The sequence below is a fragment of the Pseudoalteromonas sp. THAF3 genome, from assembly GCF_009363775.1.
Classification (GTDB): domain Bacteria; phylum Pseudomonadota; class Gammaproteobacteria; order Enterobacterales; family Alteromonadaceae; genus Pseudoalteromonas; species Pseudoalteromonas ruthenica.
Genome location: NZ_CP045418.1, coordinates 2,245,572 through 2,302,255, shown reverse-complemented (window position 1 = coordinate 2,302,255; position 56,684 = coordinate 2,245,572). Strand labels below are relative to the sequence as shown.

Annotated in this window: 57 protein-coding genes (2 of these 57 cut by a window edge); 30 read left to right on the top strand and 27 right to left on the bottom strand. The window is 47.3% G+C overall.

The features are described 5' to 3' along the window. The 5 genes in view from FIU82_RS10715 to FIU82_RS10695 are tightly spaced (at most 8 nt apart) and all read left to right on the top strand, a layout consistent with a single transcriptional unit that may run on beyond the window. On the top strand, positions 1-592 hold the final stretch of the coding sequence (locus tag FIU82_RS10715) for a heme lyase CcmF/NrfE family subunit (protein WP_138547556.1). Its footprint begins 1,361 nt before the window's first position; the window shows 592 of its 1,953 coding nt (coding positions 1,362-1,953); its start codon lies off the left edge, out of view; it ends in the stop codon at positions 590-592. Beyond that, on the top strand, positions 589-1,158 hold the full coding sequence (locus FIU82_RS10710; protein WP_045979862.1) for a redoxin family protein: 570 nt from the start codon (positions 589-591) through the stop codon (positions 1,156-1,158). The genes FIU82_RS10715 and FIU82_RS10710 overlap by 4 nt, the downstream gene beginning before the upstream one ends. Further along, a complete protein-coding gene (locus FIU82_RS10705) occupies positions 1,155-1,616 on the top strand; it encodes a cytochrome c-type biogenesis protein (protein ID WP_152441053.1) in 462 nt (153 codons plus the stop codon). Before FIU82_RS10710 ends, FIU82_RS10705 begins: the two co-directional genes overlap by 4 nt. Continuing rightward, positions 1,616-2,851, top strand: a complete 1,236-nt coding sequence (ccmI, locus tag FIU82_RS10700; RefSeq protein ID WP_152441052.1) for a c-type cytochrome biogenesis protein CcmI — start codon at positions 1,616-1,618, stop codon at positions 2,849-2,851. Before FIU82_RS10705 ends, ccmI begins: the two co-directional genes overlap by 1 nt. 8 nt (positions 2,852-2,859) lie before the next feature. Then, positions 2,860-3,597, top strand: coding sequence for a VacJ family lipoprotein (locus tag FIU82_RS10695; protein WP_045979859.1), 738 nt, complete (start codon positions 2,860-2,862; stop codon positions 3,595-3,597). Between the two features lie 59 nt (positions 3,598-3,656). Here FIU82_RS10695 and FIU82_RS10690 read toward each other — a convergent pair whose 3' ends face one another. Beyond that, complete coding sequence (locus tag FIU82_RS10690) at positions 3,657-4,877, bottom strand: EAL and HDOD domain-containing protein (protein WP_022944761.1); 1,221 nt, start codon at positions 4,875-4,877, stop codon at positions 3,657-3,659. Positions 4,878-5,251: 374 nt separating this feature from the next. On the opposite strand from FIU82_RS10690, the gene putP reads away from it, so the two are divergent. Then, positions 5,252-6,739 carry a sodium/proline symporter PutP gene (gene putP, locus FIU82_RS10685; protein WP_053911206.1) on the top strand — a complete coding sequence of 496 codons (1,488 nt, stop codon included), beginning with the start codon at positions 5,252-5,254 and terminating at the stop codon, positions 6,737-6,739. Positions 6,740-7,382: 643 nt separating this feature from the next. Next, the gene (locus FIU82_RS10680) at positions 7,383-9,356 is read left to right on the top strand and encodes a TonB-dependent siderophore receptor (RefSeq protein WP_152441051.1); all 1,974 of its coding nucleotides are present in this window, start codon (positions 7,383-7,385) and stop codon (positions 9,354-9,356) included. A gap of 85 nt (positions 9,357-9,441) precedes the next feature. Here the strand turns inward: FIU82_RS10680 and FIU82_RS10675 are convergent, their stop codons facing one another. The 8 genes from FIU82_RS10675 to FIU82_RS10640 form a co-directional block, all read right to left on the bottom strand. Continuing rightward, positions 9,442-10,173 carry a DUF3379 family protein gene (locus FIU82_RS10675; protein ID WP_152441050.1) on the bottom strand — a complete coding sequence of 244 codons (732 nt, stop codon included), beginning with the start codon at positions 10,171-10,173 and terminating at the stop codon, positions 9,442-9,444. Then, complete coding sequence (locus tag FIU82_RS10670) at positions 10,166-10,690, bottom strand: sigma-70 family RNA polymerase sigma factor (RefSeq protein WP_257220993.1); 525 nt, start codon at positions 10,688-10,690, stop codon at positions 10,166-10,168. Before FIU82_RS10670 ends, FIU82_RS10675 begins: the two co-directional genes overlap by 8 nt. Before the next feature lie 141 nt (positions 10,691-10,831). After that, positions 10,832-12,433: a BatD family protein gene (locus FIU82_RS10665; RefSeq protein WP_152441049.1), complete on the bottom strand. Its 1,602-nt coding sequence runs from the start codon at positions 12,431-12,433 to the stop codon at positions 10,832-10,834. Further along, a complete protein-coding gene (locus tag FIU82_RS10660; protein WP_152441048.1) occupies positions 12,427-14,325 on the bottom strand; it encodes a VWA domain-containing protein in 1,899 nt (632 codons plus the stop codon). The genes FIU82_RS10665 and FIU82_RS10660 overlap by 7 nt, the downstream gene beginning before the upstream one ends. Then, positions 14,322-15,317: a VWA domain-containing protein gene (locus tag FIU82_RS10655; RefSeq protein WP_045979854.1), complete on the bottom strand. Its 996-nt coding sequence runs from the start codon at positions 15,315-15,317 to the stop codon at positions 14,322-14,324. Before FIU82_RS10655 ends, FIU82_RS10660 begins: the two co-directional genes overlap by 4 nt. Further along, positions 15,310-15,741: a DUF4381 domain-containing protein gene (locus FIU82_RS10650; RefSeq protein ID WP_152441047.1), complete on the bottom strand. Its 432-nt coding sequence runs from the start codon at positions 15,739-15,741 to the stop codon at positions 15,310-15,312. The genes FIU82_RS10655 and FIU82_RS10650 overlap by 8 nt, the downstream gene beginning before the upstream one ends. Next, the gene (locus FIU82_RS10645) at positions 15,742-16,707 is read right to left on the bottom strand and encodes a DUF58 domain-containing protein (RefSeq protein WP_152441046.1); all 966 of its coding nucleotides are present in this window, start codon (positions 16,705-16,707) and stop codon (positions 15,742-15,744) included. It abuts the gene before it with no gap. Further along, positions 16,707-17,663: a MoxR family ATPase gene (locus FIU82_RS10640; RefSeq protein ID WP_022944752.1), complete on the bottom strand. Its 957-nt coding sequence runs from the start codon at positions 17,661-17,663 to the stop codon at positions 16,707-16,709. The genes FIU82_RS10645 and FIU82_RS10640 overlap by 1 nt, the downstream gene beginning before the upstream one ends. A gap of 292 nt (positions 17,664-17,955) precedes the next feature. Here FIU82_RS10640 and fadI point away from each other — a divergent pair, with 292 nt between their 5' ends. From fadI to FIU82_RS10620, 4 genes are all read left to right on the top strand, one after another. Next, on the top strand, positions 17,956-19,266 hold the full coding sequence (fadI, locus tag FIU82_RS10635) for an acetyl-CoA C-acyltransferase FadI (RefSeq protein ID WP_022944751.1): 1,311 nt from the start codon (positions 17,956-17,958) through the stop codon (positions 19,264-19,266). After that, on the top strand, positions 19,266-21,452 hold the full coding sequence (gene fadJ, locus FIU82_RS10630) for a fatty acid oxidation complex subunit alpha FadJ (protein ID WP_152441045.1): 2,187 nt from the start codon (positions 19,266-19,268) through the stop codon (positions 21,450-21,452). The genes fadI and fadJ overlap by 1 nt, the downstream gene beginning before the upstream one ends. 198 nt (positions 21,453-21,650) lie before the next feature. Beyond that, entirely contained in the window at positions 21,651-21,842 is a 192-nt protein-coding gene (locus FIU82_RS10625) for a hypothetical protein (protein WP_022944749.1), read from the top strand. 372 nt (positions 21,843-22,214) lie between these two features. After that, complete coding sequence (locus FIU82_RS10620) at positions 22,215-22,667, top strand: FxLYD domain-containing protein (protein WP_152441044.1); 453 nt, start codon at positions 22,215-22,217, stop codon at positions 22,665-22,667. A gap of 143 nt (positions 22,668-22,810) precedes the next feature. Here the strand turns inward: FIU82_RS10620 and FIU82_RS10615 are convergent, their stop codons facing one another. From FIU82_RS10615 to FIU82_RS10605, 3 genes are all read right to left on the bottom strand, one after another. After that, a complete protein-coding gene (locus tag FIU82_RS10615) occupies positions 22,811-23,110 on the bottom strand; it encodes a hypothetical protein (RefSeq protein WP_045979849.1) in 300 nt (99 codons plus the stop codon). Between the two features lie 71 nt (positions 23,111-23,181). After that, positions 23,182-25,281 carry a bifunctional diguanylate cyclase/phosphodiesterase gene (locus FIU82_RS10610; RefSeq protein WP_253946313.1) on the bottom strand — a complete coding sequence of 700 codons (2,100 nt, stop codon included), beginning with the start codon at positions 25,279-25,281 and terminating at the stop codon, positions 23,182-23,184. A gap of 213 nt (positions 25,282-25,494) precedes the next feature. Continuing rightward, complete coding sequence (locus FIU82_RS10605; protein WP_152441042.1) at positions 25,495-28,203, bottom strand: insulinase family protein; 2,709 nt, start codon at positions 28,201-28,203, stop codon at positions 25,495-25,497. A gap of 164 nt (positions 28,204-28,367) precedes the next feature. Here FIU82_RS10605 and sixA point away from each other — a divergent pair, with 164 nt between their 5' ends. Beyond that, positions 28,368-28,835, top strand: coding sequence for a phosphohistidine phosphatase SixA (gene sixA, locus FIU82_RS10600; RefSeq protein WP_152441041.1), 468 nt, complete (start codon positions 28,368-28,370; stop codon positions 28,833-28,835). Between the two features lie 3 nt (positions 28,836-28,838). On the opposite strand, the gene FIU82_RS10595 is transcribed toward sixA, so the two are convergent. Next, on the bottom strand, positions 28,839-29,168 hold the full coding sequence (locus FIU82_RS10595; RefSeq protein WP_022944743.1) for a translation initiation factor: 330 nt from the start codon (positions 29,166-29,168) through the stop codon (positions 28,839-28,841). 120 nt (positions 29,169-29,288) lie between these two features. Between FIU82_RS10595 and FIU82_RS10590 the strand changes: the two genes are divergently transcribed. The 4 genes from FIU82_RS10590 (at position 29,289) to FIU82_RS10575 (ending at position 33,304) form a co-directional block, all read left to right on the top strand. After that, positions 29,289-29,594 (top strand): STAS domain-containing protein, encoded by a 306-nt coding sequence (locus tag FIU82_RS10590; RefSeq protein WP_152441040.1) that lies wholly within the window; start codon positions 29,289-29,291, stop codon positions 29,592-29,594. After that, positions 29,587-31,281 carry a SpoIIE family protein phosphatase gene (locus tag FIU82_RS10585; protein WP_367648247.1) on the top strand — a complete coding sequence of 565 codons (1,695 nt, stop codon included), beginning with the start codon at positions 29,587-29,589 and terminating at the stop codon, positions 31,279-31,281. The genes FIU82_RS10590 and FIU82_RS10585 overlap by 8 nt, the downstream gene beginning before the upstream one ends. A 135-nt stretch (positions 31,282-31,416) precedes the next feature. Beyond that, positions 31,417-32,082 (top strand): GAF domain-containing protein, encoded by a 666-nt coding sequence (locus FIU82_RS10580; RefSeq protein WP_152441039.1) that lies wholly within the window; start codon positions 31,417-31,419, stop codon positions 32,080-32,082. A gap of 28 nt (positions 32,083-32,110) precedes the next feature. Then, positions 32,111-33,304 (top strand): amino acid aminotransferase, encoded by a 1,194-nt coding sequence (locus FIU82_RS10575; protein WP_022944739.1) that lies wholly within the window; start codon positions 32,111-32,113, stop codon positions 33,302-33,304. A gap of 56 nt (positions 33,305-33,360) precedes the next feature. On the opposite strand, the gene FIU82_RS10570 is transcribed toward FIU82_RS10575, so the two are convergent. Continuing rightward, on the bottom strand, positions 33,361-33,672 hold the full coding sequence (locus FIU82_RS10570) for a YebG family protein (RefSeq protein WP_053911165.1): 312 nt from the start codon (positions 33,670-33,672) through the stop codon (positions 33,361-33,363). Positions 33,673-33,888: 216 nt separating this feature from the next. Between FIU82_RS10570 and FIU82_RS10565 the strand changes: the two genes are divergently transcribed. Then, positions 33,889-34,185 (top strand): ComEA family DNA-binding protein, encoded by a 297-nt coding sequence (locus FIU82_RS10565; protein WP_138510590.1) that lies wholly within the window; start codon positions 33,889-33,891, stop codon positions 34,183-34,185. 35 nt (positions 34,186-34,220) lie between these two features. Here the strand turns inward: FIU82_RS10565 and FIU82_RS18745 are convergent, their stop codons facing one another. Together FIU82_RS18745 and dsbB are read right to left on the bottom strand one after the other, a co-directional pair. Next, positions 34,221-34,523, bottom strand: coding sequence for a DUF6170 family protein (locus FIU82_RS18745; protein ID WP_022945072.1), 303 nt, complete (start codon positions 34,521-34,523; stop codon positions 34,221-34,223). Next, positions 34,520-35,041, bottom strand: coding sequence for a disulfide bond formation protein DsbB (gene dsbB, locus FIU82_RS10555; RefSeq protein WP_022945073.1), 522 nt, complete (start codon positions 35,039-35,041; stop codon positions 34,520-34,522). Before dsbB ends, FIU82_RS18745 begins: the two co-directional genes overlap by 4 nt. A 439-nt stretch (positions 35,042-35,480) precedes the next feature. Between dsbB and FIU82_RS10550 the strand changes: the two genes are divergently transcribed. The 9 genes from FIU82_RS10550 to FIU82_RS10505 all read left to right on the top strand — a co-directional run bounded on the left by FIU82_RS10550 (position 35,481) and on the right by FIU82_RS10505 (position 43,739). After that, positions 35,481-35,783 carry a hypothetical protein gene (locus FIU82_RS10550; protein WP_152441038.1) on the top strand — a complete coding sequence of 101 codons (303 nt, stop codon included), beginning with the start codon at positions 35,481-35,483 and terminating at the stop codon, positions 35,781-35,783. A gap of 23 nt (positions 35,784-35,806) precedes the next feature. Beyond that, a complete protein-coding gene (locus FIU82_RS10545) occupies positions 35,807-36,301 on the top strand; it encodes a GNAT family N-acetyltransferase (RefSeq protein ID WP_152441037.1) in 495 nt (164 codons plus the stop codon). A gap of 101 nt (positions 36,302-36,402) precedes the next feature. After that, complete coding sequence (locus FIU82_RS10540; protein ID WP_152441036.1) at positions 36,403-37,509, top strand: serine hydrolase; 1,107 nt, start codon at positions 36,403-36,405, stop codon at positions 37,507-37,509. A 1,245-nt stretch (positions 37,510-38,754) separates the two neighbouring features. Then, positions 38,755-39,285, top strand: coding sequence for a hypothetical protein (locus tag FIU82_RS10530; RefSeq protein WP_152441035.1), 531 nt, complete (start codon positions 38,755-38,757; stop codon positions 39,283-39,285). Between the two features lie 78 nt (positions 39,286-39,363). Further along, entirely contained in the window at positions 39,364-39,852 is a 489-nt protein-coding gene (locus FIU82_RS10525) for a hypothetical protein (protein WP_152441034.1), read from the top strand. A 376-nt stretch (positions 39,853-40,228) separates the two neighbouring features. Beyond that, positions 40,229-40,525 carry a hypothetical protein gene (locus FIU82_RS10520; protein WP_152441033.1) on the top strand — a complete coding sequence of 99 codons (297 nt, stop codon included), beginning with the start codon at positions 40,229-40,231 and terminating at the stop codon, positions 40,523-40,525. Positions 40,526-40,749: 224 nt separating this feature from the next. Beyond that, entirely contained in the window at positions 40,750-41,463 is a 714-nt protein-coding gene (fadR, locus tag FIU82_RS10515; protein ID WP_022945083.1) for a fatty acid metabolism transcriptional regulator FadR, read from the top strand. 280 nt (positions 41,464-41,743) lie between these two features. Continuing rightward, on the top strand, positions 41,744-42,349 hold the full coding sequence (locus tag FIU82_RS10510; protein ID WP_022946413.1) for a peroxiredoxin: 606 nt from the start codon (positions 41,744-41,746) through the stop codon (positions 42,347-42,349). A 157-nt stretch (positions 42,350-42,506) separates the two neighbouring features. Next, positions 42,507-43,739: an alkaline phosphatase family protein gene (locus tag FIU82_RS10505; protein ID WP_152441032.1), complete on the top strand. Its 1,233-nt coding sequence runs from the start codon at positions 42,507-42,509 to the stop codon at positions 43,737-43,739. 71 nt (positions 43,740-43,810) lie between these two features. Here FIU82_RS10505 and FIU82_RS10500 read toward each other — a convergent pair whose 3' ends face one another. The 5 genes from FIU82_RS10500 to FIU82_RS10480 form a co-directional block, all read right to left on the bottom strand. Continuing rightward, positions 43,811-45,583, bottom strand: a complete 1,773-nt coding sequence (locus FIU82_RS10500; protein WP_152441031.1) for a DEAD/DEAH box helicase — start codon at positions 45,581-45,583, stop codon at positions 43,811-43,813. Positions 45,584-45,887: 304 nt separating this feature from the next. Then, positions 45,888-46,154, bottom strand: a complete 267-nt coding sequence (locus tag FIU82_RS10495; protein ID WP_022946410.1) for a GrxA family glutaredoxin — start codon at positions 46,152-46,154, stop codon at positions 45,888-45,890. A 101-nt stretch (positions 46,155-46,255) separates the two neighbouring features. Next, on the bottom strand, positions 46,256-46,534 hold the full coding sequence (locus tag FIU82_RS10490) for a peptidylprolyl isomerase (protein WP_022946409.1): 279 nt from the start codon (positions 46,532-46,534) through the stop codon (positions 46,256-46,258). 9 nt (positions 46,535-46,543) lie between these two features. Further along, on the bottom strand, positions 46,544-47,566 hold the full coding sequence (locus tag FIU82_RS10485) for a galactose oxidase (protein WP_026111317.1): 1,023 nt from the start codon (positions 47,564-47,566) through the stop codon (positions 46,544-46,546). A 22-nt stretch (positions 47,567-47,588) separates the two neighbouring features. Beyond that, on the bottom strand, positions 47,589-48,077 hold the full coding sequence (locus FIU82_RS10480; protein WP_152441030.1) for a TlpA disulfide reductase family protein: 489 nt from the start codon (positions 48,075-48,077) through the stop codon (positions 47,589-47,591). A gap of 218 nt (positions 48,078-48,295) precedes the next feature. On the opposite strand from FIU82_RS10480, the gene FIU82_RS10475 reads away from it, so the two are divergent. From FIU82_RS10475 to FIU82_RS10465, 3 genes are all read left to right on the top strand, one after another. After that, positions 48,296-48,742, top strand: coding sequence for an Hsp20 family protein (locus FIU82_RS10475; RefSeq protein ID WP_022946406.1), 447 nt, complete (start codon positions 48,296-48,298; stop codon positions 48,740-48,742). Positions 48,743-48,806: 64 nt separating this feature from the next. Then, a complete protein-coding gene (locus tag FIU82_RS10470; RefSeq protein ID WP_152441029.1) occupies positions 48,807-49,151 on the top strand; it encodes a Fis family transcriptional regulator in 345 nt (114 codons plus the stop codon). A gap of 9 nt (positions 49,152-49,160) precedes the next feature. Beyond that, positions 49,161-49,637, top strand: a complete 477-nt coding sequence (locus tag FIU82_RS10465) for an NYN domain-containing protein (RefSeq protein WP_152441028.1) — start codon at positions 49,161-49,163, stop codon at positions 49,635-49,637. On the opposite strand, the gene FIU82_RS10460 is transcribed toward FIU82_RS10465, so the two are convergent. The 5 genes from FIU82_RS10460 to FIU82_RS10440 form a co-directional block, all read right to left on the bottom strand. Then, positions 49,623-50,138, bottom strand: coding sequence for a hypothetical protein (locus FIU82_RS10460; protein ID WP_152441027.1), 516 nt, complete (start codon positions 50,136-50,138; stop codon positions 49,623-49,625). The genes FIU82_RS10465 and FIU82_RS10460 overlap by 15 nt on opposite strands. After that, entirely contained in the window at positions 50,135-51,322 is a 1,188-nt protein-coding gene (locus FIU82_RS10455) for a peptidyl-prolyl cis-trans isomerase (protein ID WP_152441026.1), read from the bottom strand. Before FIU82_RS10455 ends, FIU82_RS10460 begins: the two co-directional genes overlap by 4 nt. Then, positions 51,322-52,341, bottom strand: a complete 1,020-nt coding sequence (locus tag FIU82_RS10450) for a phospholipase (protein ID WP_138510617.1) — start codon at positions 52,339-52,341, stop codon at positions 51,322-51,324. Before FIU82_RS10450 ends, FIU82_RS10455 begins: the two co-directional genes overlap by 1 nt. 95 nt (positions 52,342-52,436) lie before the next feature. Further along, positions 52,437-53,993 (bottom strand): cryptochrome/photolyase family protein, encoded by a 1,557-nt coding sequence (locus FIU82_RS10445; RefSeq protein ID WP_152441025.1) that lies wholly within the window; start codon positions 53,991-53,993, stop codon positions 52,437-52,439. Continuing rightward, the gene (locus FIU82_RS10440) at positions 53,986-55,305 is read right to left on the bottom strand and encodes a DASH family cryptochrome (RefSeq protein ID WP_152441024.1); all 1,320 of its coding nucleotides are present in this window, start codon (positions 55,303-55,305) and stop codon (positions 53,986-53,988) included. Before FIU82_RS10440 ends, FIU82_RS10445 begins: the two co-directional genes overlap by 8 nt. Positions 55,306-55,429: 124 nt before the next feature. Here FIU82_RS10440 and FIU82_RS10435 point away from each other — a divergent pair, with 124 nt between their 5' ends. Then, positions 55,430-56,212 (top strand): DUF4124 domain-containing protein, encoded by a 783-nt coding sequence (locus tag FIU82_RS10435; RefSeq protein WP_152441023.1) that lies wholly within the window; start codon positions 55,430-55,432, stop codon positions 56,210-56,212. A 71-nt stretch (positions 56,213-56,283) separates the two neighbouring features. Here FIU82_RS10435 and FIU82_RS10430 read toward each other — a convergent pair whose 3' ends face one another. Further along, a protein-coding gene (locus tag FIU82_RS10430; protein ID WP_152441022.1) for a type III PLP-dependent enzyme crosses the window boundary here: on the bottom strand, positions 56,284-56,684 show its end. The gene runs 772 nt beyond the window's last position; only the last 401 of its 1,173 coding nucleotides appear in the window; its start codon lies beyond the right edge, outside the window — the gene reads right to left on this strand; its stop codon occupies positions 56,284-56,286.

The window sequence follows — 56,684 nt, the reverse complement described above, 5'->3', positions numbered from 1 at the left end:
GGCCACCGGCCTTGGAGTGTGGGTGTTAATCATGAGCGCCCAAGACCTGTTGTTAAAAGTGTCACAAGCAAACAGTGTGGCCACTGGCATTAAGCGTCTCGGTTTGAGCTATTGGGCGATGCTGCTTGGCCATGTCGGTCTTGCCTTAGTCGTGATCTCGGTCACCCTAACATCGGCTTATTCCACCGAACGAGACGTGCGCGTTGAGCCCGGTGAGCAAGTTGCCTTAGGTGGCTATGAATTCCGTTTTGATGGTGTTAAAGCCATTCGCGGCCCCAATTACAGTGGTCACGCTGGCGTTGTCACTGTGTTTGATGGCGATGAGGTGGAAGCCGTATTACATGCAGAAAAACGCCGCTATGACATCGGCATGCAGTTTATGACCGAAGCTGCGGTTGACCCAGGTTTTACCCGCGACTTATACCTGGCCCTTGGTGAGCAATTAAGCGGTAACGCATGGTCTTTACGCTTGTATCATAAACCTTATGTGCGGGTAATGTGGCTAGGTGGGATATTAATCTCCTTAGCTGGGTTTGTTGTGTTGTTCGATAGACGCTATCGCCGTCGCGTGCGTAAGGAAGGTCAGTCATGAGTAAAAAGTGGATAGTGATTACGCCGTTATTAGTTTTTGTGCTGTTATGCGGGTTTTTACTCAAAGGCCTTTTTTCGGATCCGCGCGAATTACAAAGCGGTCGCGTGAATCAGCCTTTGCCGGCCTTTGACTTGCCTGATCTCATGGATCCAGATAAACGCTGGACCAATGCCGACCTGCAAGGGCAAACCTATTTACTCAACGTTTGGGGCACTTGGTGTCCTACCTGCTTGGCGGAGCTGGGTTATTTGACCGAGTTACGCGAGCAGGGAGTTAGTATTGTTGGTTTGTATTATGAACAAGGCTACGACCCTGATTTTGACGGTCAATTTAACCTCGCTGCTTTGCAGCAAGAAGTGCGTGATATGTTGGCCCGAGCAGGCGACCCATATCAATTCAACATGCTTGATCTAGATCGCCAATTTCTTCTTGATTTAGGCGTTTCAGGTGCGCCCGAAACCTTCCTAATTAATAGCGAGGGGAAAGTGCTTGTGCATCATACCGGCGACATTAACCAACGTGTGTGGCGCGCTAAGTTCGCACCCTTAATGCAGGAGGCGCAATGAGATATTTACTATTAGCCATAGTACTGATGTTGGCGCTGCCAGCACTTGCTGTGGAGGAAAAGTACGATTTTGCTAATGACGACCAAGCCCAGCTGTTTTCAGAGCTAACCAAAGAGCTACGCTGTCCCAAGTGCCAAAATCAAAACATCGCTGACTCTGATGCCGTGGTGGCCAAAGATTTACGGGATAAAGTCGAAGAGCTCGTTAAAGAGGGTCAAAATAAAGACCAAGTGATTGATTATATGATCGATCGTTACGGTTACTTTGTGCACTATCAGCCGCCAGTCACTCCAGCGACCATCTTATTATGGATTTTGCCAGGGCTGATCGTTATTGCAGGCTTCGCTTTTATTGTTTTACGGCAAAAGAAAGCGGCGCAAAAAGCAAGTTGGTCAGCGGCCGATGAGCAAAAACTGCAGCAACTTATCAAGCAATATCAGCGTAAGGAGTCAGCGTAATGCTTACTATGTGGGGGGGCTTTGCTGCCCTGATTATTATTGCTTTAGCGTTTGTCTGCTGGCCGTTTTTTCGACGTTTTCAGGCACAGAGTAATTCAGGCGTGAATGCGCAGCGTATCGACATCTTCAATCAACGTCAGCAAGAGCTTGCAGACGAACTCGCCATGGAGCGCATCTCACAAAGCAGTTTTGACGAGTCCATGGTTGAGCTGAAGCGTCGTTTGCTGAATGATTTATCACCTGAGCAACAGTTACATGGCCGAGGTAATAACCGTATTTTGGCGCTAACAGGGGTGCTCTTTGTGATGGTCCTCAGTGGCGTGTTTTACTACTTTACTGGCAGTTATCAGCAGCTAAAGAGCTGGGAGCAGGCTATTGAACAACTGCCTGAGTTAGGTGAGCGTGCGGTGATGGGCAAAGGTGAACCATTGTCGGCCAACGAGCGACAAGCGTTATTACTCGGGCTTCGCACCCGCTTGGCACAAGATGGCGATGATGCCGTTGCCTGGCTGATGTTAGGACGCGTTGCTATGACTCTGGATGAGTTTGAAATGGCCACTCAAGCTTTTGATAAAGTATTGGCCATGGACCCAGACAACTTAGGCGCTAAAGTCAGCTACGCACAAGCGCTGTTGGTACGGGGTAACGACAGCAGTATGACGCAGGCAGCAAAGTTACTCTCGCAAGTGTTGCAGCAGCAGCCACAAAACATGGATGCGATTTCCATGTTGGCGCTGATAGCCTACGAGCGCCAAGATTGGCTTGAAGCAAAAAGTGCCTTTGAGCTTATTTTATCGTCCATGCGTCAAGACGACCCGCGTTATGCCATGGTGGCGCAGCGCATCGATGAAATCGAGCAACGCATTAGCCAATCACAGCAAAGCTCCGGCGAGGAAATAACGGTTGCTGTCGCGCTGGCCGATAAAGTTAAAGACCGCATCCCCCATCAAGCGATTTTGTTTGTCTATGCTAAAGCTGCTTCCGGGCCACCTATGCCTCTGGCAGTAAAGCGTTTTTCTGAATTTTCATTGCCAATGACGGTGACATTATCGCAAGCGGATGCGATGATGGCGGAATTAACACTGGCTCAATTTGAGCAAGTGCAAATCATCGCTCGTATCTCCAAAGATGGTGATGTCGCCATTGCCAGCGGCGAATTACAAGGACAGTCTGGTGTGATTGACCAGCAGCAACAGAAGCAAGTGGACGTGCTTATCGACACTTTGATTCAGTAGGAAGTGACATGTTAAAGAAGACTTTTATAACGCTTGTGGCGTTAGTACTCAGTGCCTGTGCCCAGGTTCCTCCAGAAAAAGAGGATCCGCGCGATCCGCTACAAAGCCTGAACCGACCATTGTATGACTTTAATATGGATGTGTTGGATGCTTACATTTTGCGTCCAGTTGCAGTGGGTTATGTGGAAGTAACACCAGCGCCTGTTCGTCGTTCGGTGGTGAACTTTACCGACAATATTAGCGCGCCAACCGATGCTATTAACGCAGCACTGCAAGGCAAAGCGGATCACACCGGCATAAGTATTGCGCGCTTTTTAGTCAATACCACAGTAGGTATAGGGGGATTATTTGACGTGGCTTCATCCCTTGGGTTGGAGTATGTTGATGAGGACTTTGGTCAAACCTTAGGGGTTTGGGGAGTAGGTGATGGAGCCTATGTGATGATCCCAGGAATGGGGCCGAGCACCGCACGTAACGTAACCGGCGATATTGTTGATAATGTGGTATTGCCTGAAATCGCTCTGACCACACCGCAAACTATTTTAGTGTTTGCTTTGAAGGCCGTGGAGGCGCGAGCTTCATTGATCCCCCAAGAGAGCTTGCTAAATGAATCGCTGGACCCTTATACCTTTATGAAAGATATATACTACCAGCGCCAGTTGTATGAGCTACATGACGGTAATCCTCCTATAGAGGAAGAGCCTGAAGCGCAAGACTACGATGATGACTTTTTGGAGAACCTCTAGTCGATTAGCGCAAACAGCGAATAATAAAAAAGCCGGCAATTCGCCGGCTTTTTCAATTATTACATAATGGCTTGCATTTGCTCGTTAGCCCAATGAATTGCCTCATGGTAGGCATCGGGCACTTTGTTGGCATCCAGTTTCATTTCTTCTACTGTTGCGTTAGCTTGTTGCCACTGGGCGTGCTCATAATATTTTACCAAGGTGATATAGCCCGCAAGTACGCCTTCGTTGTCGCGCAGCGCCGCTTTTATATCATTGGCCAAAGGCAAACGTTCAACAACCGCTGCCATATCTTGGTCTAAAATCGCGTCTAACAGAGACATCATGCCGGTTAAGAATGCACGTCCTGGGTCACCTGCATTTTGGTGCTGCTCTGCTAATACCTCGGCAAAACGGGCGCGGGTAAGGGATAAACGCATCAGTTCGGCAGGTTTGTCTGAAGACAGTTGCGCGGTGAACAGCAGCGATAAAAACTTTTTAATCTCTTTGGCACCGAGCACCACGAGCGCTTGCTTAATGGTGGATACCTCAGCGCGGCGTTTAAACATGGCGGAATTGGAATAGCGCAACAACTTGTAAGAGAGGTTAACGTCGCGTTCAAACACCTTAGTGACTTTTTCCAAATCCATTTCACTGGTTGATGTTTCGTATAGCAACTCGGCAAGCGTCAACTCCGAGGGCGGCAATGCCTTACTTTGTACCATCTCAGGCTTAGAGAAGAAGAAGCCTTGGAAGTAGCTAAAACCAAGGTCGAGCGCGTGCTGATACTGCTCATAAGTTTCTACCTTCTCAGCCAACAGCTTGATGTTGTCAAAGCCTTTAATCGCCGCGACCACTTCTTGTATTTCTTGTTCGTTGGTTTCCAAGTAATCGATTTTAATAATATCGATAAAAGGGAAGAAGTGACGCCAGACGTTTTGATGTTTATAGTCATCAAGGGCAATGGTATAGCCTTGCTCTTTCAGGTCCTGTACAAGGGCTAGCAGACGTTTGCCAGGTTGCACGGTCTCGAGTATTTCAACGACAATTTCGTCAGTGCCCATCATGGTGGCATACCCTTTACTGAGCGTTTCTAAAGTAAAGTTGATATAAGCCGGCTTGTTGTCGGTTAGCTCTTCAAGGCCAAAGGTAAACTGACTCCCTTCGATAAGCTTAGAGGTGGCTTCATCACCATTGATTTGTGGGAACACATTGGCTAAGCCATCGCGGAACAACAGTTCGTAGCCGACCAGTGTTTTCTCTCTATCCAGAATGGGCTGACGCGCAGCGTAAAAATTCATTTATTGGCACTTCCAAAAATACGTTGCTAATTGCTTAACAATATATGAAAAATCTAGGTTGTTTTCATTAATAATTATACTTTTTTGTGAGCTAAGTGCGTAAATGTGACGTTGAAACCATCATATGTATCAAATATTTAATACATAAGTATGGATATCGCACTAATTGGAGTTGCGGGTCAGGGCCATGCTATAGTGGTGTGAGCGTACGTTGTGATAAAAATGCACTGCAACGTCGTTAGGGTATGCTGACCTTTGCTGCAAAAACAGGCAGCAAAGGTCAACGCGCCTAAGTAATAATAACAACATTCTTCGCCCAATCTGTGCTTCGTGCGGCTTTTGGGGTGAAGCTCAGCGCTAAGTTGGAGGCTAAATTGGAAGTAGGTACGATAATTTCTCTTGCTCTGTATTTCATCGTTATGCTCGGCATCGGTCTGTATGCATACAAGAAATCAACGGATGATGTATCAGGGTACATGTTAGGTGGGCGTAATCTTAGACCCAGTGTAGCAGCGCTTTCTGCAGGTGCTTCTGACATGAGCGGTTGGATATTGATGGGCTTGCCTGGTGCTATGTTCTTAACTGGCTTTAGTGCTACCTGGATTGCCATAGGATTGGTGATTGGTGCTTGGGCTAACTACCTATTAGTAGCGCCGCGCTTACGTGTATATACCGAGCGGGCCAATGATGCGATAACCATTCCTGATTACTTTGCTAACCGTTTTAACGATTCCAAAAACGCGCTGCGCGTGGTGTCTGCGGTGGTGATCATCGTGTTTTTCACCTTGTATACCTCTTCAGGCGTTGTCGCTGGCGGTAAACTGTTTGAAAGCTCGTTCGGTTTATCCTATGAAATGGGCTTATATGTGACCACCGGCGTGGTCGTATTGTATACCTTATTTGGCGGCTTTTTAGCTGTGAGCCTAACTGACTTTGTGCAAGGCTGCATTATGTTCTTAGCGCTCATTATCGTGCCTTTTGTTACCTATACCTTACTTGAGCAGCCTCTACCTGCCACGCTTGAACAGGTAAATCCGGATATGCTTGAGTGGGTGGGGACCGGCTCAGTACTAGGAATTATTTCGGCTATGGCGTGGGGTCTGGGTTACTTCGGTCAGCCCCATATCATCGTACGCTTTATGTCAGTTCGTGGTTTGAAAGATATTCGCGTTATGCGCCGTATTGGTATGTCGTGGATGATTGTTGCTGCGGTAGGTGCAGTGGCAACAGGTTTATGCGGTGCTGCTTATAGCTATGAGAAAGGTATTACCGTTGAAGATGCGGAAACCATTTTCCTCATTTTATCTCAATTGCTATTCCACCCACTGGTGGCTGGATTCTTATTAGCAGCTATCTTAGCGGCTATCATGAGTACCATTTCCTCGCAGCTATTAGTGAGTTCCAGCTCGCTGACAGAAGACTTCTACAAGATTTACATCAAACGTGATGCCTCAGAAAAAGAGCTTGTGCTCGTGGGTCGCATCAGCGTGCTACTGGTTGCACTGTGTGCCATCTACCTTGCATATGACCGCGATAGCTCGATTTTATCGTTGGTGAGTAACGCTTGGGCCGGTTTTGGTGCGGCGTTCGGTCCGCTAGTATTATTTAGCTTGTATTGGCGCCGTATGAACCTTCCAGGCGCGCTTGCAGGTATGATTGTTGGTGCGGCTACGGTGCTATTCTGGATTTACGCGCCTGTTACGATTGATGGCCAGTCACTAAGCGACTGGATGTATGAAATCGTCCCAGGCTTTATTCTTGCGAGTATCGCTATTGTTGCAGTATCGCTGGCGACTAAAGAGCCTAGCGAAGCACTGACAGATACCTTTGATAAGGTTGAGGCAGAGCTGCAAGAAGGCTAATCCCTGAGAATTAGAGATAGTAAAAGGCCACCCTTAGCGGGTGGCCTTTTTTATGGCCGCAAAGAGTTTGCTACTTTGCGTTTGTCGTCGCTTTGTATTCGATACTAGGGTAATCCGGGGTAGGGTATTTCAACTAAACGGCAAAACTTATACACTAAGTATCGGACTGTAATCGAAGACGGCGATGGTTAAAGTGCTACCAAATATACTCATTATTGTCATTGTGACTGTGTTTACAGGGCAGTCTTTGGCTAGCAGTAATTCGTTATGGCCCAATGACCTTTTCGACTCCCAACACTTGTCAAATGAGCACTCGGCGCTGAATTCCGTCATTATATCTGACGGTAGCAGTGAGGATGATTGTTGTGAGGTAGAGTGCTGTGATATTGAATGTGTCTGTCCAATTAACAGCTGTCTATTTGCTCTCTACTTACCCACTTACCTTAATGACCTTCGCTTAATTAAATATCGCACTAGGGCAAGCGCTTTTAAATTTATTGCGCCAAGGCCAGTTACATTTATCCCATATCGTCCTCCCATTTTTACCCGCAGATAACGCAAATTGGGAATTTCGTTTCCCGTCAGTATTAATAAATACACGCCTTATAGTCATGAGGCTTTGCATTCTATTTTAGAGGTAAAAATGAATTCTAATTTTTCCAAAATAACCGCAGCGGCTGTGCTGGTCTCGCCATTTCTAGCCCTAGCTCAGGGTAGTGAAGAGCATCACCACCAACACAACAATAAGAAAGTTGAAAGAATACAAGTAACGGCATCTCGCCTAGGGCGCATAGTTACTGAATCAGCGACACGCACCGAGGTGATTAGCGCAGAAGAGATACAAGAAAAAGCCATTATGCGGCCAGGAAACATCTCAATGCTGGTTGCGGAAACAGGGGGAGTACGTGTACAAAACACATCTCCGGCATTGGGCAGTGCGAATATCCGCCTGCAAAGTTTGTATGGCCGCTACACGCAGTTACTCAGTGATGGTTTACCACTGTATGGAGGGCAGAGCACATCAATTGGCCTGCTACAAATTCCTCCTACTGATTTAGCCAATGTAGAAATTATAAAAGGGTCGGCATCCTCTTTGTATGGTGGTTCAGCCTTGGGTGGGGTGATTAACCTTATCTCGCGTACGCCCAATGATGAGTTCGAAGCAGAGGTACTCATGAATGCAACATCTAAAGATGGTCAAGATATCACCTCTTATATCGCCTCACCTGTGTCGCAAACGATGAGCGCTTCACTTACGGCGGGTGTTCATCGTCAACATCAGCAAGATCTTGATGACGATGGCTGGTTAGATATGGCTGGGTATGAGCGTGCTACCGTGCGCCCTCGTTTGTATTGGCAAAGTGATAACGGAGCTAATTTATACGCCACGGTTGGGGCTATGACCGAACAACGTGATGGGGGCACGCGTGAAGGTGCTACCACACCCGATGGTAGTACCTTTACTCAGCGTCAAGACACGACCAGGTTAGACTCAGGGCTAGTGTTTGATCAGCCATTCGCTGATGTCTACAACCTCAATATCCGCGCTTCGGCCATGTATCAAGATCATGACCATCAATACGCAGAGAGTAACGAAGACGATACGCACGAAAGCTATTTACTAGAGAGTAGCGTCTCGGGGTATACAGACAAAGCTGCTTGGCTGGTAGGGGTGGCACATCAAGTTGAAAAGTTTAGCTCTGTGCAATTTTCAGAGTTTGACTACTCCTATCAAGTACCGGGGTTATTTTCGCAGTTAGACTACGAGGCTAGCGACGATATTTCTTTTTCATTAAGCGCTCGTGCAGATTGGCATAACGAATATGGCACGCAATTTAGCCCTCGGGTATCTGTGCTTTACAGGCCTGAGAATTGGACTTTAAGAGGGTCATATGGACAAGGTTTTTTCGCTCCAACACCATTTATTGAAGATATTGAAGAAGCTGGGCTATCGCGTTTAGAGCCACTGCAGGGGCTGCAAGAAGAGCATGCAGAAACGGCAGCGTTAGATTTAACCTATACGGCTGGTCGCATCGAAAGTGGCGTTACTCTGTTTTCGTCGAATGTTGACAATGTCACAGAGCTTGAAGTGATCGAACCACAAAACATAAATACAAATAAACAAGTACGAATTGTGAACACCCCTGGGCAAAGTGAAATCCGAGGCGCGGAGTTGTTGCTGCGTTATCGCTGGCGTGATTTGAAACTGACCGGCAGCTATTTATACACCGATGCTAGCAAAGATCAGGCATCAGGTACGCGCGTACCACTAACGTTAACGCCACGGCACATGGCAGGTGCTGTGTTGATGTGGGAAGAGCACGGTAGCCATATTGTCGGTTTTGAGGCTTATTACACTGGCACACAGCATTTGCAAGATAACCCCTATCGCAGTAAAAGTGAGGCCTATTGGCATCTTGGGTTATTGGGACAAATTACTTTGGGTAAAGTGAGCTATTTCGTCAATGCTGAGAACCTTCTCAATGTGCGGCAAACAAAAACGGATCCGTTAGTTTTACCCGAGCGTGCACCAAGCGGCCGATGGACAACCGATATATGGTCTCGTAATGATGGTTTTACCGTCAATGCGGGTATTCGTATTAAGCTCGGTGGTTAAACAGAGCTTTTCATCACAGCCAGTTATTAACTTGCTGATTGTAAGACAACAAAGCGGCCTATGGCCGCTTACTTTTCGATGATTATCAATTCCAACGCAGTGATTGGTTTATTCGTGCCTGGTATTCATCCACTGGCGCTTGCGCCATAGCCACGAGTATGGCGTCTCCTTGAGGGAAGTGTGAAACGCGTCCAGCGAAGCGCTGATCATTAAAATGGGCATCACCGAGATAATCGTTCGGAGAGGGGACGATAAATACCGTCATCGGGCCGAAATCCGATTGAAAAACTAGGTGCAAACCTTTTTGCCCTTTGAAATTACAGTAACGGGCATAGGTGATAGCCCCAGGTAACTCATCAAGGTGGCCGCCAAGCTCAGAGAGTCGTAAATTGACCTCATCCAAGGCTATTTCCTCATTTACGCTCAGTGCGTCAATTTCATGATAAACATGGGCCAAAGCGTGCTCACCAATAGATAACGTTGGCGACATCAGGTGATACAACACCCCAGTAAAGGCGATAACGACAGACGCAGCTATGGCAATATACCACGGCGTTTTTGGTTTAGTCTGCTTCGCTGCGGGGTTATTGCCCGAGCATTGATCGCTTTGCTCCCCCATGGTTTGGTTAAAAATAATTTTATCAGCCAAGTTATCGGGCACAGGTACTTGCATCGCCTCAACAAGCTCTTTATCAAGCTGCTTTAACTCATTAACTAATTGTTTGCGCTCAGGACTTTGCTCAGCAAACTCAAGCACGTCCTTGTCTTTGGTGTTTGGATGAGCAAAAAGGCGCCGGCGAAATTCTAATTCATCCATTTGGAGCCCCTTTCATAGGTTCAGTGGTTCGAGTGAGTGCGCTTTTTAGCTGATTTCTAGCTCGATATAAGCGCGTCATAACCGTGTTTTTGTTTAAGCCGAGGATTTGCGCAATTTCATCGCCGCTGCAACCACCAATCACTTGTAGGATTAACGGTTCACGGTATTCTTGCGCAAGCTCCATAATACGTCGTTGGACAACGGTCATTTCCATTTCGTCATCTAAAGAAGTGCTGCGTTCGTCGCAGAGGGTGTCTTGTTCGACATCACTGTAATCAAACTGCTTGCGTTCAAAGCGGCGAGCATTTTCTCGTCGCAAAATAGTAAACAGCCACGACTTAGCAGCGTTCTGATCGACTAATGAATCTAATGAACGCCATGCTCGTAAAAAAGTTTCTTGGACCAGGTCTTCAGCCACACTAGGGTCTTTGCAAAGCCAATAGGCAAAGCGATAGAGCTCTTTGTGGTATACCTGCACCAGCGCCTCATAGCGCTTTTGTTTATCTGCCATGCCCATTAAGACCTCCGACAGCAATAAAACATTTCACTTAACGGGAAATTTATTTGCTCAAGGCAATATTAAGCGCCTGCAGAGCAGGCGCTTAAAGACGGTTGCAGTGATTTGCAGTTGCCACTCGCAGTGAAGCGAACTAATGCCTTAATACAAGGAGTCTAGTTCAGTTTGTTGCTTTTGCTGCATGCTCACGGGTGTGTTAATACCTTGCGCAATCAAAGAGTAGTCAACCACTCTCTCGTCATGGCTATAGAGTTGCTGGCGCAACTTGGTAAGTTCTTGGCGGGCATCTTCAGGCCAGTGGCTTTGCCATTGGTGAAGTGAGCTTTTGTTCGCTTTGGCATGCGCATCTAAGGCGCGATAGAGCTCCTGCGGGTTTTGCGCTTTAAGCGCGCGCTGCACAGCCTGCAAATTACCCTTTGCTGTTTTAGGCTGCGGTTTGGTGCTGGTTGGTGCTAAAGGCTGAGTACGTTGATGTTGCCACCACCACGCTGCCATAGTCAGGAGCCACAGCGCATAACCTGGTATCGCCCATAGCAAGCTTACATCAGAGTGCGCGGGTGGCGCGCTAACATTGTTAGTTGCGGTGGTTTGCGGAGCATCACTAGGGGAAGGGGCGGCCGTTGTGCTGGCCTCGCCGACCACGGTAATGGTTTTTTCTGCTACTTTGGCTATCTGCGCGCGTCCTGTAACGGTATTAAACCAAGGCACCTCGATTGCTGGCAGCGTATAGGTGCCAGGCTGTTGTGGCACATAGGCAATGGATGTGGTGGTTTGAGCAATAATACGACCATCGCGAATAAGATGCGTGCGCTCGGATTGATCGGGGTAGCTGCGCACGTTTTCAAGGTCTGGGCTGGTTAAATCCGGCAGTTGCTCTTTGGTGGTATTCAAAGCCGTCAGTGTAAGCGTACGAGTGATGGGGGTGCCCACCTGCACTTGTTCATCAGCGCCTTGCCACTGTTCACTTAAATCCACCAACTCACTTGGCAGCCACGTGCCATTAATGCCCTCGGGCATGGGCTTCACATCAACCAATGTATTTGTGGCACTGGCACTGACTGCCATAGCACGGTAGTTTTTACGCACTTTGCCGTTTAACCGTGGCGCTTGTAACTCAAAGGTGCCACTTTTTTGTGGTTGTACTAAGTAGTCGCGTTGGATCACCAGGTAGCGCCGCCCATCAATGACTTCTTGGCTCTCACGCTGTTTGCCCATTTGCGTAATATTGGCGTTTTCCATACTCGGCGCGGCCAGTGAACCATCAATTAAATCAACACCTAAGTAAAGTTTAACGGTATAAACCCCGGCTTGCTGCACATACAGTGACTGCGGGGTGAGTTCGGTTTTAATAAAGGCGGTGCTATCGTCAAGACTGCTGTTGGCGTTGTTGACTACTTTTAGGGTAAAGGGCTCTGAGCTCACGCCATTAATAGTAAACGCCGGGATTTCATAATTACCCGCTTCACGTGCCATCAGCTCGATTTGCCATGTAGATTGTCGGCTTACGGCACCATTGATAATACGTGTTTGGTTACTACGAGACATAGGGCCAACCACAAAGTCATCAAGCAGCGCTTGAGTATCGGGTTGGCTATTGTTGACCGTATCATCGGCTTTGATGGTTATAGCGAAATACTCACCGGCAAGCACAGGGTTTTTATCGACACTGGCGGTAAGCTTAGTGAGCGCCAAAACGGGCATTGCTAAGCAGGTGAGTGCGATGAAGAAGGCGGTTCTTACCATGATTTTTCAACTCCTTGTGGTAAGCGGCGATAACGTTGTCTTTTTCTTGATTCAAGTTGCATTTTATTGCGCAGCAGAATTTCAGGGTCGTCAGGGATCTTGCGCAATAACTGATTCAACTGCTGGGCGCGCTCGCGCTCCTCAGGCGTCAGCTCACTGGCTTGTGCCGCCAGTTGTTGCTCTGTGCCCTGCTGTTCGCGTTGCTGTTGCTGCATTTGCTGAGCTTGTTGCTGTTGTTCAGCACTTTGCGCTTTATCGCCTTGTTGCTGCTCGCCATTTTGGCGTTGCTGCTGTTGCTGCGACTGTTCACTGTCGCTTTGTTTAGACTCAGACTCGGTAGGTTGTTGCCCACTCGATTCATCGTTTGCTTGGGCACTGTTTTGCGGGTCATTGTTGTTTGCGTCGTTACGCTGACCGGCGCTTTGTTGTTGCCCTTGTTGTGACTGTTGTTGCTCACCTTGCTGCTGATTATCGTTATCTTGCTCTGTTTGCTGCTCATTTTGCGAGGAGTCTTGTTCGTTATTTCCTTGTTGTGAATCCTGTTGCTGCTGCTGGCGCATTTGTTCCACTAATGCTTTGTTCCGTGCAGCCGATTCGAGCTCAGGGTTTTTCTCGAGCGCTTGCTGATATCGGTCAATCGCCTCATCAAGTTGCCCTAATTGCGCCAGGGCGTTGCCTTGGTTGTACAGCCCTTGCGCTGAATTGTCTGAAGCAAAGGCATCAAGAGCGCCTTGGTAATCCTGTTGTTGATATTTTGCTGCTCCGGCTATCAGCGGGTTTTCAGTTTGGCTGGCCTGATCATAGGCTTCGTTCTGATAAGCGGATAGGGCGTTTTGCTGTTCGTTGTTAAACCAGCTCTGCCACTGCGCCGCATAGGCCTTAGGTTGTGGCAGTAGCACCATAAAGGCGCACAGTACTAAAGCGCGACGGCCCATTAGCCATAACATTAACGGCACGATGAGCAGGGTTAAATAGATGCCGGCATCAATGCGCCATAAGGTCTGTTTATTGTCCTGTTGCAATTCTTGCTGCTGTTGCTCGGTGCTCTGCAGTACCGAGAGGTTTGCCGCACTTGCTTGATAGCGTAATAATTTTCCGTTGCCGGCTTGGGCCAAGCGCTGGAGACGTGAAAAGTCGGTGGTAGGGATAACGATTTGCCCGTACTGATCTTTAAGAAAACCCCCATCTGGCAAGTTAATCGGAGCACCCTCGGCAGTACCTATGGCATAAATATGTAAGCGATAGTCATGGCTGGCGAGCCAATCACGGACATCCGCTTCTTCATCGGCATCTATGCCATCGCTCAGTAAGATCACATCGCCACTAGCATAGCCTGCTTGGCTGAGTAACTCTTGTGCCTGTGTCAGCCCAGCAAGCACATTACTGCCTTGTCCGGGCATAATATCTGGGCTGAGACTGGGAATCAGATTGGTCAACGTCTGACTATCTGAGGTTAAGGGCGAAATTGTATAGGCATCATTGGCGTAGGCAACCAGCGCAGTTTCTCCTTCGGTGAACAAATCCACCATATCCAGAGCTTTATAGCGTACTTGTTGCAGCCGGCTTGGGGCGATGTCGGTGCTATACATTGAGCGCGACATATCCATGACTAACACCCGGGCCATTTTGCTTTGATAGACTGGCACCTCTTTTTTGCTAAAGCTTGGGCCGGCAATCGCCACTACCATCAAGGCCATAAGCAAAGTACTTAATACATGACTAGGTGCTCGCTTTTGCTGGCCTTGACTCAGGACCTGTGTTGCCAAGTGCGGAGCAATAAGTTGGCTATTGCTAGGTTGGCGTTTGCTCCCAGTGAGCCGCCAGAGCATGTACAAAGCCACCACTATCAGCAACCACAATGCATCGGGGCGAATAAACGTAAACTCGGTCATGCATCACCTACTACAGCTTGCTGCTTCAGTTGTCGCCATAAAGCAGCCAAAAATAACATCAATAAAGCGCCGCTTAGGGGCAGGTAAAACAAGGCATCCACTGGGCGGAATGTTTGCTCTTGCTCAGCTTGTGGCTCGAGCGCATCCAATTCTTTATAAATATTGGCCAAACTTTGGGTGTCTGTGGCGCGAAAATACTGACCGCCGGTCTGCTCTGCAATGGTTTTTAGCAGCGATTCGTCGAGCATGGCCCCAGAGCTGCCAAGCATAGAGAATAACCCGCCTTGGTTGCGGCCATCTGCGCCCACACCCACGGTATAGACTTTGACGCCGGCGTCTTTGGCCAAAATAAGCGCCTCTTCGGGTTTCAGGTTACCAGCGGTGTTTTGGCCATCGGTGAGTAAGATCACTACCTTGTTTGATTGTGACTTTTCATTAAAGCGCTTTACCGACAGCCCAAGGGCATCACCAATGGCGGTGGCACGTCCTACTAAACCAATTTGTGATTCTTCGAGCATTTGCGCCACAGTGTCAACGTCGCGTGTTAGTGGCGTTTGTAAAAACGCGGTGTCGGCGAATAAAATAAGCCCCAACTGATCGCCACGGCGCTGGCTAATAAACTCACTGAGCACCGCTTTAACGACACTAAGGCGGTCGACGAATCGCCCTTGATAAGCCATATCTTGCTCACGCATTGACCCAGATAAGTCCACCGCCAGCATAATGTCACGGCCTGGCTCTGAGAGGGTGATGGGTTCACCACGAAACACCGGGTTGGCAGCGCTGGCCACGACCAGCGCCCAGACAATTGCGAGTAACCAGTGTGGCCACTTGCGGCTGGGCGTGACCTTGGTGTTGGTCATTCCCATATGTGCCAATGCGTGAATGCGCAGCATCAAGGTGCTATGGTGTTTTTGTTTGCCAGCGATGAGCGCAATAAGCCAAGGCAAAGGCAGCAGGGCAAAAGCCCAGGGCCAAGCAAATTCAAACATCGATGCGCTCCTTGGTTTTAAATTGCTTTATGGCTTGGTGCAGCTTGTGTTGTAGCTCATCGCTTACCGCTCTAGGCTGATATAACTGCTGCAACTCCCGGGAGTTAAAATCAATATCACTTAATAGAGTCAATACTTGGCTCCAGCGCTCGGCACTGAGCGCCGCTACGCGCGTGCCATAGTAATGTTTGCCTAACCGTTTGAGCAGTTGATGCAAACGGGCGGCATCTTGGCTCTGCGCCAAGCGCAGAGCTTCGCGTTTGGCGCGGTTATGACGGCGTTGACGCACATACAGGGCCAGCGCCAATACCGCAGCAATCAACAGCACAGCCGCGATAACCCACCAGGCGGGGCCTGGCGGCCAAGCACTTACCTGCTCAGGGACCATGACATCGTCTAATTGAGAAAGGGGATTGCCTTGCATTTATGCACTCCGAAGCGAAAATTGTTGCTCAAGGGCACTGGCAGCGGAAATTTCCACCAGTGAGTGGCAATGGCGAGATAAACGCTGTAAGCGCTGCGAGTCAAATTGCTGTGCTTGGCGATGGTAGCGGCGGCGAAACTGGGCATCATCTAGGGCCAAACTTATTTTACCCCGGCCGGTGTCAACGTTGATGGTGTCATTGAATTGTGGCAGTTGGCGCTCGAACGGGTCACTAATGACACCAGCCACCACTTCACAATGGCGTGCCAGGTGCTGCAGTTGACGTTCTATGGCATCGCCGTATTCATCGTTGAGCTCAACAAAGTCACTGAGCAAATACACCACACTGCCTGGCTTGGCTAATTGGTTCATGCGTTGCAACTGGCTGAGCAGATTCCCGGCGTGTACTTGCTCGCCAATGTCTGCGTGCTGCATGTCTTGCATCGCATGAAGTACCCTCAACACCGCTTTATCACGGCTTTGTGGGCGAAACTCATGGTGCTGCTGTTCGTTAAATACCAAGGCGCCAAGCTTATCGCCGCGTTTACACGCCGACCAAGCCACCAGCGCAGCCACATGAGCGGCTTGCACCGATTTGAATACAAACTGTGAGCCAAACTGCATCGACGAGCTAAGATCGACCATTAGCAACACAGGGCGTTCTTTTTCCTCTTGAAAAAGCTTGGTGTGCGCTTCGCCAGTACGAGCGGTGACGCGCCAGTCGATACTGCGCACATCATCGCCTTGCTGGTAATGGCGCACCTCAGCAAACTCCATACCACGGCCTTTATGCGGGGCCAGATACTGGCCACTTAGCGGGCTGCGTAAACGCTTTTGCACCGCCAAATCCAGCAGCTGGGTTTTGCTTTTATAATATGTCAGCTCTTTCAGTGACAGGCTATGACCATTGCTGTGCAGCTTTTCAAGCCAGTACGCCACTGAGTGAGTGGGGGCCTGATTGTTCATTAGGGCACAGCCACTCGCTCAAGAATGTGCTGCAGCACTTGGTCTTTGGTTATGCCATCGGCTTGCGCTTCATAACTTAAAATGATGCGATGGCGCAGCACGTTATGGAACACCGCTTGAATATCTTCGGGGCTGACAAAGTCACGACCCTCTAGCCAAGCATGGGCTCGCGCAGCACGGTCAAGGGCTATGGTGGCACGGGGGCTGGCACCATATTCTAGCCAGCTAGCGAGCTGGTCATCCAGTTGCTTGCCATCGCGAGTCGCCATAATGAGTTGCACTAGGTACTGCTCCAACGGCTCGGCTAAGTGCAAGGCTAATACTTCCTTGCGCGCGGCAAATAAATCCGCCTGGGTGAGCGGCTCAATACGGGCGTGTTCCCCCTCAAGTGCTTCGCCGCGCGTCAGCCGTAAAATGGCGAGCTCGGAGTCCGCATCGGGGTAGTCAATATTAAGGTGTAGTAGGAACCGGTCAAGCTGAGCTTCGGGCAGTGGGTAGGTGCCTTCTTGCTCTAGCGGATTTTGCGTCGCCATTACCATAAACAGCTGCTCGAGCGGATAGGTGTTTTTACCCACGGTAATTTGCCGCTCTGCCATGGCTTCTAATAATGCCGATTGCACTTTTGCTGGTGCCCGGTTTATTTCGTCGGCTAACACTAAGTTATGGAAAAGCGGGCCTGGCTCAAATACAAATTCGCTGGTTTGCTGACGATAGATATCGGTTCCAGTCACATCTGAGGGCAGTAGGTCAGGGGTGAACTGAATGCGTTGAAAACTCCCCTCCAACCCTTTGGCCAGCGCATTCACAGCCCGCGTTTTGGCAAGCCCAGGTGGCCCTTCCACCAATAAGTGACCATCAGCGAGAACAGCAATTAATAATGCTTGAGTCAAATGGGGTTGGCCGATAATTTCGCTATCGAGGTAGGTTTTTAATTGTGCAAACTTAGCAACTGCCATAAGTGTACGTATCCTTGCCGGCATAAATGAAACAGAGCAACCTAAATGGTGGGGAACCCAGCCCTAGGTTGGCGCAACGCCCTTTAGGCACTGCACTGTTTAAAAAGTTCGATTGATTTTACTCACAATTACATAGTTTTAAAGTCTTGTTTTTATTTTCATCGTACCCAGTTCTTAACTATTGTTGTAGCTGGCGCAGGAATTTTAGCGTCACTATTGGCATTGCGCTTTGGGTTGTTTTAGAATCGAGGAAATATTAACAGGTCAGACCTGTCAACAGGAGAAGCATTTTATGTCTGAGCAAACAAAATTAACAACACGCAACGGGGAGCGCATCGCCATTGTTAGCGGCCTGCGTACGCCTTTTGCAAAACAAGCTACCGCCTTTCACCACGTCCCAGCACTCGATTTAGGCAAGCTGGTCGTCAACGAAATGCTTGAGCGCTTGGACTTTGATCGCAAAGAAATTGATCAGTTGGTGTTTGGCCAAGTCGTGCAAATGCCTGAAGCGCCGAATATTGCCCGTGAAATTGTCCTGGGCACTGGCATGCCAGTCAATGTCGATGCTTACTCGGTATCACGGGCTTGTGCGACTAGTTTCCAAGCGATTGCCAATGTCGCTGAATCAATTATGGCGGGTCATACCCAAGTGGGTATTGCTGGCGGTGCAGACTCCTCTTCTGTCTTGCCTATTGGTGTAAGCAAGAAGCTGGCAGGCAGCCTTGTGGATTTAACCAAAGCGCGGACCCTATCACAGCGCTTGAAGATTTTCTCTAAGTTGCGTCCTAAAGATCTTATGCCAGTGCCACCGGCAGTTGCTGAGTACTCAACCGGGCTTTCTATGGGGCAAACGGCAGAGCAAATGGCGAAAAGCCACAGCATTAGCCGCGCTGATCAAGATGCCCTAGCGCATCGCTCGCATACGTTAGCCAGCCAAGCTTGGGCTGAGGGCAAATTGACGCAGGAAGTTATGACTGCGCATGTACCACCTTATAAGTCATTTATTGAACAAGACAATAACATTCGTACCAATTCACAGCTTGAAGGCTATGCCAAATTGAAGCCGGTATTCGATCGCAAATACGGTAGCGTCACTGCCGCGAACTCGACGCCATTAACCGATGGTGCGGCTGCGGTGATGCTGATGAATGAAAGCAAAGCCAAAGCGATGGGCTATGAAATCTTGGGTTACATCCGCAGTTATGCCTTCAGTGCCATCGGTGTGCACGAGGATATGCTGATGGGTCCGGCACATTCTACCCCTGTTGCCCTAGACAGAGCTGGGATCACCTTAGGCGATTTAGACCTAATTGAAATGCACGAGGCTTTCGCGGCGCAAACCTTAGCTAATATGAAAATGTTTGCTTCTGATAAGTTTGCCAAAGAGCAGCTTGGCCGTGATAAAGCCATTGGTGAAATTGACATGGACAAATTTAACGTCAACGGGGGCTCGCTAGCATATGGCCACCCCTTCGCCGCTACCGGAGCCCGTTTGATTACACAAAGTATTCATGAGCTTAACCGTCGCGGCGGTGGCTTAGCCCTAACTACGGCGTGTGCTGCCGGTGGTTTAGGTGCGGCCTTTGTATTGGAGAGCGCATAATGACAACAGAATCCGTATTTAGTTTTGAGTTAAACGATGAACTCGTTGGCATCGTCACTATTGACGTGCCAGGCGAGAAAATGAACACCTTGCGCGCCAGTTTTGCTGAGCAGCTGCAAGACATTGTTCGCACCGCCAATGAAAATAACGTCAAAGGCTTGGTATTTACCAGCGCCAAGCCAGATAACTTCATTGCCGGCGCCGATATCAACATGCTCGATAACGCTCATTCACGTGAAGAAGCCTTAGCGCTATCGACCATGTGTCAGGAAGCGTTTTTTGAACTGGAAAAGCTGCCTTACCCCACCGTCGCGGCTATTCATGGTGCCGCCCTAGGCGGGGGCTTAGAGTTTGCCTTGGCATGTGATTATCGGGTGTGCAGCGACAGTGATATTACCAAAATGGGCTTGCCTGAAGTGCAGCTTGGCCTACTCCCTGGTGGCGGCGGCACACAGCGTTTACCTAAATTAGTGGGCTTGCAGAAAGCCTTAGAGTGGATGCTAACCGGCAAGCAAGTGCGTGCTAAGCAGGCGAAAAAAGCTGGCCTGGTTAATGACAGTGTCCCTCACAGTGTCTTACTTGAAGTGGCGTGTAAGTACGCACTTAAAGGCAAAGCGCGCGCAACTAAGCCGCCGTTGGATAAAGTATCGGCGTTGTTGGAGTCTAACCCATTTGGTCGCAATCTGATCTTCAAAAAAGCGGCTGAAAACGTCGCCAAAAAGACCGGTGGTCATTACCCTGCACCGAATAATATTATTAAGGCAGTACGCGCCAGCGTTGAGCTAGATACCCTCAAAGCCTACAAAACTGAAGCCGACGGCTTTGCCGATTTGGTGATGAGTGATGTATCGAAAGCGCTGCGCGGTATCTTCTTTGCTACCACGGAAATGAAAAAAGAGTGGCGCGCCGATGATGCTCCGAGCACCGATAAAGTGGCCGTGCTGGGCGGCGGCTTAATGGGCGCCGGCATCACGCATGTCAGTGCCATCAAAGCGGGCGTACCGGTGCGTGTCAAAGACGTTGCCCATAAAGGCATTAGTGGGGCGATGAATTACAGCTACAAGCTATTAGAGAAAAAACGCAAGCGTCGTATTATCTCCAAAGCGCAGTTGCAAGAGCAGATGAGCCGTATTACCGGCACCACTGATTACAGTGGCTTTGCGCATGTAGATATGGTGATTGAAGCGGTATTTGAAGATCTCAAGCTGAAGCAATCAATGGTTGCCGATATTGAAAGTCATGCCCAAGCACACACTATTTTCGCTAGTAACACCTCGTCACTGCCCATTGCCCAAATTGCTGAGCAAGCGCAGCGCCCAGAGAATGTTATTGGCTTGCATTACTTCTCGCCGGTAGAAAAAATGCCGCTGGTGGAAATTATCCCCCATGCAGGCACCAGCGAGCAGACCATCGCCCGTACGGTGAGCTTTGCCCGTAAACAAGGCAAAACACCCATAGTGGTGAAGGATAAAGCCGGCTTCTTTGTAAACCGTATCTTGGCGCCTTATGTAAACGAAGCAGCCAACCTATTGTTAGCCGGTGAGCCAATCGAGAAAATCGACAAAGCCTTGGTTGAATTTGGTTTCCCAGTGGGGCCATTAGCTTTACTTGATGAAGTGGGCATCGATATTGGTTCTAAGATAGCGCCTATCTTGGAAAAAGAACTGGGTGAGCGTTTTAAAGCCCCCGATGCGTTTAGCCGCTTAATCGATAACAAGCGACTAGGACGCAAATCAGGCCGTGGTTTCTACGATTACTCGAAAAAGGACAAAAAGCCTGACGAGTCAGTGTACGAACTTCTTGGCGTGACTCCGGCTCCTAAGTTGAACAAAGAGCAAATAGCCGAGCGTTGTGTTATGCAAATGCTTAACGAAGCGGCGCGCTGTTTGGATGAGGGCATTGTTGCGAGCGCCCGTGATGGCGATATTGGTGCCATCTTCGGTATTGGCTTCCCACCTTTCCATGGCGGACCTTTCAGCTACATGGATAAGCTAGGGCTGAGCAATGTGTGCTCAACGCTATCGAGCTACGCCCAGCAAAACGAGGTGTTCACGCCAGCCCCCGCTTTGGTGGCAATGGCTGAAAAAGGGCAGCGTTTTTATGACCAAGACGCGGCGCCACAGGACACAGTTGAGCAGGATACTGTAGAGCAGGGGACCGATGACCCCTCGACGCAACCATCTTGATGGCTCTGCCAATCGCCTAACACTTAGCGCTGGTTTTTAACCGGCGCTTTTTTATGCCACAGGCTTAGGCCGCGATGTGCTCAAAGGTGCGAAAAGGCACTATGGTTGCTGCTTAGGGCGATAAACTTACGACTTTGGTGTGGTTAATAACTGAGCGTAAAAATGCTAGACTGCGCGCCTACATTCAGTGGGGGTTGTATGTTGTTGTTAGTGAGTGTGTGTTTTGCTTTGTTGTTGTTTTTTGTGGCCTCGTTTAAAGGCATGCCAGCGAAACGCTGGGCGCTGGCGGGTGGCTTAATTGGCCCGGTCGCGTTAGCGCTGTTTAACGTACATTATCGTCGTGCATTAATGCGCAGCGTTGCCCACTGCGGTATCATCTGGCGACCTTAGTGCCCAAGAGTCAAAACATTGCGTGAGCAGTACGAAAAGGGAATAGGCAAGGTTAATGCGTGTCACCCTGATATGCAACATATAACTTAGCACTGAACAATAAGCCGCCGTGGTTCGTTTGCGAGGCTCGTTAGTGCCACAGGCTAACGGCACCATCCAACTCAGACTATAAGCCTCGTTTCATAACGTTTTTCCCCAAACAACCATATCAATTCATCAGTGCCGCAGAGTGAATTTGTTACTGCGAGTGATTGTCTTTGTACAACCAAATAGTTCATCATTAAAACTGCTTGGGTGAGGGAACCACTGGGTTACTGTTTCCCCTAGCGAGAGCTACCCCTAACATGCAGGCATCTAGCCAAGGAGAGTATTATGTTAACTAAAAGTATGAATGAAGTATTGAAAGGGTTTTTTTGGGGGCTTGGTTTTGCTATTTCAGTTATAGGCTTGGCCAGTGTTTATAGCTTAACCATAGCCGCTTCCGTCGATATGGGTTTTAAGAAAAACGTACGTTTGCACGCTATGAGTTCGTTTGAAGACTTTGCATCTGACTACGAGCTGAGTTTATCGGAGATATTTAAGGAGAATGGCCGCGTTAAGATCACCGCTGAGCTCAAGAATATCTCTAACGATGAGTTGTATACGATGGGGGTTGTTGCGTCCACCTTCGATTCCAACGGCCGATTTATTGGCAACTGTTCAGGTAAAGGCGCTGAGATAAGTTTGTCTCCCGGTGAGGTCAGTTACGTTGAAATCGACTGTAACTTGTTCAAGACCCAAAGTGAAAGAGTGCACTCTGCGAAGTTAACACTTAAGTGGATTTGATTGTCTCGCAGCCAACTGCTGGTAAGAGGTGTAGGCAGGCGCTTGTGCCTATCGCCTTGGTGAGCCTACTGCGCTTGAGGGCCTATGCGGGTCTGGGCTCTTGGAGATCGCAATGCGGCCCTTTTTATTCGTGGTAGTGGGCATTACTGCCGAAGTCTCTGCTCCTTTAAATTGAGACGCTGGTGGGAACTATATACGCGGGCTCTGTCATCGCCTTTGCTCACGTAGGCGTCCATCTCAACGCTTATTAACGCTGATGGGAAGACCTCGAGAATCCCCAGCTCACCCAAATTAGCGGATAGCAGTGCAGTTTTGCCAGTGGCAATGAGGCTGCTATCGACATCTCGCAAATCGCCATCGACATACAATTTAGCGCCGTGGAACCAGGAGTTAATGATTCTAATATGGTGCCCTTTGACGGTGAAGGTGAATTCTTTTTTCATTTCTAAAGTCCTTTTAACAGCGGCCTAAAATATCCTTGTTAAGCCTTCATTGAGTCTGCGTCACACTGTGGTTATTGCACCAACGACAAGTGATGCTGATCTTGCGTTTTACTGCGTTCGCGCAATAAAAACGCTTCGAATTGCTCAGCCGAAAGCGGTTTAGCGTAGTAGTAGCCCTGCATTGTTTCGCAGCCCAACTGCTTTAATTGTTGCAGTTGCTTGGCTTCTTCAACGCCCTCAGCAACCACATGAAGACCTAAGTTTTGCGCTATGGTAATAATCGAGTCGACCATGTTTTTACCTCGCTCATTAACCATATCAACGATAAAGGCGCGGTCAATTTTCAACGTGTGCAATGGGAAGCGCTTTAAATAGGCCAGCGATGAATAACCAGTGCCGAAGTCGTCCATCGCTAGATGAATCCCTTTCCCTACTAGGGCGTGCATAATCGCGATTGCTTGTTCTGGGCTGTCCATTACGGTGCCCTCGGTTATTTCCAGCTCAAGAGCACTGGCGGGAAGGTGGTATTGCTGTAGTAGGGCGTCGATACGATCGGTTAAATCAGGCAGTGCAAACTGTTTCGCCGATAAGTTTACAGCAACTCGCCCAGAAAATAGCTCGGCATCGCGCCAGCGCTTTACATCGCGACAGGCTTTTTTTAATACTACTTCACCAATCTCGATAATTTGTCCGGTTTCTTCGGCAATGGGAATAAACTGCCCAGGACTGATCAACCCTTTTTTCGGGGTTATAAAGCGCACCAGTGCCTCCATTCCGGCTAATTGGCCAGTGGCTAGATCCATCTTCGGTTGGTAAAAAACCTCGAAATGATCCCGCTTAAGACCAAACCGCATTAAGTTCTCAATTTGCAGTCGTTTAACCGCTTGGTGGTTCATCGCATCATTAAAGAATAAGTAACGGTTCCCTTGCTGCTTAGCATGGTACATTGCGGTATCGGCGTTCTTTAATAGAATTTGTGGTGATACGCCATCCTCCGGGCTCAACACTATGCCAATAGAGGCGGTGATGGCGAGTTCATGGTTCATCATCCGAAATGGTGTTGCAATGGTTTGCAAAAAGTCGTTACTAATCGCGGTAATAGTATGAATGTCGTTGGTGCCGCGCATCACCAATGCAAACTCATCGCCGCCGAGGCGATAAAAAGTGTCTTGCGGGCGCTTACGCTCACTTAAACGTTGGGCTAATTTGATAAGCAGCTTATCGCCTAATTGATGGCCCAACGAATCATTAATTTTTTTAAAGTTATCCAAGTCCATCACCATCATGGCATGGTGGCTGTCTTGTTTCATTAAGGTGTCGAGGTCGACAAAAAATTGGTTACGATTGGCAAGCCCAGTGAGGCTGTCTTGATTAGATAAATCATTGAGGGCTTGTTCAGTCTTTTTGCGCTCGCTTAAGTCGGAGTAGACCATAATATAGTAGTCTACCTCGCCCTGCTGGTTGAGCACTGGGTCCACGCTCAGTTCCATGGCCAATCTTTTACCATGCTGGCTGCGCACTGACACTTCACACTGAATATGGCTGTGCTTTAGCACTTGGCGCTTCAGTGTACTTATTTGCTTGGTATTCAAACCCGGAAGAGTAAAAGCCAAGCCTTGGTGCTTTTTCTGAGATAAGGAGAACAATTCGGTGAATGCAGGGTTGGTATCAACTAGTTTGAATTCATGGTCATATATGGCCATCGCATCACTGAGATTCTCAACGCATTTAGCAAATAGGTCTAAGCGCTGCTCAGTGGTTTTGATATCGTCGATATCTTTCATTGTGCCACTCATACGCAGCGGTTGTAGTTGGGCGTCTTTTTCTACCACCTTTCCTCTATCTAGCATCCATCGCCACTGCCCCTGTTGGTCAAGCAATCGGTAGTTAGCTTCAAAAAACGCTGTTTTTTGTGCAAGGTGGGCGCGCAAGGCACTTTGAACGCGAGGTAAATCCTGTGGGTGTATTAGCGCTTGGTTCGGGGGAATGCAAAAACTTTGTGTGGTTGCACTGTGATTGGCATGTTCATCATTAACGCGTTTGACCTCACCGGTTTTTATATACCAATCCCAGAGGATGTCACCGCTGCCTTCTAAGGTCAGTTTTAGGTGTTGTTCTGAGCGTGCTAATTTCTTACGTGAGCGGCGCAACGAAATAACACTGAATGTCATAACGCATAACAGGGCCAGAAGTAATGATAAAGCAACAGTGTGTAAAGGGGAGTCGAACAGCATGTGCGCTTGCTCATGAGCAAACGAGCACCCACTGACAAGCAACAATCCGCTTATTATTAAGGCTTTTCTACAACCTGACCTAAACACACACTGTCATTCTAATTACTACAATCATGCTAGGTTAATTCAAGCCGTTGATTGAGTAAAGCATTATGCGTGTTCCAAGGCTTGTTGCGACTGTTTAACCCCGTCACTGAGCCATTCCATGCGAGCCCGCGAAGGAGAAAAAAGCTGCTGCATATAGTGTTGTACGTCACCCAAGGAGATAGCATCAAGGGTCGTTAATAAGTTACTTTGCAGGCTAAAATCGACGCCCGGGTTACTAATTGCTAACCAGAAGCGTTGTGAACGCAAGCGCAGGTTTTTGTCCTTTTCGGCAATTTGCCGGTAGAGGCTGTGCTTGGCTTGTTGCCAGTGCGGCTCATCAATTTCAGCAAAGTCCTGAACATACTGCTTAATAAAGGCGCGATGATGAGAAAGTAACGTGTGCGCATCGACATTGGGTGATTGCACGTAAAATGCCAGTCCAGCGCGAGAATTAAACGGTGCATAGCCTGCACCGACCAAATAACCTAATTGCTGCTGTGTACGCAGTTGATGAAAATAGGGCTGATTAATCAGGTGGTTAACAACCATCATCAATACTTTTTCTTTTATATCTGCGGTCTCTGCTTGGTAGTAAATGACCATGGCATTGTCACTGCACTGCAGTTTTAGGTGATGAGTGTCGACTTGCGTAATTTCATTCAATGGGCGGCTAATGCTGTCGATACTCGTGCGGGTACGTAAATGAGATTGCACCAAACGTAAGAAATCGTAGGCATCGGCTGGGCGCCAATTACCATGTAAAAACGCCTCTACATGCACGGATTCGAAAAACGCTTGGCGGAACTGTTTAAATTGCATGTAGCTGGTGCTTTTAAGTGCCTGAGCAAGCTCCGTCGGGGTGGGATTCCAAGGCATAATCTGCGCGCCGATACGGCTGAAAATCTCACTGACAGGCTTGTTTTGATTACTGCTTTGCCAGTGGCGCACTAGCTGTTTTTTGTACTCAGCAAAGCGCTTCGTGCAAATATCCGCATGAAACAGGGCTTGCAATAGCCCCTGCACCAGTTCTAGTTGGCTTGATGACAAGCCGGCTGTGTGTAAAGTCAGTCCGCCTTGATGCGATGAAATATGGTAATTCAGCCCAGCCAACTCAGCTGGGTAAAATTGCTCTGCCACACAATCAATAAACAGATCGGCAAATAAACGAGTCAGCGCCATGTGTTGCACGTCTTTGACCGCCAGCTCTGAGTCCAAAGCGAGATAAAAGTGGCCCTTAGCAACTCGGTAGGTCGCATCTTGCTTAAACCAGAAATTAAGTCCTGGATGAGTGGCGAGCTTTTGTGGTTTATTGCCTGGCGCCACTAATTCATGAAGCACGCAAGGACGCTGTAGATAGGGGTTTGTGCTTGGCAGAGACATGGTATTGAGTGGCGTATCAATACTCTCCAGCGCGGTTAACCAATCTTTATCGAGTGCGTTGATGCGGTACGGCGTGTTATACCATTTTGTATAGCGACTTGGCTCGACGCCGGGGTGAATTAGCACCAAACGCATATTCTGGGGAGTCAGCCATTGCAGGACCTCAGCAAATTGCTGGCTATCAAAGCCAGTCATCAGGTAGTCACCGTACAAGTAATGCTCACTGGGGTAGTGGTGCATATTCACGCTGATACCGCTGACCCAATCGAGTAAGCGAACTCGCTCTTGGTTATCAAAGGCAATTTGCAACAACGTTTGCTTGTCACGATACAGCGGCGACAGCTTATCGTCGTGACATTTTATCAGCGCAATATAGGCGAACACCGTTTCAACGATGTCTTGGTAATACTCAATGCCCTCATCGGTGAGTGCGAGGCTGATATTAAAATCTTTAAAGTTACTGCCATTAATGCCTCCACCTGCGGATAACGCATTGATCCATCCTTGATTTTTTAGCAGTGAGTGCAAGGAGCCCGGGCCTTCGTAGCCTAATAAGTGGGCCAAAAAGCTCACCGTTTTGTGTTTATAAAAGGCATCAATGCTGGGCATAGCAAAACTAATTATGAGCTTTTGTAAGTGCTTGTGCGGCTCAATATGCAGCTCAACCCCCAAGTCCTGCTCTCGGTATAATGGCTCGGTGATCGCAGGTTTAGGTTGCTGGGTGCCAGAGATGGGGGTGAATAGCTCCAGAGCCCATTGCTTGAGCTCAGACAAAGAGTGAGGGCCGCTCAATACCAATGTCATCCACTGGGCTTGATAATGTTGCTTAAAGAAAGCCAGCAAATCATCGCGAATAGCGTTTTGCTCATCACTTAATGTGTTGCTGTTGCCCACAGAGAACTTGGCAAAAGGGTGTTTTGGGTTCACCGTTTCTTTGTGCGCCTGGTATATGCGCCGGCCATCGTCCTTTATTTTTAGTTTAAACTCGGCGTCAATGGCGTTACGTTCTTTATCGACCTCTTCGGCGTTAAATAACGGTGCATAAAAAAGCTGGCTGAAGCGTGTTAACGCTTGGTAGTAATGCTCGTTGGCGACATCAAAGTAGTAGCAACTGTGCTCGGTGCCAGTCCAAGCGTTACTGCTACCACCATGGTGACTGATAAAATCGTGGAATTCTCCGGAGGCAGGGAAATCTTTGGTACCGAGAAATAACATGTGCTCTGTGAAATGCGCTAACCCTTGTCGGTGCCAAGGATCATCAAAGTGCCCGGTATTCACCGTCAGTGCCGCAGCGGCTTTGTGGCTGTCTTGATCCTCAACCAACAACACCCTAAGACCATTGGGCAGTGTCAGCGGTTGGTAGAGTCTGTTATCATTGCGGCTGATATTCAAACAATGCTCCTGAAACTAGAGAAGTTGCAAGACGTTCAGGGCCAGCTGTTACGGCTTGGTGCCTACCCGAATATCGATGGTTAAGCTAGACTATAGCGAACATGCAACCAAGATGGCTAGCTTTTAGGTTAAAACTTTTTTGCTAATTAGTTGATTTCTTTGCAATGAAAACCATTTTAATCATGCGCCATGGGGAAGCTCAAGCGCTACAAGCGCAGGACCACTTGCGCGAACTGACTCAAAGAGGTCGGCAACAAGCTGATCATGTAGGCCAATGGTTAGCACAAAGGTTTAATCCACAAGGCTTGTTAGTGAGCCCTTATGTGCGCGCTCAGCAGACGGCCGAGTGTGTCAAAGAACATTGCCGAGGCTTCACCTTGGAGCAAACGAGCGATGACATTATCCCCAGCGCTAATGCGAAAACCGCCGTTGACTACTTACAAGCACTCACCGAAGTTCATACTGAAATAGACACTTGGTTAGTGGTGGCACACATGCCAATCGTCAGTTACATGGTCGCGGAGTTCTGCCCTGAGCAAATGCCTATTTTCGCAACCTGTGGGGTGGCTCATATTGACTATGATCCAGCCACCATGAGAGCGCGCTGGCAGGCGTTATATAGCCCTAACTAGAGGTTAACCGCCGGCAATTTTAACTTTGAAGCCCTGAGCTTCAAGCAAACCTTTGAGCTTGTCGCGATCGTCGCCCTGAATCTCAATCACTCCCTCTTTAACGGCGCCGCCTTGGCCCATTTTTGACTTCAGGGTTTTTGCCAGCTTTTTCATATCATGCTCGTTTGGATCAATGCCCACAACGAGCATGACTCCTTTACCTTTGCGTCCTTTGGTTTGACGCTCAATACGCAGTGCACCGTCTTTAAAAAGCTTAACATCCGGCTGTTCACTTTGTTTTTCAGGTCGAATGCGGCCAGAGTCGGTAGAGTAAACCAAGTTATTATCGCTCATGGGTTGCTCCAATTAATAAACATAAAGTGTCATCCTAACATATTTTGGTGTTGTCATTGCGAAATGGCTGGCAAGGTTTATATTTTAAACAGGTAGATTATCAGTGGCTTAGGAGCGGGTATGAGTTTACAACAGCATTATGTTGAGGAAAAACAAAAACTAGTGATAGTGATAAAGGAAAAGTTTGACTTTAATCTTGTGCAAGATTTTCGTACAGCCTATGCAGACGTGCATGCCGACACTAAGCACGTGGAAGTTGACCTGCGAGAAACCAGTTACATGGATAGCTCAGCGTTGGGTATGTTGCTCAATATGCATAAAGCTCTGAGGGGGCAGGTAGAGGGCATTACCATCAGCCATGCAAACCCGCAGTTAAAAAAGATTCTCCAAATTTCGCGTTTCGATAAGAAATTTACCATTGACTGAAAAGTACATTTCCTTTCCTTCACATGGGCTTAGCGAAGACTTGCCCTTAGTGCTCATTGTTGATGATGAGTCCATGAACCGGCGTATTCTGCGAGCGATGCTGGAGCGTGACAACTATCGCGTCATCGAAGCTGAAAATGGCATTCAGGCGCTAGCGCAATGTCAGGCTCACGATGTTGATGTGGTACTGCTGGACATTCTTATGCCCGAGATGGATGGCTATGAAACGGCAGCGGAGCTTAAACGCACCAATACACGAGTTTATACCCCCATTATTTTTATTACCGCTTTGGAAGATAACCCCTCATTGGCAAGATGTTTGGACGTAGGCGGTGACGACTTTATGCCCAAACCGTTCGATTTACAGATACTGCGAGCCAAGTTACATGCGCATCTGCGTATTCGCCATTTAGTCAGCGAGTCAAATAAGCAAACGGACGCGTTGACCTATTATCAAAATCAAACCGAGCGTGAACACGAACTAGTCGAGCATATTTTCAATAATGCCCTGCAACATAAGGATAAACCCAAGGGGGTCGACTCACACTTGTCGCCCGCTTCTATGTTTAATGGCGACGTGTTTCTCAATGCCTTGGGGCCAAATGGCTCGCAATATTATCTATTAGGCGATTTCACTGGGCATGGGTTAGCCGCTGCCACCGGGGCGCTGCCAGTGGCGCGTATTTTCTACACTATGGTGGAAAAAAACTTGGCCGTAGGAGATATAGCCAGAGAGTTAAATGCCGCTTTATACGATTTGTTGCCGGCGCATATGTTTTGCGCTGCAACTATTTTCGAAATTAGTGCCAATGCACAAAGTGCGACGTTTTGGATGGGCGGCTTGCCTGATGGTTACCTTATTGATCATTCGGGCTACATGCTTAGTCAGCTAGAATCAAAACACATGGCATTGGGTATTTTGGATGATGAGGAGTTTGAGCGTGATGTGCGCCATGTCACGCTCAATGAATATAGCCGTATCGTGGTTTACACCGATGGCATCATTGAGGCCGAAAATGCACAACAGAGCCAATTTGGCTACAGCGGTTTGCTACGTACCTTGGCGTCGCAAGCGATGATCCGTACTGACAACATCATTGCCGCTGTGCACTATTTTACCGGTAATGAAGATCAACAAGACGATTACAGCGTGGTGATTATCGACCCGCAACCTCAGGCACCTCTACAACCCATTAATCACACCATAAGTCCGCTCCCCATTGAGCTTGAGGTGGCGTTAAGTGCCGAGGAGTTGAAAACGGTGGACCCAGTAGCGCAATTGATGGACCTAGTTGGTCACTTGCCTGGGCTGAACACCCACAAATCGACACTGTTTATATTGTTATCAGAGGCTTATAACAACGCTCTAGAGCACGGTATTTTGGGGTTAGACTCTGCTTTAAAGGCCGATGACGACGGCTTCTTACAATACTACAGTGAGCGTGAGCAACGCCTAAGCGAACTCACCGAAGGTGAGATATGCCTGCGAGTTTGTTATCAGCCACAGCAACGAACATTGCTTTTAAGCGTTAAAGACTCGGGAGCTGGTTTTTCCCTCGAGCCAGCTGTAGGTAGCCAACTCCAACACAGCTATGGTCGTGGTATTGAGCTACTTAAAGAGCTGGCGGAAGATGTGGAATACAACCAAGCGGGAAATGAAATACGCATTCGCTACCATATCGACTAACCCTCTCATATTGCCTCCGAACCCTATTTTTGCCCTTAAATGACTAGCTTAGTGTCGAAGTGACGGTTTTGTATTGCACGGCAATAAAAAGGTGTGCTAGCATCCGGCTAAATGTTTAGATGTTTGGATGGCTAAATGCTTTTAAGCTACTTAGAAAATGCACAACTTGGCGCTGAGCCCAAGTTAGTGGCGAATAAACAACAGGCGCTACAGCAATACCTTAACAATGCGAGTGCCGATGTTCGTTGGCAATATCAAATTCCTGAGTTGGGCGAGGGTGGGGCGTGTAGTTTATTTGGTCATTTGCAAGAGCAGCCCTTCGATTTACGCGAACATTTGCCCTCAAGCAGTGAAGCAAAGTTGAGAAAGCTTCAAGCGATTGTCGATTTTGTTGTTCAAGAAAGTGGCGTAGACTGGTTTGGTATTTATCAAAGTCAACATATTGAAGGTCAGCCACAGCTACTTAAGCTCGCTTATTACGGCGCACCTAGTCGTCCTCTTTTTCCTATTAACCCTGACTTTGCAACAACCAGCAATAATGTGCAGGTTGCACTCAGCGGGGTTGCTCGGGTGATAAATGATGTGGAAGACTATGTTGCCAACGGTGGCGAATACTATACATGTGACCCCAAAGTGAAAGCAGAAAGCTGCTTGCCGCTTTATGACGAGACAGGTAAAGTAGTGGGCATTATTGATGCTGAAGCATTTACCGACAAGTTTTTTACCCCTGATCAGGTTGCGTTGCTAATAGCTGCGTGTTTAGAGATTAGCAAGCACTTACCAACCAGCTGTCAGGACTAACCTAACCTGAGATAATAAAGAGAGTTCCATGTTCTCACAATTAAAACCTTTACCGACAGATCCAATTCTTGGGCTTATGGCTGCGTTTAAAGCCGACACCAATGACAAAAAAATTGACTTAGGTGTTGGCGTATACAAAGACGAGCAAGGGCAAACCCCTGTATTGAAGGCCGTTAAAAAGGCTGAAGAGTTTCGTCTCGCCAATGAAACCACTAAGTCATACATTGGGCTGGCCGGTAATTTGGAATATTGTCAGAAAATGGAGCAACTGCTACTTGGCGATGCCCACCCGGCTTTGCTAGCGGATCGTGTGCGTACAGCTCAGGCTCCAGGTGGCACGGGTTCGTTACGGGTGGCGGCAGAGTTCATTAAGCGTTGTAATGAGCAAGCCACGGTGTGGGTGACTACGCCAACATGGGCCAACCATATTAGCCTATTTGAAGCGGCTGGCCTGAATGTGAAAGAGTATCCTTACTATGACTATGATAACAAAGGTTTGTTATTTGATGACATGGTGAACACGCTCAGCCAAGTCCCTGCGGGTGATGTGGTGCTGTTACATGCATGTTGTCACAACCCAAGCGGCATGGACTTAAATTTTGCGCAGTGGCAAAAAGTAGCTGAAATCGCCAAAGTTCAAGGCTTTACAGTACTGGTTGATATCGCCTATCAAGGTTTTGGTACGAGTTTGGATGAGGATGCTGCGGGTTTGCGCCATTTGGCCTCGCAGGTAGATGAGCTAATCATTTGTTCGTCATGTTCGAAAAATTTCGGCTTATACCGTGAGCGTATTGGTGCCTGTTCGGTGATCTCAAAAGATCAAGCCACGGCTGATATTGCTAATTCAGTGATGCTCAGTGTGGTACGCAGTATTTATTCGATGCCGCCGGCACACGGTGCGGATATTGTTAATACTATTCTTAGTAGCGATGAGCTAACTGCGATGTGGCACCAAGAGCTTGATGACATGCGCTCTCGTATCAATGGTTTGCGTTCATTGCTTAAGGATAAGTTAAACGACAAATGCGAAGGCATGGACTTCTCATTTATTGAACGCCAGCACGGTATGTTCTCTTTCCTAGGGATTAACAAAGAACAGATCGAACGCCTACAAAAAGAGTACTCAATCTACATTGTCGGTTCTAGCCGTGTAAATGTGGCAGGGGTAAGCAAAGATAATATCGATTACTTTGCCGATGCCGTTGCAGCGGTTACTAAGTAACGCGACTGATAAAAAAAGCCAGCAATGCTGGCTTTTTTTATGTCTAAGAAATAGCTTTACGCCTCTTTGGCTTTGAGCTCAGTAACATTTTCCTTATCACTTGGCTCTTTGCTGGCTTTTTTTGTGGCCTTTGCTGCAGGCTTAGTACCTTTAAGTACATGCATAAAGTCGTCTTTTTGTTTTGCTATTTCCAACGACAGGCTTTCTACTTGTTGCTCACTTAAGGGAACATCAACGCCGCCTAATAACTCTTCTAAGCTTTCGGCAATATCGAGCATCTTATCATAGGCATCGGCTTCTTTTTTGCTAGTAAAGGTCATGCGCTCGACTCCGTCTCGTTCTACAACGTATTTAGTTACAACAGCCATGGCTTCTCCTCAAGGGTACTGTTTTTTTATACAGTAAGGGTAGTGGTTGGCGATTCGCCCGTCAAGGGTTTTAATCATTCCTTTTAAAGGGTTAAGCATTTTCACCACAAAAAAGCACGACTTTATCGTTAGTTTTATTTGACACATCTCAGTAATTATTCTTTATTTACTTTTGAAGTAACACGGATTTTTACTTTAACTTCTAAGGAGAGAAGCATGAAGCTACTAACCGCACTCTACACCGCCTGTGCGCTTGTACTTACCCCAGCAGTGGTCGCTGCTGAGGCACCTCAACAAGCGAGTGAGCAGGTAACCCCAGCCAAACTTGATATTAACCAAGCATCCGAAGAACAGCTACAATCGCTGCCGGGCATTGGCCCCACTAAAGCAGCCGCCATCATCGAATATCGTCAGGTGCAAGGCAATTTCCGTAGTGTTGATGAGCTAGACGCTGTGCCAGGTATTGGTGCAAGTACGTTGGCGCAAATTCGGGAATTGGTGAAGGTAAGATAGTGGCAAAGTATTGCTGATAAACCAAAGGGCAACGTTTAGTTGCCCTTTTTATGTGCGGCGATGGCTTCATCAAGGTGAAACAGCGCGAATGCATGGCGCACTGGGAGCACAATAATAGGATAGGCGATGCCGGCTAAGAGCAGCCATGGCAACATGTGCCAGCCTTCAAAGCGCACCAGCAGCAGAAATAGAGGGGTGATCAGCAGCAGTTTAATAATATTGAGCATGACTCGGCGCTGCGCTGATAGCCTGTTTAATGAATCCGCTACTATAGCGAGTCGCTCATTGTGACTGAGCGACTTGAGTTTCGGAATTTGACTGGGAAGAAAGTAAATCATGAAGCCTTAGGTTTATAAAAAAAGCTGCTTAAGGTAATGATAATTGCAACGACTGCCATCACCGCAAAGATCACCTGCATCCACCCAGGCATTGATAACCCCATAAATTGCCAATCAATGTTGCCACAATCACCGGTAGCAGCAAAAAAGCTCGGCAGCCACTCGTGTAAAGGCATAAAGCTTGGGAAGTTAGGTTCAAACTCGCATACGAAGGCAAACGGATCTGTGGTGGTTTGCATCATGATATGTTCTTTGGCGAGCAAGAAACCCCATATACTGGCAACCAGCCAACTCGCCAGCGCCACTAGGCGTAAATACATATTTTGTGGATTAATACAGCCTAGTAAGGCCGCAAATAGTACACCTAAGACTGCTGTACGCTGATAAATGCACATAATGCATGGCGCTAAGTCCATGGCATATTGGAAATACAAAGCAGTTGCTTCGAATACGGTGGCAATCACCGCTAACAGTACCCAAGGCGCACGTTGGTGCGATAGCTTACCTAACCAGCTCATAGTTAACTCACATCGTTGTTGATGGGCTGATTATGCCACGCCTTCGGCGCTATGCAAGCGTATTAGCGGCCTTAAAGGTGAGCTCAGTGGCGTGCCTAAGCACTTAATTTAGCGCCATTTGTGTACAAGCTAGCGTTGTTAAGTGAACAAAAAAGCTAATGAATCATTTAAAGCGGTAGGCTGGCTTCCGTTTTTGCTTATGAATCAGTGAAAATGAACAAAAAAATTATTTATTGAATTGATCGAAGAGCTATACACAGTGCGGAGCTAATGCCGATATTGAACGAATCAAAGTCTCGGCTTTCGACTAAATAAGTCCTTAATCTCTGGAAAGTACTTATAGGAGAGCATAGTATTCTCAGCATCAATTAGTGTTATATTCGATTTGCAAGTGAATGTAATAAGGAGGTTGTATGCGGGGAATTATATCTAGGTGAGCATGAATAGAATCGTAACGTTAGTTGGGTCACTTCGAAAAGCTTATCCGGAAATAGAATCTTGTAAATTCGAACTAATTTTTTCTTTCCCTACTGAAGAAGCGGCCAAAGAGTACTTCAGAAAAACCTATCACTGGGAACATTATGATGGGATGATTAAATATCAACTTAACGGTGAATGTTTCTCGGGCTTTAAGACTGAAATAGAATTAAATGCCAACTATATTAAATACTTAACGGGCTGTTATGTAGATTTGGCATCAGAAACCCAAGGTAGCCTTCACCGTTGGAAGCTATGGATTTAAGCCTTAATAAGAACGAGCACCAAATGGAAATCAAAGTAAGGAAAACTAAAACAACCGACAGTGGCACATTGTGTATGCTGTGGCAATTTTACCAATATCACCAAAGTTCATTTGATCAAGAGGATGTAGGTACTGACGGGCGCTTTGATATTGATGAACAATACCTCAATTCCGTTGTTTGCGGTGAACAAGAGAGTGACGCTTATTTAATTTTTGTTTCTGACCAGGTTGCAGGCTTTGCCACTGTTGAGACGACCGAGATTCTGGGTAAAGAAATGCCGGAATTGGCTGATATATTTATCCTCCCTAAATATCGAAAGCAAGGTGTCGGGAAATTTGTCGTTCAACACTTGATGCAAGCTGTGAGCGAACAATGGCATGTAGCAGTTTATATAAACGACAGCTTGGCGTTGAAGTTTTGGAGTAACTTGTTTACTCAATTAAATGTGGCTCTTGTTGAGAAAGTGGAGCCTGCTGAAACAGAAGGCTTTTACGAGTTTGTCATTACCAATGCCTAACAGAATAAATACGTGAACGACGTTGTAAGCTTGGCTGACACTCGCTTCTCGTTCAAGCTTAAAACGGCTCGTATCATGGAACAGAACACACAAGGAAAGTTATGATTAGAACTATCTTAATAATATCTGGGGCTTTCTTTGCCAATTTTTCTATTGGCAAAGAAATTAAAGATATATCTGAACTCACAAAGCGTTTGGACGATGGTGTACCGCAAATTTTAGAAAAGCACAAAGCTCCCGGCGTTGCTCTGGCATTCGTTAATGGAAGTAGAGTTGTGGGCTTTCGTTCCTATGGTTTTGCTGACGTTGCGGCTAAAACTGAAATTACTCAAAGGACTTTGTTCAATGTAGGCTCTATTTCTAAGCTGGTTACTGCTTGGGGAGCAATGCAATTAGTCGCTCAAGGCAAAGTGGATCTCGATACACCAATTAATCAATATCTTAAACGCTGGCAAATTCCCCAATCTGATTTTGATGTAAAAAAAGTCACACTAAGAAATATTCTGTCCCACACTTCCGGCCTGTCTTTGGGGCCTTATACAGGGTGGGAGTCTCGCGACAAGTTATCCTCTATTGTCGACTCACTAAATGGTAATAACAACGGCGCTGGACCCGTTGAACTTATCCATGCGCCAAATACAAAGTGGTCTTATTCCGGTGGTGGATATTCAGTGGTACAACTGTTAATTGAAGATGTATCCGGCATGACATTTGAAGCTTATATGCAGAAGAATGTATTCGAACCTCTGAATATGAAGGGTTCAACGTTCAATATTACTGAGATAGTAATAAGTAAGTCGGCAACACCTTATGATGATACCGGTAAAGTCACGGGGATGGTGTACTTCAATGAACAAGCAGCGGCGGGCTTACAAACAACGGCTGTAGATTTAGCTCGCTTCAATATGGCAGTTTTGCGCAATAGCGATGGGCATTATAACGGTTCAATTTTGTTGCCAGAAAAGCTCATAGATCTAATGATTAAGCCAGCTCCGAATACTAACGGGCGCTGGAGCATGAGCTATGTTGTGGACGCAGAAAACAACAGTCTCGGATTCGCTGGATTTAATCGAGGTTGGGTCTCTCTATCACGTTCTATCATAGACCTAAATTTTGGTTACGTGATATTAAATAATAGTAGTATCGGTGCTGTGAACAATGAAATTGATAGCCTCATACTTTCTACCGTTAAACAAGAGCACAATTAAATTACATAAAAAACACTTTCAGTGGATAGGCTGCGGTGCCTGCATGTTATGTGTCGAGGAAGCTATGAAGCCCAAGAAGCCAACAATCATGGGAATGGCAGAGTTTGAGCCATCAGCGAGGTGTCCTAATTGTACATTGATAATGTATTTGGGAAACAAATGTCCGCATTGTGATTATTTACTGAGCCAGTCAGAACAAAGAGCTCAAAATTTGTTTTGGAGAAAGTCTAGAAACACAGGTTATGTGTATGGCTTTATGTTTTTCATTATTTTCCTATTTATACTGCCTTGGTTGCTTAGCATGTAGCCTCAATCAAAGGTGTCTAAGTTTTATGCGGAGCTGTAAATTTAGCCAACTATGTTTAGTCGATTATAAAGGCGCTTGAAAAACCAAGGTTCAATATATGTTCTGGAGAAGTTTGTTAATCGGATTAACAACAGTGTTTGCTTGGCTACCTGCATCATTTCTTATGATATTTGCGCTAATCGGCTTGTTTGGTGGCGTTGCAAATATTTTCACTATGCCGATTGGTTTCAGCTTATAATGGATTCTTTGTTCCTTGGGTGGAATACTTGGCTATGTAGCATTAACCTCTGTGAGTTGGGGTTTAAAGCTCAAGCATAAAGTTCGATTGTTATTTCTTATTTTTGGCTTTTTGTCTCTAATATTCACTCATTCCTCAGTCATTGACCTTGATGGTGACTTATTCAAATTAGGTGGTGGCTGGGTTGAGCTCTATATGCTTTTATGCCCAGCTATATTTTTAGCTGTTCACATAGTCTTGCACTTGTTTTGGATGTCGCAAGACAATTTAGCAAGTGCATAATCTATTAATGGGAGTTAAACCCTTGACTAGCGTTGTCTTTCGCTCGCTTTAGTCATGTGCATGCAGCTATGAACGGGCGTTACTTTCCCAGGGGATGGTATGAAAATCGAAGACTTAATAAGCATTTTGCAATCTGGCAACGAACGTGAGATATCGGATATTTCATATAGCCTGATGAATGTGTCAGACAATACCTTTTTACAAAAGCTCGCGGGCAGCCTTGAGTTAATAACGCCATTGTCTAGTTCTTCGTATTGGCCCTCTCATGGAAATAAGCACCGCGTGCGTGTATCAATAGATAGAATTACAACGTTTCTCGAGGCTGTGAGAACAACGGGCTGCAGGTGCGCGAAATACCTCCAGCTACCTTACTTTGCCCACAGTGAAGCGGAAAAAGGCATGATAGAGATAATATTAAATGAGGCAGACCCACAAACGAGGAAGTCGAAAATCACCTGTCAATGTACAGCTTGTGCTCAATACTATGTTGCGCATGAGTTCGACGCGGGATTTGGGCGCAGAGCTCAGTGGGAAAAGCTCGCAAAACTATGAAAAAGATGCCTGCTACTGTTATTCCAATTTAAGAATCGGCTCGGTTACCGTAGGGTTGTTTTTGAGAATTCATCACGCAAAGAGGAATACTTACTTGGAAACGGATCTTCAACAAAAATTGACAAATATTTTTAGCACCCGGCTGTTCAAGTTTAACGGGCTTCCCGAAAAAGTAATGTCAGAGCTTAATGCATTAATGCTTGAATATGGCGCAGAGCAATTACTGTTAGCCTGCCAAGCATTGCGACCTAAATTTGAGCAAAACGCCGACTTCACACGCGGAAGTAGAGGAAAATCTGGCTTAGGTGGTGAGTTTTATATGGCCACTGCAATAGAGCTCAAATACCTTCAGGAAGCTATGGTTTATATAAGAAGCAAAACCACCGGGGCATCATAACCATGTATTGTGGTGCTCTGCTATGAGGCTGGAGAATAAGCCAATTAGTTACGTAATGAAGAAAAGAAAGGGATGACTATGAATGATCTACTAAAGAAAAACTTGCCAGAATTTATAGATAAGTATGATGAATTATTAGAAATCGTCGATTATGGGGCAGATAGGTTTCAAAGGGACCTAGCTTTAAAAATGGTTTATGTTTTACTTGATGCTCGAAATTTTTATCGGGAACATAAGGGTGATATAAAGCTAGAGCTCGCGATCAACGCATTCAATTCTGATGAAATGCTTAAAAACATTAGAGACGATGTGTCGGAAAATACCGCTATTACTTATGACTACCGGTTCTCTCCAGTAGCGATGAAAATGTTTGCAGAGTTAGGCTACCTAAATCTTTCCACGCTTATTTATATACGAGATCGCCTGGCTCATGAAGTTCATAAGCACAGGAATGCTAATTCCATGGAAGCCTTTGTATATAACCTTCAGGGTAACTCCCTAAATTGCAGCGTTCTTAATGGCTGCATTGAAATTATGGAGAAAAGAGTTAACGGAGCGAATGCATAAATAGTGCTTGCCATCAAAGTAGATCCAAGTATGGCCGCATTCATATTATTTATTAACTGCGTGAAAGGTGATATCCGCGCTGAAAGCGAGTCTAAAAATTGAAGCTGTCGTATGCTGGTGGCGAGTGTGGTGACTTTGAAAACGTGCAAACACTGTGTATTAAAACAGTTTTAGCGCAGTCGCTCACATAGTCAAGAAAACGATCCAATTGCGTGCTTTTGTCGCAAGATAAAAACGATCAATAGCTATTTTTAATAATACTGGCAATGAGTTAACTAGTCTGTTAAGAATATATCATTCAGAAAAGTGAGCGGCAGCGTAGTAGAAAAACGCGCGGTTCGCTCGCTATAAACATGTTTTAAGCCTAAGGGAAGTAATGGTATTTATCATCCTGTTTGGAGTAGTAGCGATTAGCTTTATTGTGTTTAGCATCCAGATGGAAGCATACAAAGAAGCTGCGCATAAAGGTACAGAAGAACGGAAAAATAGGCTAGTTGAATACCTAAGCTACCAAGATCAGTATTGGGGTATGTTGTTTGGTAACCCTAAAAATTTCCCCCTGTACCATGAAGGTTTAGACAGTCATATTAAAAGGGTACGTATTTCATTGTTCGTAGCATTAGGATCGTTTTTTGGCTTATTCATATATATCATTGTTGCAAACGGCTTATAACAAGAGGCTATGGCGTCAATAGCTCTTTTTAAGCTTTTGACGCTTCCCACATTACCCCTTCTCTGAGCGTCGAATTTAAGATCTCACACTGTGTAAGAATCCCACCTTCGCTGTGTATGACCAAAACCGTGACTGGGCGAGTGTGCTTGTTAGTTGCTTCGCATCTGGTACAATCAGTATGTTAAGATCAATAATAATATTTTTAGTAGTGAAGTGGACGTTAGATGAGAATATTCAAAGCCAAAAGCCCAGCTGGATTTGCTGAGGAGTACATAGTTGAGTCCATCTGGAATGGCGAGTTTCCGCCTGGCTCAATTCTTCCAGCTGAGCGTGAGCTATCGGAACTGATTGGCGTCACTCGCACTACCTTGCGTGAGGTGTTACAACGCCTAGCCCGCGATGGCTGGCTGACCATTCAGCATGGCAAGCCCACGCGCGTGAACAACTTTTGGGAAACCTCAGGGTTGAACATTCTTGAGACCTTGGCCCGTCTTGATGAAGACAAAATGCCGGAGCTGACCGACCAGCTGCTTTCTGCGCGTACGAACATCAGCGCCATTTACATGCGCGCAGCAATTAAAATAGACCCAGAACGTGTAAAAGAAATTGTTGCAGATAGAGAAACTGTAGAAGACACAGCGCAGGCCTTCGCCGATTATGATTACCTTGTCCATCACCAGTTAGCTGGGGCAGGGAACAATAAAATCTATGTATTGATTTTAAATGGCTTTAAAGGTTTTTACTCTAAAATTGGCTGCCACTATTTCTCTGACCCGCGTACTCGTGAGTTGGCACGTCAGTTCTATTCAGACTTAGCCGAGCTGGCCGAGCAGCAAGACCATGATGGCGCAATCGCCCTGATGCGTCGCTACGGTCATAAGAGTGGCCAAATCTGGCAAGAAATTCGTGGCAATATGCCCGAAGACATCATGGATTAAATAGCTTAAAAGCCCGCGTAAGCGGGCTTTTTTGTGCCCAAGGCAAAGGCGTTGGTATCAATCAGTTTTATCGATGATAGCTATCGCTAAATGCGATTGTTCTTTTGCACACAGGGTCAGTACCATATTGCGCAGAATTAGGTGTAAGGTGAATTTTATGTGATGGGGTTGGTTTTTGCTTTTTTGTCACTATATTTACTTGCACATACATAAGACGCTTTGACGCATTTGCCGTCAAAGCCACTGTGTTAACGATAAACTCAAACTATTGGAGATTACAATGGGTGTATTAGTAGGCCGCAAGGCACCAGATTTCACAGCAGCTGCAGTGCTAGGTAACGGCGAGATCGTTGAAGACTACAACCTACACGAAAAAATCAAAGGAAAGAAAGCGGTTATCTTTTTCTACCCACTTGATTTCACATTCGTTTGTCCTTCTGAACTTATTGCTTTCGACAAGCGCTATGAAGAGTTTCAAAAGCGTGGTGTTGAAGTAATCGGTGTTTCTATCGATTCACAGTTCTCACACAACGCATGGCGTAACACTGCTGTTGCTGACGGCGGTATCGGTAAAGTTAAATATGACCTTGTTGCTGACGTGAAGCACGAAATTTGTCAAGCGTTCGACGTAGAGCACCCTGAAGCGGGCGTTGCTTTCCGTGGTTCTTTCCTAATCGACGAGGAAGGCACAGTACGTCACCAAGTAGTTAACGACCTACCTCTAGGCCGTAACATTGACGAGATGCTGCGCATGGTTGACGCTCTAGCGTTCCACAGCGAGCACGGTGAAGTATGTCCAGCTGGTTGGACTGAAGGTAAAAAAGGTATGGACGCAAGCCCTGAAGGTGTTGCTAAGTTCCTATCTGAAAACGAAGGCGACCTATAAGTCGACCCCAGGTTTCAAGAAAAACCGCGCTTTAGCGCGGTTTTTTTATGCCTGAAAACAGCTGTAAGCCTGTACTACAATAACTAAAATCGGTACCTTCATCATAACTTCATTCTTCTCAGCTAAGATTTTAGCTTTTATAACAAGGATATGTGACATGCGCGCAGTATTTTCTATGATGCTCATTCTATTTTGTAGTGGGGCGGCTCACGGCCAATCGGCTACTCAAAACCCCTCCACGGTGATCATTTCCATCGATGGTTTTCGTCATGACTACATTGAGCATTTCGATACCCCGGCGCTGGCTAAATTAAGCCGTCAAGGAGTGCGGGCGCTGCGCATGAAAACGGTTTATCCGAGCAAAACTTTCCCCAACCACATCAGCATCGCCACAGGTCTGCTACCCAGTCATCACGGTGTTGTGGGTAACCGTTTTTGTGATAAACAGCGGCAACAGTGCTATGCCATGGGCAAAGGGCAAGCCGATACCAGCTGGGTGTCGGGTACGCCACTGTGGAATTTAGCTGAGCTACAAGGGGTGAAAGCCGCTACCTATTACTGGCCAGAATCGGATGCGCGTTTCAATGGCCGCACTGCGTCTTACTTTTATCCGTATTCTAGCCATGGCAAGCAGTCCCATCGCGTAGAGCAAATCATTCAATGGCTTAAGTTACCCAAGCAGCAGCGCCCTAAACTCATTATGAGCTACTTTTCTGAGGTTGATAGCCTCGGCCACAAGTATGGGCCGAACGCGCCGCAAACCAAAGCAGGAGCCTTAGGAATCGATCGCCTTATTGGTGAGCTGTGGCGCAGAATAAATACCGAGTTAGACACCGAGGTGAACCTGATTGTGGTCTCTGATCATGGCATGAGCGAAGTAAACCCCGATGCCGGCATTCCTCTAGCATCGCTCAACATCGATGATGGGTTTAAAGTGATTAACTCTGGTACCCGGGTGGCTATTTATCAACATAAGGCGTCTACGCGCGCTTTACAGGCACTGCGAGAGCGACTGCACAAGCAGGCGGCGGATCAATATCAGGTAATGAGTAAGGAGCAACTGGCTCAATATGGTGTCACTATGGGGCCGAGGCAAGCTGATATTGTGCTGCAAACGCGCCCACCGGTTGTGTTTACGCAGCCTGATCATCATTATCTGGGCACCCATGGTTTTATCGATGATGACAATATGGACGCCGTGTTCTTAGCGGTGGGCCCAAGTTTCCACCAAGGAAAAACGCTGGCGCAGGTGCGTAATCTTGATATTTACCCTATGGTGGCACATATCCTCGGCTTAGAGATACTGACCCCCATCGACAGTGACGGCGCTACTTTGTGGCCAGCCTTGTTGTCACCGCCAAAGCGCGAACCTGACACGCGCAGCAACTAGGGGTTGTTGCTAGGCTGAAATCCAGGCACAAAAAAACCGCCATAACGGCGGTTTTTTATGTCATTTAAGGCTTATTGAAAGCTCACTGCTTTGCGCTCTTTACGCTGGCCACGGCCTTTAGCGTTAGGGTCGCGGAAACTACGCTTTTTGCCTTCACCTCGTGGTTCACGTGCCTCACGCGGTGCACGTGCTTCGCTTTGGCTAAGCGTCAGCTTCATAGGACGCTTGCAGATATACACTTTTTGGAAGTGCGCCAGCTTGTCCTCAGGCATGCCTTTTGGTAGCTCAACGGTACTATGAGCGTCAAATAAACGAATGTCGCCAATAAACTTGCTGGAGATATCCGCTTCATTAGCAATGGCACCGACGATATTTTTAACTTGTACACCGTGCTCGCGACCCACCTCAATACGGTACGTATCCATTGGTGTGTTAGCATCACGACGCTCGCGGCGAGGTTTATCACCGTCGCGACGACGATCGCCTTTGCGCTCACTGCGTTCACCACGCTCTGGACGTTCCTTCGCTTTGATTTCCTCGACCTTCAACGGCGACTGTTGCTGTGCCAGATAAAGTAGCGCGGCGGCTAAGTCACCTTGGCTCAATTGCAACTTGTTACCTAGAGTGTTGGCTACTTGCGCAAAGAACTCACTGTCTTTGTGCTCCAACGCAGCGGCTACTTTCTTCTCTAGGCCATCAATACGCTTTTGCTCAACGACTTTAGCGCTCGGCAGTTCTACCTGAGCGATGTCGCTCTTGGTGTGGCGCATGATGTTCTTAAGTAGGTAACGCTCATTGCCCTTAACGAACAAAATAGCTTTACCTTGACGACCTGCACGGCCAGTACGACCAATGCGGTGTACATAGGCTTCGCTGTCTTGTGGGATATCATAGTTAACCACAAGGCTGATGCGTTCAACATCTAGGCCTCGTGCTGCCACGTCGGTGGCAATAACAATATCAAGTAAACCATTTTTAAGGCGGTCAACGGTGCGCTCACGCGCCTGCTGGTTCATATCACCGTTTAATGGTGCGGCAGAGAAGCCTTCGCGCTCGAGGAGCTCAGCCAACTGCACAGTGTCGTTACGAGTACGCACAAATACAATGGCAGCATCAAAGTCTTCGGCTTCTAAAAAGCGCACAATGGCTTTGTTTTTGTGTACACGCGCTTGCCAGTAAACTTGCTCGATAGTGGATACTGTGCTGTTGCGTGGCGTAATACGCACTTGCTCTGCGTCTTGCAAATAGGTTTTGCAAATAGACTGAATCTGTTTTGGCATGGTCGCCGAGAACAAACAAGTTTGCTTGTCTTCTGGTGTTTGCGCCATGATGCTTTCCACATCATCGATAAAGCCCATGCGTAGCATTTCGTCGGCTTCATCCAACACCAATGCACTTAAGCGTGATAGGTCGATAGATTTACGACTGATGTGATCAAGTAGACGACCCGGAGTCGCGACAATGATTTGCGCACCGCGACGTAGGGCGCTGAGCTGAATACCGTAGCTTTGGCCGCCGTAAAGCGCGAGTACTTCTACGCCCTTAGTAAATTTTGCGTATTGCTCGAATGCTTCTGCAACCTGGATTGCGAGTTCACGGGTGGGAGTAAGCACAAGCACTTGCGGATATTTCGCATCCGCATCCAAGTTATTCAACAATGGTAAGGCAAAGGCGGCGGTTTTACCCGTGCCTGTTTGTGCCATTCCCAATACGTCCTTTTTGTCGAGTAAAAGAGGAATACATTGAGCTTGGATCTCGGAAGGAGTCTCATAACCCAATTCGCTCACTGCTTTTAAAGTAGCAGGAGAAAGGTGTAACGACTCAAAGGTGACTGGTTCTGACATTAAAACGCCTCAGGGAATTCAAAGAGGCGCGCATTGTACAGGAATGAAGCAGTAATTGCTTGTATAAATTACAACTATTTCCTATGTGCTTGGTTTTGTATGAAATTTAACCAGTGGTGTTCGTTGAACTTAGATTTAGTCACGGAGAAATCACGTAAATTTAACGGTTTAACGCGTGTGTACTAAGGATATTTTGTTGCTATAAATGCATTAAAAACTGACGGGCCAAAGAGAGTTTGTCAGCTCGAAAATGGCGCACAGGGGGCAAAAAAAAGCCGAGTATGATCCCGGCTTTTTTATGGTATTAGTCTTGGTATAGACCTAAATTTTCTTTCGCGTAAGCTTCGAACTCAGTGAACCCACCAATGTGCGCCTGATCGATAAAGATCTGCGGCACTGTTTCACATGGTTTGCCGGCTGATTTTTCTAAATCCGCTTTGCTGATCCCTTCTTTAACGATATCGATATAGCGGTATTTGAAATCATCGCGGCTTTGCGTCAGTTGCTCGGCAACATCTTTTGCGCGTACGCAGAAAGGGCACCCTTCACGGCCAAAAATAACAGTTAGCATAATTCTCTCCAGTGCAGTTAAAAACGTTAGGTTTGCAGTGTAGCGAGGTTCGTCACCGGGGTAAAATAAGCAAAAACGATTTCTATATTCGCTAAAAGCGATTAACTACGATAAACGGTTTTAATTAGGTGGTAACCAAACTTGGTTTTCACCGGCCCGTGTACTTCCAATAGCGGCTTTTTAAACACCACATCGTCAAAGGCTTTGACCATAGTGCCGCGCTGAAATTCACCCAAATCGCCGCCACGTTTTTTTGATGGACAGGTGGAGTATTGTTTCGCGAGTTTATTAAAGTCGCCGCCTTTGTCTAACTTGGCTTTGATAGCCAAGCACTCTTCTTTGCTCTTCACTAATATGTGATATGCACACGCTTTTGCCATAACTGCGTCCTAAAATGAATATCGATAAGGGGTGACCACGTCGAGCACCTTTTGCTTTTCGCCCATGCCGCCAATGCGATAGGCGGTGCCTTGGTGACTCAGTAAACCCCGGTGGTCCATGGTGCCCTGTTGGGCATGCTCTAAACGTTGCCAACGATTAGAATCAGTATCGAAACGCCATACCTGATTTGACGGCGAACTGGGTTTACCATTATAGCCGATACCGTTGTAGTTATAAGGGTTAGGGGAGCCCGCCATAAACACCAGCTGGCCATTGATTGTTCCCGCTGCCATACGATAATGACTCTTGCCGGTGGGGTGGCTAATCATACGCCAATCAATTTTTGTTGGCTTGTCGGGGTGGATGATCCCTTTAAAACACTGGGCTTTGCCATCGAAGCCTCGGCGTTTATCAATATAAGCAACGGTTTTTACGCCATCACACACCACCATGATATTACCTTTAATTGCACCGGCGTGACCAAATACTGGCTCGCCTAAAAAAGGCGACGCTTGTTGCCAAGTATTATTAGCAATATCATAGACTTGCACTAAGTTCACATTACCATCATTGTGCCAGCCACTGATCAAGTAGATAAACTTGTCTTGGTAATTCAACGCAACGCTATCATCGACAGGCACCGGCATATCGGCGAGGCGCTGGTAGCTGTTGGTTAGCACATCAAAACGATAGGCGTCGGGCGCTGAAATTTCACTGTGATCGTCGGCCACGGTATAGCCACCAAAAACATAAGCGTATGGACCGACTCCCACAGCAGTCGCCGCCAATCGGCCTTTTAATTCGGTACTGGCGGGAACACTTTTTTTGCCTTGCCATTGCCCCTGGCCAATTTTTAATGCCCACACTTTATTGTGCACGTCCTCGTGACTTTTCCCAGCACCTAACCCCATGAAGCTAATAAAATAAGGCCCTTGTTCCGTTGTCACTTGGGCGACCGCATTATTGGTCACTGGCTCGGGTAACGCTGGCAGGGTTTTTGTGGCCCACGTTGGCGCGCAGAGCATGCTCAGCGCCGCGACAAAGCAATGTCGTTTATTCATCTCTACCTCGGTATTTTATGCCTAATTCACTGGAGTAGCCCATAGAGCGGGCAGTTATGCGCAGTGATTCATCAATAACATAATAGGTTGGGAATGCAGATATTTTATATTGCTTGGCGGTTTGTGCGCTACCTAAAAGTACGGGCATGGATAAAGAGAGGTCAGCGACAAAATCTTGCACTTGTTGCTCACTTTGATAATCAAGGGCAATGGCCACAGCGTTAATATCGCCATCATCCATTGCCGATTGTAAGTTAGGCATGGATACCTTGCAGATAGAGCACCATGGCGCAAAAAAGTATACCACGGTGGTTTGCCCTTGGAGTTCTTTGATGCTGTATCGCCCCTGTTCATTGAGTTGTGTTAAGGCAAAGTAAGGCGCGGGGGTGTGATCGGTACTGAGCAGATTGCGCTGTTGAAATGCGCTGACAGCAAAGAAAACGATCGCAATAACAATAATCTGCAATAAAATTTTTTTCATATTTAACTTAAAATTCATAGGCTTAATAAATTAGACCGGATAGTGGCAGAAAAAATTTTGCATCTTTTTCTTGAAAATAAAGACGCTGTCCATACATCAGTTAGTGAGGACGCCGGAAAGGGTCCCAAACTAAGTAAACTTATTGATTTAAAACGTAAATGTTACTTGTTCATCGTGAAAAGTAGCAACTAATATCGCTTAATTATGAGGATATCATTATGCGTACAGTAGATTTATCACCACTATATCGTTCATTCATCGGTTTTGACCACCTTGCATCACTTATGGATGCGGCGGCACGCACCGATAAACAGCCAAGCTACCCACCTTACAACATCGAGGCATTGGGTAAAGACCAGTATCGTATCACCATGGCGGTGGCTGGATTCAGCGAAGATGAGCTGAGTATTGAGTCAGAGAACAATACTCTGAAAGTCGCCGGTATTAAGGCTGACAAAGACGACAAGCAAGAGCGAAAATTCATTCATCAAGGTATTGCTGAGCGCAACTTCGAACGTAAGTTCCAGCTTGGCGACCATGTTAAAGTGCTCGGCGCAGGGCTTGAAAACGGGCTCCTAGTCATTGACTTAGAGCGAGAGATCCCTGAAGCCTTGAAGCCACGTAAAATTGAAATAGGCTCTGGCAATTTGCTTGAGAGCAAATAATTTCTAGTCATTCTCCCTGTGTTTACGCCGCCCAACCGGGCGGCGTTTTTGTGTGGATAAACCGATGCGTAAAACTGATAAGAAAAAAGACAATACACTGCGCAAAGCGCTGACTCGCTTTTGTAATGTACATTGTGAGCCGTTGTCAGGTTTTGAGTGGCTGACCCACGTTATTGATTGGCAGCGAGCCGACAACATCAAAGTGATTGTGGTGTTCACCACCGATGAACAGTTACGTTCCTTTTTAGGCTCACAAATGCGCCCGCAATTGGAAGCGCAGTTGATGGCGGTGCTCAAGGCCGAGGACTTAGCTATGCACAACCCGAAAAAACAGATAGTCTACGACACTGAACAGCAGTGCAAAGTAGGCCACAATGGTAACTGGGCACGGCGATTAAGCCACCTTTAGAGAGGATCTATGCCTACAGCGGCCATTTTTGTAGATGTACAAAATATTTATTACACCTGCCGTGAGAGTTTTGCGCGCAATTTTGACTACAACGCCTTTTGGCGCGAGGTAAGCGCTAAGTACGAAATAGTCACCGCCATCGCTTATGCCATTGATCGTGGCGATAGCAAACAACGAGAATTCCAAAATATCCTCCGAGCCATTGGCTTTGAGGTCAAGCTGAAACCCTATATTCAGCGTGCTGATGGTTCGGCTAAAGGCGATTGGGATGTGGGTATCACCCTTGATGCTATGGAGCATGGAACGCAAACGGATACCACCATTTTACTCTCTGGTGACGGTGATTTCGATATGCTCGTCGCCAAACTACGTCATGAACGTAATAAGCGTGTCGAAGTGTACAGTTGTGCACCGTTGACGGCGACATCTTTGATCAATGCCGCCAGCCATTTCTGCGCTATAGACGATACGCTATTGTTGGGCTAACTGCTCTTCCAACTGTTGTTTGGCTTGCTCTAAGGCGGCAATTTTATCCCGAGCAAACTGCAGCTGTTCCGGCGAGATGCCTTCTCGCTCTCCCCGCGCTAGCCACGTTTTAAGGAGCGCGACTTTATCTTTTGCGGCACTGATATAGGCGCGTTTAAAGTCGTTGTGCTGGCGCTGTTGGTAGCGCTGATAAGCTTGGTGATCGTGCAAATCCCCCTGATAAGCGTCGGCTTGTTGCCGGTCTTTGGCGATAGGAGGCACATATTCCGGCTCTGTGATAGGCGCTTGAGCGCCTATCTGTTTAGGGGGGTCAACGGCTAGCGAATACTGTGTTTTACTCTGGCGAGCAGAGACCGCCTCTTCGGCTGCCACTGCGGGGGTATCACGCACTGACAGCAAGGTGGGCGAGTCGCTGCGGGCTTTGATAGCCCCAACATCGGCGCTCAAATACCAGGCTAGAGCGCCTATGAGCAGTATTAAAAGCACTGTGACTCGTTTCATCCGGCTGCCTCCATGTGCGCGCGCCACGCCTTAAATTGTGCTTCATAGTTCCGCTGTGCCTGCTCCTTAGCGAGTGCCTCAATGGCTTGGTAACGCACCGTTTCACTGTTTTTAGCATAGTATTCATAGGCTTTTTCCGTGCTCATTAGTACTAGCCACTTGTTTGCAGGCGTGCGTACTGGGCGCGATAAGGTATCTGTTGGCAACGTGAATGCCAGTTGCTTGGCAAATACCGGGGCGCTGTCGTTATCGCGACTTAATACGCTATTTTGTTTGCCGAATACGTTTTCTTTGTCGCCCATTGCGCTAATAAAACCCTGACTTTTGGCTTGTTGATAGAACTTTTGCGCTTGCTCATGCTGATCAAACTGAACACCGTAAGCTCGTACTTTGGCAATATAGCGAAAGCGCTCGCGGTGACGCTCATAATAGGCAACGATATCTTGCTCTTTGATGTCCTGTTTGAGGCGCTCCAGCTCACCGCTGCTGCCGTGCATGGTTTGTTGTACGCCGAGCTCGGTTAATAGGCTAGGGCGAAGAATATCTGCCAAAGCGATGTCTTGTAGGCGCTCAAGGCTGAGCTGATGGCTCTTGAGCAGAGGGCTCACCAATAGGGCGCTTTGACGAAATCGATGCCAACGTTGCAACTCGCTGTGAAATACGGACATGTCACCTTGATGCAACTTATATTTTATCTGCATCGACATGCTCTGGTAAAAATCTGCCATGTTCAAGGTGTTGGATAATGCCGTGGCATCCAGTAGCTTGATGCCTGCGAGCTTATTCACAGTGGCGCCCTCAAGAGCACCATCGGCCGGGTAGTTCCCCAGTGTGCGGAGTAACCAATCATCATTGTAAGCAGGGTTAAGCGCCAACGGCGCTATGGCATTGTCGTCTAACCAGCCTTGAGCCTGCCAAGCGCTCAGTAAGTAGCGGCGCACATGATAGTGATTGTTGAAGCCCACGGTAGCTTGGCGAACCACTAATGATGGAAAACGCTGATGTGCTTGGTGTAGCAAAAAAGCATTCTCCACCAACCTTTGACGGGTGTGCGCCGCTAAATCGGCACTGTGTTGTTGGTATACAGTGCGCATAAAGCGCACTTCAGCATTGCTCGGCAGTTGCGAGAATGACGAAAAAGATAGGCCAATAAGGCCTATCCAGATAACAATCCTGAACCCCATTAACGCTGCTCCATGGCATGGTTAAGCAGGTGCACGACCATGGCAATAGCATGAGGAATAACGAGGCGTCCGGTGTTGACCCGATCGTAGTGATCTTCAGAGTTAAGTACGATGCCGCCTTGAGCGTAACTAAACGCTCCCCCTTGCGTGAGGAGTGGGCGAATATCTTGTTGTTGTGGGTCAAGGGCGCTAAAGCTATCCATGGCATCACGCACTAAGCTCATATCATTGAGCTGCTCTTGGTCATAGTAATCTTTTACCCAACCCTCCCAACTAGAATGGTTAAGTGCTGAGGTTGTCCAGGTATGGTGTGGTTGCAATAAGTCTGTGGTGTGAAAGACAAATCCCAGCACCTGTGGGTTGCCGCTTTGCAGGTAGCTTTGATACCAGTACTGGCCCAAGTTATCTAAAGGTTGGAAGGGCATATCCTCAAAGTCATCGTACATGCTGTATTGTGAGTGGCTACCGATACGGTAGTTGCGCTCGGTGACGCCATAGCTGTTGTATTTGCTACTGTCGGCATTGAACCAACCGGTCTCACCACCTTGACCATCATCGAGGTAGTCTCCCTTGAGCCATGTGGCGGCTAGTTTATCAACATCGCCCCAGACCGTGAGCTTTTGATAATTGTAGCCACCAAAATCATTGCCGTGCACGTCGGCACCTTGACTGTGATTTTGAAAGTGCCAATAACTGGTGTATTTAACGATGCTTTTCGCAGCACCCCAAAGTGGCGCTTGAACGCACGACCCGGTTATTGCACCGCAAAAGAAGGTATCTTCAAAGTCATCCACATCATAAGCTGACTGGCCCAGTAAATCGGCGAGAATGTCCACCGACATATTGTTTTGTTGTGCATACTGCTCAAGCTCAGCATAGGCTGTGGTATTCGGATTCTGCTGCATATAAGCAACGGCATCGATAACGATACGCTTATGGGTCTCTTGGCTAAAAGCATGTGCTTGGCTGGTGGCCGCACTTGCTATCAGCAGTGCGGCGATAAGGTGTTGTTTTTTCATAATGTTCCCGTTTTTTAAATGGTAAGTGTATTAAAATGGGAACGTCTTACATTGAGGTTACATAAAAGTTAATTATTTGATCTATTTTTATGTCTTTATAATTTCTCCACATTATCGATGCACCACTGCGCTCGTTCTAACACCTGCTGTTGCTGGCGTTTATCTTGTTTATCCCAATTTCGGTAGATCATGCCGATGCGGTGATTATTCCCGAAGCGCTCGCGGTGGCGAACCATAAAGTGCCAGTAAAGACTGTTAAATGGGCATGCCTGCTCGCCTACTTTTTCGCGAACGTTATAGTGGCAGTGTTTGCAGTAATCACTCATTTTGTTGATGTAGTTGCCACCACTGCTGTAAGGTTTGGTGGCAATAATGCCGCCGTCGGCAAATTGGCTCATGCCCCGAGTGTTGGGCATTTCCACCCATTCAATGGCGTCTACATAAATACCTAAGTACCAGGCATCGACGGCATCGGGGTCAACGCCAAGTAGTAGGCAAAAATTGCCGGTGATCATTAAGCGCTGAATATGGTGGGCGTAGGCATAATCAAGGCTTTGGCTAATAGCGTGGCTAAGACAGGCCATATTGGTTTTTCCATGCCAGAAAAACTCCGGCAGTGGCGCCGAGGCCTCTAGAGTATTTAACGAGCTATATTTGGGCATGTTAGCCCAATAAATCCCACGCACATACTCACGCCAACCGAGGATTTGTCGAATAAAGCCTTCTACCTGAGCTAGGTTTATGGCGCCATCACTTTGCTCATAGGCCGAAGTGGCCGCGTTGACCACTTGCTTGGGGTGCAGCATTTTACTGTTTAGCGCGAATGATAACCGGCTGTGATAAAGGCTCCACTGGCTGTCACTTTGACAGGTCATGGCATCTTGGAAGGTACCAAAACAAGGCAGTAAGTGGTCACAAAAATAGCGCAGTAATTGCTTAGCCTGTTTGCGGCTCACAGGCCATAATAACCTGTCACTGCCTTGGCCTATAGTACTTACCTTATGGCGGGTGATGCGCTCTTTGATGCTACGCACATCGTTGTCAAAGCACAGTGGCTGAGGCAGTTCGGCGAGGTCTTGCTGGTTTAGCTTATTGCGATTTTCTTTATCAAAATTCCACCGCTCCCCCAAAGGCTTGTCGCCCTGCATCAACACCTTAAAGCGTCGGCGCATTTTACGATAAAACTGCTCCATAGTGTGATGGGTATCGGCCTGAAAGTAATCGCTTAGCTCATTAAAGCCCAACAAGAAGTGCTCACTATCATAGGCATTCAAGGTGATGTCTGCACCGAGGTTTAAGTCGCGCAGTTGCTCATATAAGCGATATTCATCAGGCAGTTGGTAGCTGAGGGTATTGGCACTAAAGCGCTTCACCTGCGCCTTGAGTAGGTGCGCTAAATCATCGTAACCCTGTGTATCATCGAGAGTCAGGTGAAGAACACGGTGCCCAGCTAATTCCAGGGCTTCGGCAAAGCGAGCCATGGCAGCGAAAAAAGCACACACTTTTTGAATATGATGCTGGGTATACTGCATTTCTTGGTGTAGCTCAGCAATGATATACAGTACATCGTCGCACTTATGATCAAACCAGCTATGCTGCGCATTTAACTGATCGCCGAGAATAAGGCGGATTTCTTTGTAGTTTTCACTCATGAGTCACCCCTTGTTGGGGCCAGCCGGTGTAATCTTGATAGTCGATGTCGCTTTGGCTTGCTTCGCCTTGCCAACGGCTAATAAACTCGCCATCGGGATCAAATTGCTGTTGCTGTTTCGCTAGATTGAAATGACGGCCACCACGAGGGTCGGCGCCTACGCCCGCGATATATTGCCAATTGCCATAGTTGCTGGCGCTGTCGTAATCAATCAACATGCGTTCAAAATAGGCGGCGCCATAACGCCAATCGAGATTGAGCTCGTTGACAAAGCAGCTAGCAACAATTTGTCTGCCCCGATTGGACATCCAGCCGGTGGTATTAAGTTCATGCATCAGGGCATTAACCAACGCATAGGGGGTGTTGCCTTGGCACCACGCTTGGTAGCGCTGAGCGTAAAAGCTGGTTTGTGGCTTAGCGCTATTGGCGCCTGCAAAATAGTATAATTGCTTACCTTGTTTTATAGCCAGCCACTGAAAGTACTCGCGCCACAATAGTTCAAAGTAAATCCAGTACGTTGATTCGTTGGCACCGTGCTGTGCTTCATAGTTACGCAATTTGCTTAGCATCAGGCGTGCACTTAAAGCGCCGTTTGCTAACCAAGGTGACAGTGCCGTCGAAAAGTGCTGACCTTGAAGCGCGTTGCGCGTTTCTTTATAGCGACTGGGTGCATCCGTAGCAAAATAGTTCTCAAGCGCTTGCGCAGCGCTTTGTGCAAACCAAGGCGTGAGTACAGAGGTGGATGCATCACCTTGGACATAAAGGTTTTGCCTAACGGGGACGCTAGGAGCAAGCTGTGTTGGCGCTGCAAGCGGTTCATCGGCACTTAGCTCAGACTCAATGGCTTTGCGGAATTGACTAAAGGTGCTAGGTAACTCATCCACAGGGCCTGGGAGTTGTGCCAAGGTGAACAGCGTATGATCATGATCTTGAATCAGCTCAATAGCGTTGTAGCGCTCTTTAATATGAGCGATAGCCATTCGCTCATCCCAGCCATGCTGATGCCCTACGCCTAGGTGAGTGATGTCATGAACGCCTACCAGTTCGTCGAGTGTCTTAAGATTATCAATGCAGCACAGTGAGTGATGATAAGGCGCTAGCGCTTGGCTCAGGTGGTGTAGTGTTTGCTCAATAAATACAGTGCGCGCAGGCCCTTGCTCGCGAGCATTGTAAATGGCGCGCGATGGCACAGTGAGTGTGTGCAACGGACAATACGCCAATATAAGCCGATCAACTTGTGAAGATAATCGCCTAAGTGTCTGATTGTCTTCTAATCTCAGATCGTGATAAAAAAGATAGAGCCCCGTTTTCATGGTGCACCTCGGTTATTACGAATACCGCTGTGGTACGTTTGAACGCCGCACATGGATCCTTCGCATGTGGCTATGCATCAGCTAGACTTGAGATAGGTACGCGCTCTGGCGCTTAGGAGAAAAAATGATTCGCTTGTTTGTTATAACCGTGTTTACCGCCGCTTTACCGGTGAGTGCTGGCACCACAGTATATCAATGCACCAAAAATGGCACTGTAGAATTTTCGCAGCTCCCTTGCTCTAAGGACGCCAAGCCAGTGGTGGTTAATACCATTGCCGCCGACACTTCAAGCGCAGATAAGCCGCAAAGCGACAGTGATATTGAGGGGTATATACGCAATCAGCAGGCGGATAAAGAAATTGCCCAGCACCGCGATAAAATAGAGACTTACACACGCCAAATGCAAGAAGAAATTGCGCGCTTGAAAGATCAGTCAGATGCCCAAGTAAATAACCTCACTGGAGCTGAAAAAGACCAAGCCATTGCCAAAGAAATGGAGGCGGTGAGTAAGCGTTATCAAGCGTTGATCGATCGGGAACAAATGCATATTGACCGTTTGCTGGCCCAAAAAGAGATCTTTAAAGACAGTGCAGCAAATGCCCCAGACAGCATCGACAGTTTTATTCGCTTGCAGCAAATTGACCGCGATATGCGCCAGCATCTGGATAAAATTGACACCTATCACACGCGTTTAGACAATGAATTAGAAGCGCTGCAAGGGGAAGCGGCGCAAGCTCCGGATAACCTCGTTGATGCTACTTATGACAATGCCTTGTCGCAACGTATGTCAGCAGTAACGGCTAAGTACACCACCTTGATTGATGTTGAACAAAAAGGGTTAGCGCGCCTATCTCAAGAGCGCGCCGAATTAATGCAAAAAGCCAAGGAAAACAAAGACACGAACTGATTTCCACCAGCGCGATTCTGAGACTCGCGCTGGTAGAGTAAGGTTAGCTTTTGAACTTCAGCTCTAGAGGGCTAACCCAATTGCGCCATGCTCACTGCACTATCGACACTAATAACAGGCGCTTTGGCGAAGAAATTAAAATCAGTGCTCGTTGTCCATGTGTAAGCGCCCATATTAGCGGTAAATACTCGCTCACCATCCTGCAGTTGCGCCATATTCACATGCTCTGTAATGACATCTATGCTATCGCAGGTTGGCCCCGCTAAAACACACGGCTGCTCTGGGGCTTGGTGCAAAGTGTAAAAGCGTTGTGCAGGCTCGCCGTACACGCGGCCGCTAAACGCACCATATACGCCATCATCCATATAATACCAAGGCTTACCGCCGCGCAGGCTTTGGCCCATTACACTCATTACGTGCACCATGGCCGAGGCAACAATATAACGACCAGGTTCTGCAATAAAATGGGTGG

Excerpts from the sequence above, each read along its gene's own strand:
- FIU82_RS10500 (WP_152441031.1), bottom strand. The coding sequence starts at position 45,583 with ATGTCAGAACCAGTCACCTTTGAGTCGTTACACCTTTCTCCTGCTACT.
- FIU82_RS10570 (WP_053911165.1), bottom strand. The coding sequence starts at position 33,672 with ATGGCTGTTGTAACTAAATACGTTGTAGAACGAGACGGAGTCGAGCGC.
- FIU82_RS10475 (WP_022946406.1), top strand. The coding sequence starts at position 48,296 with ATGCGTACAGTAGATTTATCACCACTATATCGTTCATTCATCGGTTTT.
- FIU82_RS10460 (WP_152441027.1), bottom strand. The coding sequence starts at position 50,138 with ATGAAACGAGTCACAGTGCTTTTAATACTGCTCATAGGCGCTCTAGCC.
- FIU82_RS10690 (WP_022944761.1), bottom strand. The coding sequence starts at position 4,877 with ATGAATTTTTACGCTGCGCGTCAGCCCATTCTGGATAGAGAGAAAACA.
- fadJ (WP_152441045.1), top strand. The coding sequence starts at position 19,266 with ATGACAACAGAATCCGTATTTAGTTTTGAGTTAAACGATGAACTCGTT.
- ccmI (WP_152441052.1), top strand. The coding sequence starts at position 1,616 with ATGCTTACTATGTGGGGGGGCTTTGCTGCCCTGATTATTATTGCTTTA.
- FIU82_RS10620 (WP_152441044.1), top strand. The coding sequence starts at position 22,215 with ATGTTAACTAAAAGTATGAATGAAGTATTGAAAGGGTTTTTTTGGGGG.
- FIU82_RS10615 (WP_045979849.1), bottom strand. The coding sequence starts at position 23,110 with ATGAAAAAAGAATTCACCTTCACCGTCAAAGGGCACCATATTAGAATC.
- FIU82_RS10565 (WP_138510590.1), top strand. The coding sequence starts at position 33,889 with ATGAAGCTACTAACCGCACTCTACACCGCCTGTGCGCTTGTACTTACC.
- FIU82_RS10445 (WP_152441025.1), bottom strand. The coding sequence starts at position 53,993 with ATGAGTGAAAACTACAAAGAAATCCGCCTTATTCTCGGCGATCAGTTA.
- FIU82_RS10440 (WP_152441024.1), bottom strand. The coding sequence starts at position 55,305 with ATGAAAACGGGGCTCTATCTTTTTTATCACGATCTGAGATTAGAAGAC.
- FIU82_RS10490 (WP_022946409.1), bottom strand. The coding sequence starts at position 46,534 with ATGGCAAAAGCGTGTGCATATCACATATTAGTGAAGAGCAAAGAAGAG.
- FIU82_RS10655 (WP_045979854.1), bottom strand. The coding sequence starts at position 15,317 with ATGTTTGAATTTGCTTGGCCCTGGGCTTTTGCCCTGCTGCCTTTGCCT.
- FIU82_RS10695 (WP_045979859.1), top strand. The coding sequence starts at position 2,860 with ATGTTAAAGAAGACTTTTATAACGCTTGTGGCGTTAGTACTCAGTGCC.
- FIU82_RS10470 (WP_152441029.1), top strand. The coding sequence starts at position 48,807 with ATGCGTAAAACTGATAAGAAAAAAGACAATACACTGCGCAAAGCGCTG.
- fadI (WP_022944751.1), top strand. The coding sequence starts at position 17,956 with ATGTCTGAGCAAACAAAATTAACAACACGCAACGGGGAGCGCATCGCC.
- sixA (WP_152441041.1), top strand. The coding sequence starts at position 28,368 with ATGAAAACCATTTTAATCATGCGCCATGGGGAAGCTCAAGCGCTACAA.
- FIU82_RS10435 (WP_152441023.1), top strand. The coding sequence starts at position 55,430 with ATGATTCGCTTGTTTGTTATAACCGTGTTTACCGCCGCTTTACCGGTG.
- FIU82_RS10590 (WP_152441040.1), top strand. The coding sequence starts at position 29,289 with ATGAGTTTACAACAGCATTATGTTGAGGAAAAACAAAAACTAGTGATA.
- FIU82_RS10575 (WP_022944739.1), top strand. The coding sequence starts at position 32,111 with ATGTTCTCACAATTAAAACCTTTACCGACAGATCCAATTCTTGGGCTT.
- FIU82_RS10640 (WP_022944752.1), bottom strand. The coding sequence starts at position 17,663 with ATGGCAGTTGCTAAGTTTGCACAATTAAAAACCTACCTCGATAGCGAA.
- FIU82_RS10675 (WP_152441050.1), bottom strand. The coding sequence starts at position 10,173 with ATGGATGAATTAGAATTTCGCCGGCGCCTTTTTGCTCATCCAAACACC.
- FIU82_RS10650 (WP_152441047.1), bottom strand. The coding sequence starts at position 15,741 with ATGCAAGGCAATCCCCTTTCTCAATTAGACGATGTCATGGTCCCTGAG.
- dsbB (WP_022945073.1), bottom strand. The coding sequence starts at position 35,041 with ATGAGCTGGTTAGGTAAGCTATCGCACCAACGTGCGCCTTGGGTACTG.
- FIU82_RS10465 (WP_152441028.1), top strand. The coding sequence starts at position 49,161 with ATGCCTACAGCGGCCATTTTTGTAGATGTACAAAATATTTATTACACC.
- FIU82_RS10670 (WP_257220993.1), bottom strand. The coding sequence starts at position 10,690 with ATGGGCATGGCAGATAAACAAAAGCGCTATGAGGCGCTGGTGCAGGTA.
- FIU82_RS10510 (WP_022946413.1), top strand. The coding sequence starts at position 41,744 with ATGGGTGTATTAGTAGGCCGCAAGGCACCAGATTTCACAGCAGCTGCA.
- FIU82_RS10480 (WP_152441030.1), bottom strand. The coding sequence starts at position 48,077 with ATGAAAAAAATTTTATTGCAGATTATTGTTATTGCGATCGTTTTCTTT.
- FIU82_RS10495 (WP_022946410.1), bottom strand. The coding sequence starts at position 46,154 with ATGCTAACTGTTATTTTTGGCCGTGAAGGGTGCCCTTTCTGCGTACGC.
- FIU82_RS10505 (WP_152441032.1), top strand. The coding sequence starts at position 42,507 with ATGCGCGCAGTATTTTCTATGATGCTCATTCTATTTTGTAGTGGGGCG.
- FIU82_RS10545 (WP_152441037.1), top strand. The coding sequence starts at position 35,807 with ATGGAAATCAAAGTAAGGAAAACTAAAACAACCGACAGTGGCACATTG.
- FIU82_RS10455 (WP_152441026.1), bottom strand. The coding sequence starts at position 51,322 with ATGGGGTTCAGGATTGTTATCTGGATAGGCCTTATTGGCCTATCTTTT.
- FIU82_RS10665 (WP_152441049.1), bottom strand. The coding sequence starts at position 12,433 with ATGGTAAGAACCGCCTTCTTCATCGCACTCACCTGCTTAGCAATGCCC.
- FIU82_RS10595 (WP_022944743.1), bottom strand. The coding sequence starts at position 29,168 with ATGAGCGATAATAACTTGGTTTACTCTACCGACTCTGGCCGCATTCGA.
- FIU82_RS10580 (WP_152441039.1), top strand. The coding sequence starts at position 31,417 with ATGCTTTTAAGCTACTTAGAAAATGCACAACTTGGCGCTGAGCCCAAG.
- fadR (WP_022945083.1), top strand. The coding sequence starts at position 40,750 with ATGAGAATATTCAAAGCCAAAAGCCCAGCTGGATTTGCTGAGGAGTAC.
- FIU82_RS10705 (WP_152441053.1), top strand. The coding sequence starts at position 1,155 with ATGAGATATTTACTATTAGCCATAGTACTGATGTTGGCGCTGCCAGCA.
- FIU82_RS10645 (WP_152441046.1), bottom strand. The coding sequence starts at position 16,707 with ATGAACAATCAGGCCCCCACTCACTCAGTGGCGTACTGGCTTGAAAAG.
- FIU82_RS10610 (WP_253946313.1), bottom strand. The coding sequence starts at position 25,281 with ATGACATTCAGTGTTATTTCGTTGCGCCGCTCACGTAAGAAATTAGCA.
- FIU82_RS10520 (WP_152441033.1), top strand. The coding sequence starts at position 40,229 with ATGGTATTTATCATCCTGTTTGGAGTAGTAGCGATTAGCTTTATTGTG.
- FIU82_RS10550 (WP_152441038.1), top strand. The coding sequence starts at position 35,481 with ATGAATAGAATCGTAACGTTAGTTGGGTCACTTCGAAAAGCTTATCCG.
- FIU82_RS10540 (WP_152441036.1), top strand. The coding sequence starts at position 36,403 with ATGATTAGAACTATCTTAATAATATCTGGGGCTTTCTTTGCCAATTTT.
- FIU82_RS10525 (WP_152441034.1), top strand. The coding sequence starts at position 39,364 with ATGAATGATCTACTAAAGAAAAACTTGCCAGAATTTATAGATAAGTAT.
- FIU82_RS10625 (WP_022944749.1), top strand. The coding sequence starts at position 21,651 with ATGTTGTTGTTAGTGAGTGTGTGTTTTGCTTTGTTGTTGTTTTTTGTG.
- FIU82_RS18745 (WP_022945072.1), bottom strand. The coding sequence starts at position 34,523 with ATGATTTACTTTCTTCCCAGTCAAATTCCGAAACTCAAGTCGCTCAGT.
- FIU82_RS10660 (WP_152441048.1), bottom strand. The coding sequence starts at position 14,325 with ATGACCGAGTTTACGTTTATTCGCCCCGATGCATTGTGGTTGCTGATA.
- FIU82_RS10710 (WP_045979862.1), top strand. The coding sequence starts at position 589 with ATGAGTAAAAAGTGGATAGTGATTACGCCGTTATTAGTTTTTGTGCTG.
- FIU82_RS10680 (WP_152441051.1), top strand. The coding sequence starts at position 7,383 with ATGAATTCTAATTTTTCCAAAATAACCGCAGCGGCTGTGCTGGTCTCG.
- FIU82_RS10450 (WP_138510617.1), bottom strand. The coding sequence starts at position 52,341 with ATGAAAAAACAACACCTTATCGCCGCACTGCTGATAGCAAGTGCGGCC.
- FIU82_RS10530 (WP_152441035.1), top strand. The coding sequence starts at position 38,755 with ATGAGGCAGACCCACAAACGAGGAAGTCGAAAATCACCTGTCAATGTA.